This is a genomic window from Oerskovia sp. PE-21s (assembly GCF_056158145.1).
Window position 1 is genome coordinate 225,735 of sequence record NZ_JBUXJM010000006.1, and the last position, 56,560, is coordinate 282,294.

At 69.8% G+C, this 56,560-nt stretch carries 50 protein-coding genes and 1 tRNA gene (2 of these 51 only partly in view); 24 read left to right on the top strand and 27 right to left on the bottom strand.

Annotation, left to right across the window (positions count from 1 at the left end; translation table 11 throughout):
* Together ACZDYF_RS13550 and ACZDYF_RS13555 are read left to right on the top strand one after the other, a co-directional pair.
* Positions 1–178 carry the final stretch of an HAD family hydrolase gene (locus tag ACZDYF_RS13550; protein ID WP_364076688.1) on the top strand. It extends 698 nt beyond the left edge of the window, so the window shows 178 of its 876 coding nt (coding positions 699–876); its start codon lies beyond the left edge, outside the window; it ends in the stop codon at positions 176–178.
* A 398-nt stretch (positions 179–576) separates the two neighbouring features.
* Complete coding sequence (locus ACZDYF_RS13555; RefSeq protein WP_475057728.1) at positions 577–1,989, top strand: NAD-dependent malic enzyme; 1,413 nt, start codon at positions 577–579, stop codon at positions 1,987–1,989.
* Between the two features lie 113 nt (positions 1,990–2,102).
* On the opposite strand, the gene ACZDYF_RS13560 is transcribed toward ACZDYF_RS13555, so the two are convergent.
* Genes ACZDYF_RS13560 through ACZDYF_RS13580 form a run of 5 tightly spaced genes read right to left on the bottom strand, consistent with a single transcriptional unit; the run spans position 2,103 to position 7,227 of the window.
* Positions 2,103–2,765, bottom strand: a complete 663-nt coding sequence (locus ACZDYF_RS13560; RefSeq protein WP_475057733.1) for an ABC transporter ATP-binding protein — start codon at positions 2,763–2,765, stop codon at positions 2,103–2,105.
* Positions 2,765–3,733: an ATP-binding cassette domain-containing protein gene (locus ACZDYF_RS13565; RefSeq protein ID WP_475057740.1), complete on the bottom strand. Its 969-nt coding sequence runs from the start codon at positions 3,731–3,733 to the stop codon at positions 2,765–2,767. The genes ACZDYF_RS13560 and ACZDYF_RS13565 overlap by 1 nt, the downstream gene beginning before the upstream one ends.
* Positions 3,730–4,551, bottom strand: coding sequence for an ABC transporter permease (locus tag ACZDYF_RS13570; protein WP_204807440.1), 822 nt, complete (start codon positions 4,549–4,551; stop codon positions 3,730–3,732). The genes ACZDYF_RS13565 and ACZDYF_RS13570 overlap by 4 nt, the downstream gene beginning before the upstream one ends.
* Positions 4,544–5,632, bottom strand: a complete 1,089-nt coding sequence (locus ACZDYF_RS13575; protein WP_475057746.1) for an ABC transporter permease — start codon at positions 5,630–5,632, stop codon at positions 4,544–4,546. Before ACZDYF_RS13575 ends, ACZDYF_RS13570 begins: the two co-directional genes overlap by 8 nt.
* Positions 5,629–7,227: an ABC transporter substrate-binding protein gene (locus ACZDYF_RS13580; RefSeq protein ID WP_475057749.1), complete on the bottom strand. Its 1,599-nt coding sequence runs from the start codon at positions 7,225–7,227 to the stop codon at positions 5,629–5,631. The genes ACZDYF_RS13575 and ACZDYF_RS13580 overlap by 4 nt, the downstream gene beginning before the upstream one ends.
* Positions 7,228–7,581: 354 nt before the next feature.
* On the opposite strand from ACZDYF_RS13580, the gene acs reads away from it, so the two are divergent.
* Positions 7,582–9,612: an acetate--CoA ligase gene (gene acs, locus ACZDYF_RS13585; RefSeq protein ID WP_475057754.1), complete on the top strand. Its 2,031-nt coding sequence runs from the start codon at positions 7,582–7,584 to the stop codon at positions 9,610–9,612.
* A 137-nt stretch (positions 9,613–9,749) separates the two neighbouring features.
* On the opposite strand, the gene ACZDYF_RS13590 is transcribed toward acs, so the two are convergent.
* Positions 9,750–10,604 (bottom strand): hypothetical protein, encoded by an 855-nt coding sequence (locus ACZDYF_RS13590; protein ID WP_204807437.1) that lies wholly within the window; start codon positions 10,602–10,604, stop codon positions 9,750–9,752.
* Between the two features lie 175 nt (positions 10,605–10,779).
* On the opposite strand from ACZDYF_RS13590, the gene ACZDYF_RS13595 reads away from it, so the two are divergent.
* On the top strand, positions 10,780–11,463 hold the full coding sequence (locus ACZDYF_RS13595) for a GNAT family N-acetyltransferase (RefSeq protein ID WP_204807435.1): 684 nt from the start codon (positions 10,780–10,782) through the stop codon (positions 11,461–11,463).
* Between the two features lie 35 nt (positions 11,464–11,498).
* On the opposite strand, the gene recQ is transcribed toward ACZDYF_RS13595, so the two are convergent.
* Genes recQ through ACZDYF_RS13610 form a run of 3 tightly spaced genes read right to left on the bottom strand, consistent with a single transcriptional unit; the run spans position 11,499 to position 16,007 of the window.
* Positions 11,499–13,388 (bottom strand): DNA helicase RecQ, encoded by a 1,890-nt coding sequence (gene recQ / locus ACZDYF_RS13600; RefSeq protein WP_475057764.1) that lies wholly within the window; start codon positions 13,386–13,388, stop codon positions 11,499–11,501.
* Positions 13,348–14,763, bottom strand: a complete 1,416-nt coding sequence (locus ACZDYF_RS13605) for an MFS transporter (protein WP_475057767.1) — start codon at positions 14,761–14,763, stop codon at positions 13,348–13,350. Before ACZDYF_RS13605 ends, recQ begins: the two co-directional genes overlap by 41 nt.
* Complete coding sequence (locus tag ACZDYF_RS13610) at positions 14,760–16,007, bottom strand: NAD(P)-binding domain-containing protein (protein WP_475057772.1); 1,248 nt, start codon at positions 16,005–16,007, stop codon at positions 14,760–14,762. Before ACZDYF_RS13610 ends, ACZDYF_RS13605 begins: the two co-directional genes overlap by 4 nt.
* A 174-nt stretch (positions 16,008–16,181) precedes the next feature.
* On the opposite strand from ACZDYF_RS13610, the gene ACZDYF_RS13615 reads away from it, so the two are divergent.
* From ACZDYF_RS13615 to ACZDYF_RS13630, 4 genes are all read left to right on the top strand, one after another.
* Positions 16,182–17,462: an alpha/beta hydrolase gene (locus ACZDYF_RS13615; RefSeq protein WP_475057775.1), complete on the top strand. Its 1,281-nt coding sequence runs from the start codon at positions 16,182–16,184 to the stop codon at positions 17,460–17,462.
* A gap of 64 nt (positions 17,463–17,526) precedes the next feature.
* Positions 17,527–18,513, top strand: coding sequence for a mycothiol synthase (mshD, locus tag ACZDYF_RS13620; protein ID WP_475057778.1), 987 nt, complete (start codon positions 17,527–17,529; stop codon positions 18,511–18,513).
* Entirely contained in the window at positions 18,510–20,843 is a 2,334-nt protein-coding gene (locus ACZDYF_RS13625) for an RNA degradosome polyphosphate kinase (RefSeq protein ID WP_239527323.1), read from the top strand. Before mshD ends, ACZDYF_RS13625 begins: the two co-directional genes overlap by 4 nt.
* Complete coding sequence (locus tag ACZDYF_RS13630; protein ID WP_364076725.1) at positions 20,840–21,862, top strand: NUDIX hydrolase; 1,023 nt, start codon at positions 20,840–20,842, stop codon at positions 21,860–21,862. The genes ACZDYF_RS13625 and ACZDYF_RS13630 overlap by 4 nt, the downstream gene beginning before the upstream one ends.
* A gap of 34 nt (positions 21,863–21,896) precedes the next feature.
* Here the strand turns inward: ACZDYF_RS13630 and ACZDYF_RS13635 are convergent, their stop codons facing one another.
* The 9 genes from ACZDYF_RS13635 to ACZDYF_RS13675 all read right to left on the bottom strand — a co-directional run bounded on the left by ACZDYF_RS13635 (position 21,897) and on the right by ACZDYF_RS13675 (position 30,560).
* Positions 21,897–23,072 (bottom strand): ABC transporter permease, encoded by a 1,176-nt coding sequence (locus ACZDYF_RS13635; protein WP_475057783.1) that lies wholly within the window; start codon positions 23,070–23,072, stop codon positions 21,897–21,899.
* Positions 23,069–23,770, bottom strand: a complete 702-nt coding sequence (locus tag ACZDYF_RS13640; RefSeq protein ID WP_191792130.1) for an ABC transporter ATP-binding protein — start codon at positions 23,768–23,770, stop codon at positions 23,069–23,071. The genes ACZDYF_RS13635 and ACZDYF_RS13640 overlap by 4 nt, the downstream gene beginning before the upstream one ends.
* Positions 23,767–25,224, bottom strand: coding sequence for an efflux RND transporter periplasmic adaptor subunit (locus ACZDYF_RS13645; protein ID WP_475057790.1), 1,458 nt, complete (start codon positions 25,222–25,224; stop codon positions 23,767–23,769). The genes ACZDYF_RS13640 and ACZDYF_RS13645 overlap by 4 nt, the downstream gene beginning before the upstream one ends.
* Complete coding sequence (locus ACZDYF_RS13650) at positions 25,221–25,970, bottom strand: hypothetical protein (protein WP_191792128.1); 750 nt, start codon at positions 25,968–25,970, stop codon at positions 25,221–25,223. Before ACZDYF_RS13650 ends, ACZDYF_RS13645 begins: the two co-directional genes overlap by 4 nt.
* Positions 25,967–26,842 carry a hypothetical protein gene (locus ACZDYF_RS13655; protein ID WP_364076736.1) on the bottom strand — a complete coding sequence of 292 codons (876 nt, stop codon included), beginning with the start codon at positions 26,840–26,842 and terminating at the stop codon, positions 25,967–25,969. The genes ACZDYF_RS13650 and ACZDYF_RS13655 overlap by 4 nt, the downstream gene beginning before the upstream one ends.
* A 23-nt stretch (positions 26,843–26,865) precedes the next feature.
* The gene (locus ACZDYF_RS13660; protein ID WP_475057795.1) at positions 26,866–27,243 is read right to left on the bottom strand and encodes a peptidase inhibitor family I36 protein; all 378 of its coding nucleotides are present in this window, start codon (positions 27,241–27,243) and stop codon (positions 26,866–26,868) included.
* 611 nt (positions 27,244–27,854) lie between these two features.
* On the bottom strand, positions 27,855–28,859 hold the full coding sequence (locus ACZDYF_RS13665) for an inorganic phosphate transporter (RefSeq protein WP_138826192.1): 1,005 nt from the start codon (positions 28,857–28,859) through the stop codon (positions 27,855–27,857).
* Positions 28,860–28,864: 5 nt separating this feature from the next.
* Positions 28,865–29,485, bottom strand: a complete 621-nt coding sequence (locus tag ACZDYF_RS13670) for a DUF47 domain-containing protein (protein WP_030151734.1) — start codon at positions 29,483–29,485, stop codon at positions 28,865–28,867.
* Between the two features lie 475 nt (positions 29,486–29,960).
* On the bottom strand, positions 29,961–30,560 hold the full coding sequence (locus ACZDYF_RS13675) for a hypothetical protein (RefSeq protein ID WP_475057927.1): 600 nt from the start codon (positions 30,558–30,560) through the stop codon (positions 29,961–29,963).
* Positions 30,561–30,803: 243 nt separating this feature from the next.
* On the opposite strand from ACZDYF_RS13675, the gene ACZDYF_RS13680 reads away from it, so the two are divergent.
* The 4 genes from ACZDYF_RS13680 (at position 30,804) to ACZDYF_RS13695 (ending at position 34,161) form a co-directional block, all read left to right on the top strand.
* The gene (locus ACZDYF_RS13680; RefSeq protein ID WP_475057803.1) at positions 30,804–31,322 is read left to right on the top strand and encodes a MarR family winged helix-turn-helix transcriptional regulator; all 519 of its coding nucleotides are present in this window, start codon (positions 30,804–30,806) and stop codon (positions 31,320–31,322) included.
* A 132-nt stretch (positions 31,323–31,454) separates the two neighbouring features.
* Positions 31,455–33,110: an MDR family MFS transporter gene (locus ACZDYF_RS13685; protein WP_364076741.1), complete on the top strand. Its 1,656-nt coding sequence runs from the start codon at positions 31,455–31,457 to the stop codon at positions 33,108–33,110.
* A 120-nt stretch (positions 33,111–33,230) separates the two neighbouring features.
* A complete protein-coding gene (locus ACZDYF_RS13690; RefSeq protein ID WP_307823948.1) occupies positions 33,231–33,707 on the top strand; it encodes a MarR family winged helix-turn-helix transcriptional regulator in 477 nt (158 codons plus the stop codon).
* Between the two features lies 1 nt (position 33,708).
* Entirely contained in the window at positions 33,709–34,161 is a 453-nt protein-coding gene (locus ACZDYF_RS13695) for a DUF2809 domain-containing protein (RefSeq protein ID WP_475057810.1), read from the top strand.
* Between the two features lie 45 nt (positions 34,162–34,206).
* Here ACZDYF_RS13695 and msrB read toward each other — a convergent pair whose 3' ends face one another.
* Together msrB and ACZDYF_RS13705 are read right to left on the bottom strand one after the other, a co-directional pair.
* Positions 34,207–34,656, bottom strand: a complete 450-nt coding sequence (msrB, locus tag ACZDYF_RS13700; protein WP_051703022.1) for a peptide-methionine (R)-S-oxide reductase MsrB — start codon at positions 34,654–34,656, stop codon at positions 34,207–34,209.
* Positions 34,657–34,858: 202 nt separating this feature from the next.
* Positions 34,859–36,283, bottom strand: coding sequence for a DEAD/DEAH box helicase (locus tag ACZDYF_RS13705; RefSeq protein ID WP_475057931.1), 1,425 nt, complete (start codon positions 36,281–36,283; stop codon positions 34,859–34,861).
* Positions 36,284–36,845: 562 nt separating this feature from the next.
* Here ACZDYF_RS13705 and ACZDYF_RS13710 point away from each other — a divergent pair.
* Positions 36,846–37,592, top strand: coding sequence for a M50 family metallopeptidase (locus ACZDYF_RS13710; protein ID WP_204807408.1), 747 nt, complete (start codon positions 36,846–36,848; stop codon positions 37,590–37,592).
* Positions 37,593–37,661: 69 nt separating this feature from the next.
* Positions 37,662–38,039 carry a DoxX family protein gene (locus ACZDYF_RS13715; protein ID WP_204807406.1) on the top strand — a complete coding sequence of 126 codons (378 nt, stop codon included), beginning with the start codon at positions 37,662–37,664 and terminating at the stop codon, positions 38,037–38,039.
* Between the two features lie 229 nt (positions 38,040–38,268).
* Here the strand turns inward: ACZDYF_RS13715 and ACZDYF_RS13720 are convergent, their stop codons facing one another.
* Entirely contained in the window at positions 38,269–38,553 is a 285-nt protein-coding gene (locus ACZDYF_RS13720; RefSeq protein ID WP_191792120.1) for an iron-sulfur cluster biosynthesis family protein, read from the bottom strand.
* Positions 38,554–38,905: 352 nt separating this feature from the next.
* On the opposite strand from ACZDYF_RS13720, the gene ACZDYF_RS13725 reads away from it, so the two are divergent.
* The 4 genes from ACZDYF_RS13725 (at position 38,906) to ACZDYF_RS13740 (ending at position 41,759) form a co-directional block, all read left to right on the top strand.
* Positions 38,906–39,508, top strand: coding sequence for a class I SAM-dependent methyltransferase (locus ACZDYF_RS13725; protein ID WP_475057827.1), 603 nt, complete (start codon positions 38,906–38,908; stop codon positions 39,506–39,508).
* A 133-nt stretch (positions 39,509–39,641) separates the two neighbouring features.
* Positions 39,642–39,713: transfer RNA gene (locus tag ACZDYF_RS13730), tRNA-Lys, on the top strand.
* Between the two features lie 193 nt (positions 39,714–39,906).
* Entirely contained in the window at positions 39,907–40,470 is a 564-nt protein-coding gene (locus ACZDYF_RS13735; protein ID WP_475057830.1) for a DUF4365 domain-containing protein, read from the top strand.
* Entirely contained in the window at positions 40,467–41,759 is a 1,293-nt protein-coding gene (locus tag ACZDYF_RS13740) for a hypothetical protein (RefSeq protein ID WP_475057833.1), read from the top strand. Before ACZDYF_RS13735 ends, ACZDYF_RS13740 begins: the two co-directional genes overlap by 4 nt.
* 478 nt (positions 41,760–42,237) lie before the next feature.
* Here the strand turns inward: ACZDYF_RS13740 and ACZDYF_RS13745 are convergent, their stop codons facing one another.
* The 3 genes from ACZDYF_RS13745 to ACZDYF_RS13755 form a co-directional block, all read right to left on the bottom strand.
* Entirely contained in the window at positions 42,238–42,648 is a 411-nt protein-coding gene (locus ACZDYF_RS13745) for a hypothetical protein (RefSeq protein ID WP_475057836.1), read from the bottom strand.
* A 71-nt stretch (positions 42,649–42,719) separates the two neighbouring features.
* Entirely contained in the window at positions 42,720–43,775 is a 1,056-nt protein-coding gene (locus tag ACZDYF_RS13750; RefSeq protein WP_475057839.1) for a hypothetical protein, read from the bottom strand.
* Between the two features lie 17 nt (positions 43,776–43,792).
* Positions 43,793–45,040 carry a site-specific integrase gene (locus ACZDYF_RS13755; protein ID WP_475057843.1) on the bottom strand — a complete coding sequence of 416 codons (1,248 nt, stop codon included), beginning with the start codon at positions 45,038–45,040 and terminating at the stop codon, positions 43,793–43,795.
* A gap of 559 nt (positions 45,041–45,599) precedes the next feature.
* On the opposite strand from ACZDYF_RS13755, the gene ACZDYF_RS13760 reads away from it, so the two are divergent.
* The 5 genes from ACZDYF_RS13760 to ACZDYF_RS13780 all read left to right on the top strand — a co-directional run bounded on the left by ACZDYF_RS13760 (position 45,600) and on the right by ACZDYF_RS13780 (position 54,134).
* Complete coding sequence (locus ACZDYF_RS13760; protein ID WP_475057846.1) at positions 45,600–45,953, top strand: hypothetical protein; 354 nt, start codon at positions 45,600–45,602, stop codon at positions 45,951–45,953.
* A gap of 127 nt (positions 45,954–46,080) precedes the next feature.
* Positions 46,081–50,934: a hypothetical protein gene (locus ACZDYF_RS13765; protein ID WP_475057849.1), complete on the top strand. Its 4,854-nt coding sequence runs from the start codon at positions 46,081–46,083 to the stop codon at positions 50,932–50,934.
* A gap of 109 nt (positions 50,935–51,043) precedes the next feature.
* Positions 51,044–51,307 carry a hypothetical protein gene (locus ACZDYF_RS13770; RefSeq protein WP_475057853.1) on the top strand — a complete coding sequence of 88 codons (264 nt, stop codon included), beginning with the start codon at positions 51,044–51,046 and terminating at the stop codon, positions 51,305–51,307.
* A gap of 342 nt (positions 51,308–51,649) precedes the next feature.
* On the top strand, positions 51,650–53,047 hold the full coding sequence (locus ACZDYF_RS13775) for a DEAD/DEAH box helicase (RefSeq protein ID WP_475057856.1): 1,398 nt from the start codon (positions 51,650–51,652) through the stop codon (positions 53,045–53,047).
* A 232-nt stretch (positions 53,048–53,279) separates the two neighbouring features.
* Positions 53,280–54,134, top strand: coding sequence for a hypothetical protein (locus ACZDYF_RS13780; protein ID WP_475057859.1), 855 nt, complete (start codon positions 53,280–53,282; stop codon positions 54,132–54,134).
* A gap of 143 nt (positions 54,135–54,277) precedes the next feature.
* Here the strand turns inward: ACZDYF_RS13780 and ACZDYF_RS13785 are convergent, their stop codons facing one another.
* From ACZDYF_RS13785 to ACZDYF_RS13795, 3 genes are all read right to left on the bottom strand, one after another.
* The gene (locus ACZDYF_RS13785; protein WP_475057862.1) at positions 54,278–54,736 is read right to left on the bottom strand and encodes a hypothetical protein; all 459 of its coding nucleotides are present in this window, start codon (positions 54,734–54,736) and stop codon (positions 54,278–54,280) included.
* Positions 54,737–54,889: 153 nt separating this feature from the next.
* A complete protein-coding gene (locus ACZDYF_RS13790; protein ID WP_475057865.1) occupies positions 54,890–55,093 on the bottom strand; it encodes a hypothetical protein in 204 nt (67 codons plus the stop codon).
* 214 nt (positions 55,094–55,307) lie between these two features.
* Positions 55,308–55,985: a PAS and ANTAR domain-containing protein gene (locus ACZDYF_RS13795; protein WP_475057868.1), complete on the bottom strand. Its 678-nt coding sequence runs from the start codon at positions 55,983–55,985 to the stop codon at positions 55,308–55,310.
* Between the two features lie 561 nt (positions 55,986–56,546).
* Here ACZDYF_RS13795 and ACZDYF_RS13800 point away from each other — a divergent pair.
* Positions 56,547–56,560, top strand: the 5' portion of a protein-coding gene (locus ACZDYF_RS13800) for a hypothetical protein (protein ID WP_191792117.1). The gene runs 181 nt beyond the window's last position; only the first 14 of its 195 coding nucleotides appear in the window; the start codon lies at positions 56,547–56,549; its stop codon lies beyond the right edge, outside the window.

A 56,560-nucleotide genomic window follows, 5' to 3' on the forward strand; every position in this document is an offset into this window, starting at 1 on the left:
GAGCGGCTGGGGCACGCTGACGTTCACGCGCCCGGTCACGCTGCGCACGCAGCTCTCCCCTCCCCGGACCGCAGCCGTGGTCGGGGGGGCCGTGACGGTCGCGGTCGTCGCGTGGCTCGTGTGGCGGGCCGTGCGCGGGCGCACGGGCGGTGGGTCGCAGGAGGGCACCGCCGCGTAGCGCGGCGCCCTGGTCCGAGGGCGTCGGCGTTCGAACCGAGTCCTCGTTGTCCGGGTCCTCCCGGGTCGGGATCGAACACCCCGTGGAGGTTCGCGCGTTCGGCTCCCCACCCCTTGCGCCGCACCTGGGACAGGCGTATCACAGAGGGACAACAGCACCTGGGGCGGGCGGAACCCACGCGCGAGAAGTCCACGCATAGGACTGGCTGACCGGGCTTGACCCGTTGCAGCACTACCCTCGCAGCACGCCTGCTAACCCTCGCCCCGCTGGCGAGCACGGCGTCCCCCCGGGGGCGCCGTTCCCGTGTCCGGGCACGTGTGCATCGGCCCGGGGCCCGGGCGACCGCCCCGCCCGCCCGCGTGCAGCGGACGGTCCCTCGCGCCGAATACGCTGGCTCCATGACCTCAGCGCCGAGCGTGTCCTCGTCCATCACCGTCCGCCTCCAGGTCGAGGCCAGGCCCACCGCGGTCAGCGAGCTCACGACCGCGATCGAGCAGACCGGCGGGATCGTCTCGGCGCTCGACGTCACCGCGTCGGGCCACGAGCGCATCTCGGTGGACGTGACGGTCGCGACGCGCGGCGAGTCGCACGCCGAGGAGATCGTCGAGGCCCTGCGCGTGCTGCACGGGGTCAGGGTCGAGCGGGTCTCGGACCGCACGTTCCTGCTGCACCTGGGCGGCAAGCTCCAGATCGAGTCCAAGGTCCCCATCCGCAACCGCGACGACCTGTCGATGATCTACACGCCGGGCGTCGCGCGGGTCTGCGAGGCCATCGCGGCGCACCCCGAGGACGCGCGCCGCCTGACGATCAAGCGCAACACGATCGCGGTCGTCACGGACGGGTCGGCGGTGCTGGGTCTCGGGGACATCGGTCCCCTCGCGTCCCTGCCCGTCATGGAGGGCAAGGCCGCGCTGTTCAAGCGGTTCGCGGACATCGACGCGTTCCCCATCGCGCTCGACACGCAGGACACCGACGAGATCGTGCGCACGGTCAAGGCCATCGCGCCGGTCTTCGCCGGGATCAACCTCGAGGACATCTCGGCGCCGCGCTGCTTCGAGATCGAGCGCCGGCTGCGCGCCGAGCTCGACATCCCCGTGTTCCACGACGACCAGCACGGTACGGCGATCGTCGCGCTCGCCGCGCTGACGAACGCGCTCAAGGTCGTGGGCAAGGACCTGGCCGAGGTGCGGATCGTGCTGTCGGGAGCGGGGGCCGCGGGGACGGCGGTCCTCAAGCTGCTCCTGGCGGCGGGCGCGCACGACGTCGTGGTCGCCGACGTCGACGGCGTGGTCCACCCCGACCGCCCGGGCCTGTCGCCCGCGCTCGCGTGGACCGCGATCAGCACCAACCCGCGGCGCGTGAGCGGCACGCTCGTCGAGGCGCTCGTCGGGGCCGACGTCTTCATCGGCGTCTCCGCCCCGGACATCCTCACGGGCGACGACATCGCGACCATGGCGCCGGACTCGATCGTCTTCGCGATGGCCAACCCCACGCCCGAGGTCGACCCGGTCGAGGCCGCGCAGCACGCCGCCATCGTCGGCACGGGCCGCAGCGACTTCGCGAACCAGATCAACAACGTGCTCGCGTTCCCCGGGGTGTTCCGCGGCCTGCTGGACGCCCAGTCGCACAAGATCACCGACACGATGCTGCTCGCGGCGGCCCGCGCGCTCGCGTCGACGATCCACGAGGACCAGCTCAACCCGACGTACATCGTGCCGAGCGTGTTCAACCCCGAGGTCACGACCGTCGTGGCGGCCGCGGTCGAGGCCGCGGCCCGCGCGGAGGAGGCCACCGCGTCGTCCACCGTCTGAGCGGCGGCCTGCCTGGCTGGACCTCCCGACGAGGCGAGCTGCCCGACGGCGCCGCGCACCGCCGTCGGGCAGCGTGCGTCTTCCCTGGGGCCACCCGGGCGGAGAGCCGGGGTTCAGCGCGGCGCCGGCGCCCGTCGCAGGTCCGCGAGCGCGTCGACCCGCGAGCAGCACGCGGCGAGCAGCTCCTCGTCGTGGCTGATGAGGAGCACCCCCACGCCCTCGCCCGCGGCCTCGGCCTCGACGAGGCGCACGAGCGTCGCGGTGGTCGCGGCGTCGAGCATCGCGGTCGCCTCGTCGCAGATCAGGTAGCGGGGCTGCTGCGCGAGCGCCCGGGCGAGGCACGCCCGCTGGAGCTGGCCGTCGGACACCTGGTGGGGTCTGCGCACGAGGAGGTCCGGCGTCAGCCCCACGCGCGCCGCGACCCCCTCGACGTCGATCGGACGCCCGAGCACCTCGGCGGGCTGGGCGATGATCGAGCGCAACGTCAGCCGCGGGTCGGTCGACGCGCGGGGCGACTGGAACAGCATCGCCACGGACCCCCGCAGCTCCCGCTGGACCGCGAACCGCGTGCCCGTCGCGACCCGGTCGTCGATGCTCACGGTCCCCGCGCGCGGGGCGTCGAGCAGCGCCAGGACCCGCGCGAGCGTCGTCTTGCCCGTGCCCGAGGGGCCCGCCAGGCCCACGATCGAGCCCGCCGGGACGCTGATCGACACGTCCACGAGGACCGGGGGCTTGCGCCGGTAGCCTGCCACGACGCCGCGTGCCTCGAGGCTCATCAGGCCACCTCGTCGCGCAGCGTGCGGTACGAGCGGTCGCCGACCCGGACGAGGGTCGTCGGGCCGCCCGACTGCCGTGTCCCGGGGCGACGCAGGTGATAGACGCAGTCGTCGGGCAGGTCGGTGAGCTGCGGCGGCGACCCTGGCAGCGGGTGCAGCCCGCGCGAGGGCAGGGCGTCCAGGAGGTCGCGCGTGTAGTCGTGCCACGGGTCGTCGAACACCTCGGCCGCCGGTCCCGTCTCCATGAGGCGCGAGGCGTACATGACCGCGAGCCGGTCGGCGACGCCCGTGCGGACCAGGGACGCGAGGTCGTGCGTGATGAGCAGGACCGCGGCGCCGTCGTCGGCGCACTCGCGCAGCAGCCCCAGGACCCTGTCGGTCAGCGCACGGTCGAGGCTCGCGGTGGGCTCGTCCGCGACGATCACCGACGGGTCCCCCGCGAGCGCCCCGGCCACGGCGACGCGCTGCGCCATGCCGCCCGAGAGCTCGTGCGGGTAGCAGTCCAGGGCCGAGGGGTCGAGGCCCACGCGCACGGCCAGCTCGTCGCTCGTGCGCGCCGAGCCGAGTGCCGCGATCGTCTCGTCGAGCTGCGAGCGCGCGGTGCGCACAGGGGTCAGGTGCGTGGCCGCCGACTGCGGGACGAGGGCCGCGTGCCTCCCCCGGAAGGGTTCGCCCGCGAACACGTCGATGACCCCGTGCGGGGTGGTGACCCTGATCTCGCCGGTCCGGCGGGCCCCCACCGGGAGCTGGTCCATGACCGCCGAGGCCAGGATCGACTTGCCGCAGCCCGACTCCCCCACGAGCGCCGTGACGGTGCCGCGCGGGACGTCGAGGCTCACGTCGCTCGCGGCATGGACCACCGACCCGGACGGCAGCGGCAGGCGGACGGTGAGGTGCTCGACGCGCAGGCTCGCAGGGCTCGCAGGGCTCGAAGTGCTCGAAGTGCTCGAAGTGCTCGAAGTGCTCATAGTCTCAGCTCCGAGGGCTGGGGCGGGGTGACGACCTTGCGCAGCGCCTGGCCCGCGAACGCGACCGCGAGCGTCACGACCACGAGCACCGCCGCCGGGAAGACGAGCGTCCACCACCCGCCCAGGAGCAGGGAGCTGCGCGCCTCCTCGAGGAGCGTGCCGAGGCTCGGCTCGTGCGGCGGGAGGCCGAAGCCCAGGAAGGACAGGGTGGACTCGTGCCACACCGCGTGCGGCAGCAGCAGCACGACCGCGATCAGCGCCTGCGGGGCCGTGGCCGGCACGAGGTGGCGCACCGCGACCTGTCGGCGGTTCGCTCCCGCCAGGACCGCGGCGTCGACGAACGGGCGCTGGCGCAGGCTGAGGATCTCCGAACGGACGATGCGCGCGACCTGCGTCCAGTGGGTCAGCGCGATCGACAGGACGATGGCCAGGAGGCTCCCGCGGAACATCGCCACGATCACGATGCCGAGCAGCAGGTGCGGCAGGGCGTTGACCGCGTCGGTGCCCCGCATGATGATCCGGTCCGGCCACCCGCCCCAGAACCCGGCGGCCGTGCCGACCACGACCCCGATCACGGTCGCGAGCAGCGCGCACAGCAGCGCCACCAGGAGCGAGGTCCGGATGCCCGACGCGATGCGCACGAACAGGTCGCGGCCCGCCGAGTCGGTACCGAACAGGTGCTCGGACGACGGCGCCTGGCGGGCCTGCGCGAAGTCCGTGACCCGGTCGTCGACACCCGCGAGCCACGGGACCAGGACCGCGTAGAGCACCACGACCGCCAGGACCGCGCCCGCGACCACCAGGTGGCGCCTAGCCATCGGTGCTCACCCGGGGGTCCATCAGCGCGACGACCACGTCCGCGAGGAGGGACCCGAGCATGACGACGACCGTGGTCCCGATCGTCAGGAACGCCAGGAGCGCCATGTCGAGGTCCCGGGCCGACGTCACGATCGCGCCCGCCACCCCTGGCCAGCTGAAGACCTCCTCGACGAGGACCGCACCCACCACGAGCTCGGGCAGCCGCACCCCCACGATGTTGACGAACGGCGCGAGCGAGGTCGGCACGATGTGGCGGCGCGTGACCGCACGCGTCGGGATGCCGCGCGAGACGGCCCCCGCGACGAAGTCCTCGCCCTTCGACGTCACGACGGACTCGCGCACCGCGAGCAGCAGCCACGGCACCTGCGCGACCGCGAGGACCACGACCGGCAGGACCAGGTGCCGCAGGACGCCACCGGCGGTGGGGTCGGCACCCGCGTCCGTGAGCCCCGCCGCGGGCAACCACCCCAGCGTGAGCGCGAAGACCGCGATCGCGGCGAGCGACAGGACGAACGGCGGCAACCCCTGCACCACGACGCACAGCGCCGTGACCGCCCGGTCCACGACCCCGCCGCTGCGCACGCCCGCCGTGATCCCCAGCAGGAGCGCGACCACGACCGCGAGCGCGAGCGCGGTACCCGCGAGCAGCAGCGTCCACGGCAGGCGTTCCGCGACGACCTGCGCGACCGGCTGGTTGAACGAGCGCGACAGGCCCAGGTCCCCGCCGAACAGGTCCTGCAGCCACCCCCAGTACGTCGAGTACCAGGGGCGGTCGAACCCCAGCTGCTCCGAGATGATCGCCTTGTCGGCCTCGGTCGTGGTCATGTACCGGGTGCCGAGGTAGCCGACGAGCGGGTCGAACGGCGAGTACTTCGCCGCCGCGAACAGGCCCGCGGAGACGGCCGCCGTGACGGGCAGGATGAACAGCAGGCGGCGCCCCACCATGGCCCAGACGTCGCGGTGGCGCCCGCGGCGCAGGTCCCGGACCGAGGGTGCTGCGTCCTCCCCGGGGCGGGAGGCGCCGTCGGGCTCGGCCGGCTCGGCCGGGCGCTGCCCGCGCCCTGCCTGGACCGTGGTCACCGGTCTCTCGTCCAGGACTGCAGCGACCACCACGGTCCCCACGTCACGCCGTGCGCGTGCGGCTCGAGGACGGGCCCCGACATGGTCCAGCCCGCGTCCTTCGAGACGTACGTGTGGTCGAGGAACACGAGGTACACGTAGCCCGGGTCGTCGATGTACGCGTCCTGGACCTGGCGGTAGGCCGCGTCGCGCTCGGCCTGGTCGAGGCTGCGGCGCCCCACCTCCAGTGCGGCGTCGACCGTCGCGTCCTGGTAGTCGCTCGGGTTGTCGTAGATGCTGCCGACGTCGGGCTGGACGAACACCGAGCTCAGGGCGCCGTACGCCTGCGTGTCGGGGTCGAACGGCTCGTCACCGCCGCCCAGGAGCGTCGAGTCGGTGTTGATGCGCGGGTCGATCCGGTCCCAGGACAGCGCCTCGAGGTTCACCTCGACGCCGACCGCGAGCGCGTCGGACGCGAAGGCCTGCGCCAGGTCGCGGCGCACCGTGTCGACCGAGTTGTACATGAGCGCGAGCTGCGCGCGCTGCCCGTCCTTGACGCGGATCCCGTCCGGGCCCACGACCCAGCCGGCCTCGGTGAGGATCTGCTCGGCCCGCGCCGGGTCGTACGCGAAGACCGCGCCGGGCTCGTACGCGTCGCCGTACACCTCGGGGATGGGGGTGGCGGCCACGCGCCCGTGGCCGCCCAGGACGTCGTCGATCATCGACTGCCGGTTCGCGGCCAGGTTGAGGGCCATGCGGACCGCGGGGTCGCCCGAGACGGGGTTGTCGGTGGGCAGGGACAGGCCGCGCCAGTCGGCCGAGGTGTGCGCGGTGACCGTCGTGCCGTCCTTGCCCTCGAACGTGTTCGCGAGCAGCGGCGGCAGGTTGGTGCCGTCGATCTCGCCCGAGGCCATGCGCTGCGCGCGCGTGTTGTCGTCGGGGACGTAGAGCAGCGTGAGCCTCTTGACCTCGGGCGCACCGTCCCAGTAGTCCTCGTTGGCCTCGAGGACCGCGCGGTCCGGGGACAGGTCGACGAGCGTGTACGGCCCGGTCCCGACCGGCGCGGTGTTGAGCGCGGAGTCGGCCGCGAGGCCGGGGGTCGCGACGGCCTCCGACGGCACGATGCCGATGAGCATCTTCGTCAGGAGCGGCGCGTACGAGTAGGCGAGGCGGAGCTCGACCGTGTCGTCGCCCACCTGGACGACCTCCTCGATCATGTCGAACGACGAGCGTGCCTCGGACGCGGACGCGGGGTCCAGGATGGCCTCGTACGTCGCGACGACGTCCTCGGGGCCGAACGTGCTGCCGTCGGAGAACGTGACGCCCGGGCGGATCTTCACGGTCCACACGGTCGCGTCCTCGTTGGCCGTGGGCAGCTCGGCGGCGAGCGCGGGCTCGAACCCTGGCATTCCCTCGCCCCCGGTGAGGCGGACCAGGCCGTCGTACATCTTGGCCTCGCCCGCGGCCCCGAAGCCCGCGACGGGGTTGTACCCCCCGAGCTCGTACCCGTCGGCGAGCACGATGCCCTCGGTGCTCCCGCCCGGGCTCGTGCCGTCGGCGCTCCCTCCCGGCGCGGTGCACGCGGCGAGGACCAGGACGCCGCTCAGGGCGACCACCGGAAGCACAGGACGTACTGCTCGAGACAGCGCCACGACGTTCCCTTCGCAGTGCGCAGCGCTGCGCACCTGGTCAGTAGTTCGGGTTCCCGCCATCGTGGCACCGTTGCGACCGTGTCGCATGAGGAACCGGCCCGACGACGGCGCGCACCGTTTTGTCAGCACCCTCGCCATTTTCGGGAAGCAGTGACGCCGGTCACCCGTTGGGGTCTAGACTCGCCCAGTCGGGGCAGGACAGGCCCCGTCGCTCGACGTGTCTCGCACCCTTCCCACCACCTCGCGGGCGGAGGGGATCTCACGTCACGAGCCCCGCACCAGAGTCGATGCGCACCGGAGGTAAGAGTGCCTGAGAATGTGACCACCACGGAGAACCAGGTCGACGGGCAGCCCGAGTCGCCGGGTCTGGAGAACCTTCTCCACGAGGAGCGCAGCTTCCCGCCCAGCCCTGAGTTCGCCGCTCAGGCCAACGCCCAGCCGGCCCTGTACGAGGAGGCCAAGGCCGACCGTCTCGCGTTCTGGGCGCGTCAGGCCACCGAGCTCGTGTCGTGGCGGACGCCGTTCACCGAGACGCTCGACTGGTCGAACGCGCCCGTCGCGCGCTGGTTCGCCGACGGCACGCTCAACGCGGCGTACAACGCGGTGGACCGTCACGTCGAGGCGGGCAACGGCGACCGCGTCGCGATCCACTTCGAGGGCGAGCCGGGCGACACGCGCACCGTCACCTACGCGGACCTGCAGCGCGAGGTCTCGCGCGCGGCCAACGCACTGAACGCGCTCGGCGTGACCACGGGCGACCGCGTCGTCATCTACCTGCCCATGATCGTCGAGGCCGTCGTCGCGATGCTGGCCTGCGCCCGCATCGGTGCCCCGCACTCCGTGGTGTTCGGCGGGTTCTCGGCCGACGCGCTGCGCAGCCGCATCGCGGACGCCGAGGCCAAGGTCGTCATCACCGCGGACGGCGGCTACCGCCGTGGGTCCGCGTCGGCGCTCAAGCCCGCGGTCGACGAGGCCCTCGCTCCCAAGGAGGGTGCCGAGGCCACGACGGTCGAGCACGTCCTCGTGGTGCGACGCACCGGGCAGGACGTGGAGTGGACGCAGGGGCGCGACGTCTGGTGGCACGACGCCCTCGAGGCGGCCGACGTCCAGCACACGCCCGTGTGGGTCGAGGCCGAGCACCCGCTGTTCATCCTCTACACGTCGGGCACCACCGGGAAGCCCAAGGGCATCCTGCACACGACGGGCGGCTACCTGACGCAGGCGTCGTACACGCACAAGAACGTGTTCGACCTCAAGGCCGAGACCGACGTCTACTGGTGCACCGCGGACATCGGCTGGGTCACGGGCCACTCCTACGTGACGTACGGTCCGCTGCTCAACGGCGCGACGCAGGTCATCTACGAGGGCACGCCCGACTCCCCGCACCAGGGCCGCTGGTGGGAGATCATCGAGAAGTACAAGGTCTCGATCTTCTACACGGCGCCCACCGCGATCCGCGCGTGCATGAAGTGGGGCGAGGAGATCCCGAACAAGTTCGACCTCACGAGCCTGCGCGTCCTGGGCTCGGTCGGTGAGTCCATCAACCCGGAGGCGTGGATGTGGTACCGCCGCGTCATCGGCGGCGACAAGGCACCCATCGTCGACACGTGGTGGCAGACCGAGACGGGCGCGATCATGATCTCGCCCCTGCCGGGCGTGACCACGACCAAGCCGGGCTCGGCCCAGGTGCCGCTGCCGGGCATCGTCGCGGACGTGGTCGACGACAACGCGCAGCCGGTGCCGAACGGTGGCGGCGGCTACCTCGTCCTGTCGGAGCCGTGGCCGTCCATGCTGCGCGGCATCTGGGGCGACCTCGAGCGTTTCAAGGACACCTACTGGTCCCGCTTCCCGGGCATCTACTTCGCGGGTGACGGCGCCAAGAAGGACGAGGACGGCGACATCTGGCTGCTCGGGCGCGTCGACGACGTCATGAACGTCTCGGGCCACCGCCTGTCGACCACGGAGATCGAGTCCGCGCTGGTGTCGAACCCGCTCGTGGCCGAGGCCGCGGTCGTGGGCGCCACGGACGAGCTGACCGGTCAGGCCGTGGTCGCGTTCGTCATCCTGCGCGGCGAGCACGCGGCCCGCGCGGCAGACCCGGAGGGGGCCGCGGCCGTCGAGCTCGAGCTGCGCAACCACGTGGCCAAGGAGATCGGGCCCATCGCGAAGCCCCGCAAGATCCTCGTGGTCCCCGAGCTGCCCAAGACGCGCTCGGGCAAGATCATGCGCCGCCTGCTGCGCGACGTGGCCGAGAACCGCACCGTCGGGGACGCGACGACCCTCGCGGACTCGTCCGTCATGACGCTCATCGCGTCGGGGCTGGCGAAGCCGGCGGGCTCGGAGGACTGAGGCGGGCCCGGCGCGCCGAGCTGGTCGGTGCGCCGGGCGACCGGCACCCGAGGCCCGACAGGCCTCGGGTGCGGACGCCGCACGTGGCGCGCTCCGCCGTCGGGCCTCGTGGCCTTCCCGGCCCTGCCGGGGGCGCCCTACGCCGGCTCGGGAGCGGCGTCCTTCGACGGCCCGACGCCGTCGCTCGCCTCCCCCGCCTCGGCCGCCTCGTTCGCAGGGCTCGTCGCGAGGACCACGCAGCCCGCGAGCGCGACGAGCGCCGCGACGGCGACCGCCGGGTCCCAGCCCGAGCGGATCGTGTCACCCAGGACGGCGATGCCCACGGCCCCCGGGACGACGACCTCGACGACCGACAGGATCGCGGCGTTCGTCCCGACCTTGCCGTGCTCGAGCGAGCGCAGGTAGGCGAGCGCACCCACGACCCCGAACACGACGATCGCGATCGCGAGCGGCTGGAAGATCGTGTCCCAGATGTCCCCCGAGGCGTGCGCGCCTCGGGCTGCGACGGCCGCCCCCGAGTACCCGAGCGCCCCGATCAGCGCGAGCAGCACAGGGGTCCCGGCCTTGTAGAACACCAGCGCCAGGACCGCGAGCCCCACGGCCACCCCGATGAGCACGGGCGTGAACCAGTCCGGCGGGACAGGTGCGGGCTGCTCACCGCCCGCGATCCCGAGCACCACGAGCGCTGCCACGATGGCCGTCATGGCCGCGACGTCGATCCGCCGCATGGGCACGGACAAGAACATCCTGGCGAGCAGCACCGTGACGACGAGCGAGCTCGCGAGCACGGCCTGGACCACGAACAGCGGCAGGTGGTCGAGCGCGACGAGCGAGAACAGCCACGCGACGAGGTCGACCGTGAACGCGAGGATCACGAGCGGCTGCCGCACCACGGCGAGCCCCTGCGCGCGGCGGGCCGCGACGGCCTGCATGACGGTGCTGACGCCGTAGCCGATCGCGGCGGCGACGGCGGCGAGCAGGCTGAGGAGCACGGGACCAGTCTCCCCGGTGGGAGCGGGCGGCGCGCGGCGACGCGCCCCGGCCGGGTCGCCGCGACCAGCGAGGTCCCCAGGCCGCGCTCGCCCTGACAGTCCGGGGCGGGTTCTGTCACACGAGCCTCCCCTGCCGTTCACGGGGTCGAAACGCACCGTGGCTACGGTGACGGCCATGCGCATCGAACCCCTCACCTTCCCCGCGCCCGGTGGCGGCGCGCTCACCTCCCCGTCCCGCCACGGCGGGGCCACGGTCCGGTCGGGCCGTCCGGGGGGATCCGGCAGGCCCGGCCAGGACGGCCGCTCCGCCCCGGGCCGCCCGGGTCCGGCGAGCGCCCCGGCCGGGCTCTCGCTGCTCGACAGCCTCGCCGCCAGGACGGCCGACCTGTCGCACCTCGCCGACGTGCTGGTCGACTGCGTCCAGGGCGGCGCGAGCGTCGGCTGGGTCGAGGCGCCGACCAAGGAGGCTGCGACGGCCTGGTGGTCCGCGTTCCTCGCAGACCCTGACCACCGCACGTGGGTCGGTCGTGACGAGTCGGGGAGGATCGTCGCGACCGCCTCGCTCGCCCTGACCTCGAAGGCCAACGGCACGCACCGCGCCGAGGTCGTCAAGCTCCTGGTCCACCGTCAGGCGCGCGGTCACAGGTTCGCACCGGGGCTCATGGCGACGATCGAACGCTTCGCGCGCGCCGAGGGGCTCACGCTGCTGACGCTCGACACCGAGACGGGCAGCCTGGCCGAGTCCCTGTACCGGCGCTGGGGCTGGACAGAGGTCGGCGCCGTCCCCGGGTTCGCGAAGGTCGCGGGTGGCGCGCTCGTGTCGACGACGATCTTCTACAAGCTGCTCGGCGGACGCTGACGGCACACGCCCGGACGCCGCACACCGGACGCGCGCTACCCCTCCGCGAGGACCTCCAGGATCGCGGCGCCGTACCGCTCGCGCTTGGCGGCGCCGATCCCGCTGACGTCGGACAGGTCGTCGATCGAGGCGGGGTGGCGCTGCGCGAGCGCCCGCAGGGTCGCGTCGTGGAAGACGACGTAGGCCGGTACCCCGCTCTCCTTCGCGGTCGCGCTCCGCCAGGCGCGCAGCTTCTCCATGCGCGCCGCGGCGTCGGGGGTCAGCTCCGCGTCGGCGGCAGCGGCTGCGGGCTTGCGGGTGCGCGAGGCCTTGACCCGCACGTCCCGGCGCAGCCGGACCTCCTGCGCGCCTCCGAGCACCGGGTCCGCGGCCTCGGTCAGGCTCAGGGTCCCGTAGCCCTCGCTGTCGACGCCGAGCAGGCCCTGCGCGAGGATCTGCCGGACGACCGTGCGCCACTCGGTGGCGCTGAGGTCCGCGCCGACCCCGAAGACGGGCAGCTGGTCGTGCCCGAGCGAGGCGACCCGCGGCGTCTGCTTCCCGGTGAGGATGTCGACGACGTGCCCGGCGCCGTAGCGCTGCCCCTGACGTTCCAGGCGCAGGACGGTCGACAGGACCTTCTGCGCGGCGACGGTCCCGTCCCACGACTCGGGTGGGGTGAGGCACGTGTCGCAGTTCCCGCACGCGGGCCCGTCCTGGCCGAAGTACGCGAGGAGCTGGACCCTGCGGCACGTGACGGTCTCGCACAGGGCGAGCATCGCGTCGAGGTTCGCGCCCATCCGACGCTTGTGCGCCGCGTCGCCCTCGGACGTGTCGATCATGCGGCGCTGCTGGACGACGTCCTGGAGCCCGTACGCGAGCCACGCGGTCGACGGTAGGCCGTCTCGTCCGGCGCGGCCCGTCTCCTGGTAGTAGCCCTCGACCGACTTGGGCAGGTCGAGGTGCGCGACGAACCGCACGTCGGGCTTGTCGATGCCCATGCCGAACGCGATGGTCGCGACCATGACGATGCCGTCCTCGCGCAGGAACCTCGACTGGTTGGCTGCGCGCAGGGTGGCGGGCATGCCCGCGTGGTAGGGCAGCGCCGGGATCCCGTGCGCGTTCAGGTGCTCGGCGGTGGTCTCGACCGAGGCGCGCGAGAGGCAGTAGACGATGCCCGCGTCCCCGGCGTGCTCGGCCCGGATCAGGTCGACGAGCTGGGTGCGCGGGGAGTCCTTGGGTGCGATGCGGTACGTGATGTTGGGGCGGTCGAAGCTCGAGACGAAGGTGCGCGCGTCGTGCAGCTCGAGCCGTCGGACGATCTCGTCGGCCGTCTGCCGGGTCGCGGTCGCGGTGAGCGCGATCCTCGGGACGTCGGGCCACGTCTCGGCGAGCACCGTCAGCCGCAGGTAGTCGGGTCGGAAGTCGTGGCCCCAGGCCGAGACGCAGTGGGCCTCGTCGATCGCGAACAGGGACACCTTCCCCGCCTGCAGGAGACGCACGGTCTCGGGCACCCCGAGGCGCTCGGGGGCCAGGTACAGCAGGTCGAGCTCTCCGGCGAGGAAGGCCTCCTCGACCGCGCGGCGCTCGGGCAGCGACTGGGTCGAGTTGAGGAACCCGGCGCGTGCCCCGAGGGCGGACAGCGCGTCCACCTGGTCCTGCATGAGGGCGATGAGGGGCGAGACGACCACGCCTGTCCCTGGCCGCAGGAGCGCGGGGATCTGGTAGCACAGCGATTTGCCCCCACCTGTGGGCATGAGGACGAGCGCGTCCTGCCCGCGCAGGACGGTGTCGATGATCTCCGCCTGGTCGCCCCGGAAGTGGTCGTACCCGAAGACGGTCGTCAGGACGTCGAGCGCGGTGCGGGTCTCGGGCAGGGCGGATGCTGTCACGGGGTGGGTGCTTCCTTCACGCTCGGGTCGGCCGGGGTCCGGGGGATCGCGGCCCATCCTTCCTCAGGAGGCTGCCCGCGACCAGCACGAGGTAGGCGACGAGCAGCGCTGCGGCGCTCCAGGACAGCGCGGCGTAGGACGAGACGGCGATGACGATCCCGGCGAGCACCCCGCCGACTGCTCCGCCGAGGTTCATCGCGAAGTCGGACAGTCCCTGGACCTGGGTCCGGTCGGTCGCGGGCGTCGCGTCGATGAGCAGCGCCGACCCGGCCACGAGCCCGCACGACCAGCCCACGCCGAGCAGCACGAGCCCGACGGTCAGCCGCGCCGAGTCGTCGCTCGGCGCCCCGGCGACGATCACGGCCGAGGCGAGCAGGATCGCGCCGCCCACCACGAGCACGCGGGAGTGGCCGACCTTGTCCGCGGCCCACCCGATCACGGGGCTGAGGACGTACATGCCCGCGATGTGCGCGCTGATGACGATCCCGATGATCTGCAGGCTCGCGCCGCCGTGCCCCATGTGCACGGGCGTCATGGACATGAGCCCGACCATCACGAGGTGGCTCACGACGATCGCCGCGAGCGCGAGCTGCGCGGTCGCGGACGCGCGGATCACGGCCCACCCGGCGGCGAGCCCGGCGCGGAAGCCCGGGCGCGGCGGCGCCGGGGTGCCGGCGGGGCTCGGCACGTCCACGAGGCCCGACGGCGCCGCGTCGGCGGGTGCGCGGGCGGCGGTCCGGCTCGTGCCCGCCACCGCACGGGCCGCGGCCACGTGGAGCGGGTCGGGGCGCAGGAGCAGCCAGACGGAGGCTGCAGCCGCGGCGAACGCGAGGGAGGCGACGAGCAGCGGTGCGGCGGACGTGCCGTGCGCACCGTGCTCCCCGGCCGGGCCGGGCAGGAGGCCGAGCTTCTCGGTCGCTCCGGCGAGGTTCGGTCCGAGGACCGACCCGATGGTCGTCGCCCAGATCACGACCGAGAGGTCGGTGGCGCGGCGTTCGGGGCGGGCGAGGTCGGTCGCGGTGAAGCGGGACGCGAGGCCGGTCGCGGACCCTGCCCCGAACAGGAGCATCCCGGCGAGCAGGAGGGGCCAGGTCTGGAGGAGGGTCGCGGTCGCCGCAAGGAGCGCTCCCAGGAACGCGACGACGTACCCGGTGGTGAGCGACCGGCGTCGGCCGTGGCGTTCGGCGAGGCGTGAGAGCGGCAGGGCGACGATCGCAGCGCCGACGACGGCCGTGGTCTGGGCGAGGCCCGCGACGGCGTCGGAGCCCGAGAGCTCGGACGCGATGAGCGAGCTCACCGAGATACCGGTCGCGACCCCGATCCCCCCGAAGACCTGGCTTGCGGCGAGGACGGAGACGGTCCGCCGCTGGACGCGGTCGACGGGCTGGTCGACGGTCGGGTCGGCAGGCTCGGGCAGGGGTTCGGGGGTCACCTCGGCAGCCTAGTGGCGGGCGCCACCACCGAGCTGTCAGGGCGAGCATGACCTGGATCCCCCGCTGGTCCTGACATCTCCGTGTCGAGAACCCGCAGCACGGCCCGCACCGCCTCCCGCCCGGCCCGGTTCGCCCCGATGGTCGACGCGCTCGGGCCGTACCCGACGAGCTGGACGCGGCGGTCGGCGACCACGGTCGGCCCGTCCATCACGATCCCGCCCCCGGGGCCGCGCAGCCCCAGCGGCCCGAGGTGGTCGAGCGCGGCCCGGAAGCCCGTGGCCCACAGGATCACGTCCGCGCCCTGGTGCGTCACGCCGTCGGGACGGACGCCGGGGTCCCACGCCACGCCGTCGGGCACGACGCGGGAGAACATCGGCAGGCGCCGCAGGATGCCCGACGCGATGCCCGCCTCGTACGCGGGCGTGAGCGGCAGGCCCGTGACCGACACGACGCTCTCCGGCGCGAGACCCGCGCGCGTCCGCTCGTCGACGAGGGCCACGGCGTCGCGCCCCCGGTTCTCGTCGAACGGGCCACCGACCCACACGGGCTCGCGGCGCGTGACCCACGTGGTCGAGGCCGCGTGGGGAGCGATCTGGAGCAGGAACTGGGTCGCGGACGCGCCGCCGCCCACGACGACCACGCGCTTGCCCGCGAAGTCCTCGGCGGCACCGAAGTCGTGCGTGTGGAGCTGCGTGCCCGCGAACGTCTCACGGCCCGGGTACCAGGGCCAGAACGGCTTGGTCCACGTCCCGGTCGCGTTGACGAGCGTCCGGGCGCGCCAGGCCACGGGCCCGTCGGGCGTGGTCGCCTCGACGAGCAGCGCCCCCGACGCGTCGTCTCGCACCTCGCGCACCGCGACGGGCCGCAGCACCCGCAGGTCGTTGACCTGCTCGTACGCGCCGAAGTACCGCCCGACGGCGGTGCTCGCGCTCTCCTGCGGGTCGCCCGCGTCGAGGGCCAGGCCGGGCAGGTCGTGCACCGCGTGCGTCTGCGCCATCGTGAGCGACGGCCAGCGGAACTGCCACGCACCCCCCGGGGCGGGCGAGGAGTCGAGCACCACGAAGGTGCGCGGGGCTCCCGAGGCCGCACCGTCGTCGGGTGCGCTCGACGGACGGCCGTCACGCCCGAGCGGGACGAAGCCCCGCCGCCGCAGGTGGAACGCGGCCGAGAGGCCGGCCTGTCCGGCGCCCACCACGAGGACGTCGACGTCGAACGGCTGTGCCTGCGCGGACGAGGTGCTCACTCCCGTTCCAACCCCGCGGGCGCCGGGACTCATCCGGGACCGCCCGTGACGCGCCGCACAGCGGGCCGGGCATGCGCGCGCACCGCGGGGACAGCCCGTGAACGTCCGGTGGACCTTGACGGCCGCCTGGGTGTCCGCCCGGTGCGACCTGTGCGCAGCGGGCACCCTGGAGGGGTGACCCCGTTCGACGTCCTTCCCGGCGCGCCCCTGCCGGGCGCCTCGCTGCCGTCCTCGTCCGTGCCGCTCCCCGAGCCCGAGACCGGCGCGACCCTGCCCCCCGCGGTGCTGCGCGAGCTCGCGGGACGCAGCGACTGGGTGTCGTCGTGGTGGACGGTCGGGCTGCTCGCGGCTGCGGCGGTCCTGGTCGCGGTCCTCGTCGCGTGGGACCGGCGGCGGCGCGCTGCGGCGCGCCGCGCGGACCCCGGCGACGGCGCGGACGGCGGCGGCGGCACGGACGGCAGCGCACGCGGGCGCGGCGCGTGGCGCACCTGGGTGGGGACCGTCGCGTCGGGGCTCCTCGTGATCCTGGCGGTCACGGCCGCGGTCAACGCGTACGCGGGCTACGTGCCCAACGTCGCGGCCTTCCGCACCACGATGGCCGGGTGGGGGCTCGTCGACCCGCCGCCCAGCCACCGGGACGAGCCGTCGGAGCGCGACGGCTCGTCGACGGCGGGGTCGGTGACCTCGACCCCCGTCACGGCCCCCGACCTGCGCATGGCCGACGGCACGACCTGGGTCTACACGCCGCCCGGCTTCGACCCTGCGGCAACCACGCGCTACCCCGTCGTCTACCTCTTCCACGGCAGCCCGGGTCAGCCGAGCGACTGGTTCGCCGCGGCCGACAGCGCGAACGTCATGGACACGCTGCTGGAGGCCCGCCTGGTCGAGCCCATGATCCTCGTCGCGGTCGACGTCAACGGGAAGGGCCCCTCGGCGCGGGACACCGAGTGCCTCGACTCGACCACGGGCGGCGCCCAGGTCGAGACGTACGTGACGGACGTGGTGATCCCCTGGGTCGACGAGAACTTCCCGACCGTGCCCGACCGCGCGCACCGCGCGATCGGCGGGATGTCCTCGGGCGGCTTCTGCGCGCTCAACCTGGGACTGCGACACCTCGACACGTTCGGCGCGATCATGGCGCTCGAACCGTACGGCGACCCGGGTGACGGCGGCCGCAGGATGCTCGCGACGCGGCAGGAGTTCGACGCCAACTCCCCCAGCCACTACCTCCCCACCATGGACTTCCCCCAGCCCGTCGCGGTGTTCCTCGACGGCGGCACCGAGTCGCCCCGCAAGGACCGCGAGGCCAACCGCCGGCTCGCCGCGGTGCTCACCGAGCGCGGCCAGACCGTCGAGCTGCGCGAGGAGAAGGGCCAGGGGCACACGTGGGCCATGGTCCACGTGGGCCTGCCGTACGGGTTGATGTTCCTCTCCGAGCACTTGGCGCAGCCCTGAACCGGACGCTCGACGACCCGCCGACGACTCGGTGACCGCGCGCCCGACGTGATGGGATGGAGCCATGCGCTCCCCCCTCGAGATCGGCCCGCTCGACCCGGCCACCGCGGACGAGGTCCGCGCCCTGGCCGCGGCCGCCCAGGAGTCCGACGGCGTCGCCCCCCTCTCCGAGCAGCCCCTCCTGCGCCTGGGCGTCGACGACGAGGACCTCACGCACGTCGTCGCGTACGACGACGAGGGAACGGTCACCGGGTACGCCCAGGTCGACCGCGGCGGCGACGTCGCGAGCGCCGAGCTCGTGGTGCACCCGGCCGCGCGCCGCCGTCGGACCGGGCGCATGCTGCTGCGCACCGCGCAGCGCGACGCGACCCTGCCCGCACGCTCGGGCGAGCCCGGCCAGCACGGTGGCGTCCTGCACGTGTGGGCGCACGGCGACCTCCCCGCCGCGCGGGCGTTCGCGGCCGACGCGGGGCTCGTCGTCGTGCGCGAGCTGTGGAAGATGGGGCTCGACCTGCGGTCCGGGACGTGGGAGCGCCCCGAGGTGCCCGCGGGCCTGAGCCTGCGCACGTTCCGCCCCGGTCCCGACGACGCAGCGTGGCTCCGCGTCAACGCGCGCGCCTTCGCGCACCACCCCGAGCAGGGCCGCCTCGACCAGGCCGACCTCGACGCCCGCGTCGCCGAGGACTGGTTCGACCCCGAGGGCTTCTTCCTCCTCGAGCGCGCGGACGGCTCGCTCGCCGGTTCGCTGTGGACCAAGGTGCCCACCGACCAGCCGGGGGACGTGCGCGAGGGCGAGATCTACGTCGTCGGCGTCGACCCCGACGCCCAGGGCCAGGGGCTCGGGAAGGTGCTGACCGCCGTGGGGCTCGCGCACCTCGCCGCGCGCGGGCTCGACCGCGCCGTCCTCTACGTCGACGGCGACAACGCCGCCGCGACGAGGACCTACCTCGGGGCGGGGTTCGGCAAGGACACGGTCGACGTCCAGTACGGCCCGCCGGCAGTGAATCCCGTCACCCAAAGTTCACCGAGTGATGCCACCATGAAGTCATGACCGACTCCACCGTCCGTCCCGGCGTCCGCACCCCCGCGCGCCCGGACCAGCAGCCGGAAGCCGTCCGGGCGTCCAGCCCGCGAGCCGTCCTCGACCCCGAGCTCGCGGCGCACATCGCCGAGCACATCGCCGAGGAGGAACCGGTCACGGGCACGATCGACGTGGAGGTGCTCGACGCCGCGCCCCTGCCGGCCGACCGCTTCGCCGACCGCGAGCTGAGCTGGCTCTCGTTCAACCAGCGCGTGCTCGAGCTCGCGGAGGACGAGTCGCAGCCGCTGCTGGAACGCGTGCGGTACCTCGCGATCTTCGCGTCGAACCTCGACGAGTTCTTCATGGTCCGCGTCGCAGGACTCAAGCGACGCATCGCGACGGGCCTCGCGGTCACGGCCGCGTCCGGGCTGACCCCGCGCCAGGTCCTCGACGCGATCAGCGAGCGCGCGCACGAGCTCATGTCCCGCCACGCCGCGGTGTTCTCCGACCAGGTGCAGCCCGCGCTCGCGACCGAGGGCATCTCGCTGCTGCGCTGGGAAGAGCTCGACACGCGCGAGCAGGAGCGCCTGCACAAGTTCTTCCGCAAGCAGATCTTCCCCGTCCTCACGCCGCTCGCGGTGGACCCCGCGCACCCCTTCCCGTACATCTCGGGGCTCTCGCTCAACCTCGCGGTCGTCGTGGTCAACCCGACGACGGGCAAGGAGCACTTCGCGCGCGTCAAGGTGCCGCCGCTGCTGCCGCGCTTCATCGCGGTCGACTCGCGCGGGCGCCCGTCCGCACCCAGCTCGCAGGCCGCCGACCCGGACAAGGGCCCCACGTCGTTCGTGCCGCTCGAGGACGTCATCTCGCAGCACCTCGACCACCTGTTCCCCGGCATGGAGGTGCGCGAGCACCACACGTTCCGCGTGACGCGCAACGAGGACGTCGAGGTCGAGGAGGACGACGCCGAGAACCTGCTCCAGGCCATGGAGAAGGAGCTGCTGCGCCGCCGGTTCGGCCCGCCCGTGCGCCTCGAGATCGCCGACGGGATCAGCCCTCGCATTCGTCAGCTCCTCGTGCGAGAGCTCGACGTCGCCGACGACGAGGTCTTCAAGCTCACCGCGCCGCTCGACCTCACGGGGCTCAACCTCATCGCGGACCTCGACCGCGCGGACCTGCACTACCCGCGCTTCGTGCCGACGACGCACCGCTTCCTCGCGGAGGTCGAGAGCGCGAGCCCGACCGACGTGTTCGCCGCGATCCGCGACCGCGACATCCTGCTGCACCACCCGTACGACTCGTTCTCGACGTCGGTCCAGACGTTCCTGCAGCAGGCCGCGGCCGACCCGAACGTGCTCGCGATCAAGCAGACGCTGTACCGGACGTCGGGCGACTCGCCCATCGTCGACGCCCTGATCGACGCGGCCGAGGCCGGCAAGCAGGTCCTCGCGCTCGTCGAGATCAAGGCCCGCTTCGACGAGCAGGCCAACATCTCCTGGGCCCGCAAGCTCGAGCAGGCGGGCGTGCACGTCGTGTACGGGATCGTCGGGCTCAAGACCCACTGCAAGCTCTCGCTCGTGGTCCGCCAGGAGCCCGAGGGCCTCGTGCGCTACTGCCACGTCGGCACGGGCAACTACAACCCCAAGACCGCACGCCTGTACACGGACCTCGGGCTGCTCACCGCGGACCCCGAGGTCGGCCAGGACCTCACGCGGCTGTTCAACCAGCTCTCCGGCTACGCACCCCAGTCCCGGTTCCACCGGCTCCTCGTCGCGCCCCGCTCGGTGCGCTCGGGGCTCGTCGAGCGGATCGAGCGCGAAGCCGTCGCGGCTCGCGAGGGGCGCGACGCGTGGGTCAAGTTCAAGGTCAACTCGGTCGTCGACGAGACCATCATCGACGCCCTGTACCGGGCCTCGCAGGCCGGTGTGAAGGTCGACCTGGTGGTGCGCGGGATCTGCGCGATCCGCCCCGGGGTCCCCGGACTGAGCGAGAACATCCGGGTCCGGTCCATCCTGGGCCGGTTCCTGGAGCACTCGCGGATCTTCGCGTTCGCCAACTCGGGCGGGCCCGCGATCGCCGACGGCCCCGAGTCCGGGCCCGAGGTCTTCATCGGGTCGGCCGACCTGATGCACCGCAACCTCGACCGCCGCGTCGAGACCCTGGTGCGGCTCGTGGACCCCCAGCAGGTCTCGGACCTGATCGACCTCATCGACGTCTCGATGGACGACGGCACGGCCTCGTGGCACCTGCAGAGCGACGGGTCGTGGGAGCGGCACGCGGTCGGCCCCGACGGTCCGCTCATGGACATCCAGTCGACCCTGATCACCCGACAACGCCGGCGGCTGGGCATGGGTCGATGAGCTCGTCCTCGTTCGCCCCGCTCGTGGACACGCTCGGCCCCACGCACGTCCCCCACGCCCCCGTGATCGAGTCCGCGGGCGGGCTCGTGTGGCGGGTGCGCGACGGTGAGCTCCAGGTCAAGCTGGTGCACAGGCCGCGCTACGACGACTGGTCGTGGCCCAAGGGCAAGCTCGACCCGGGCGAGGCCTTCCAGACGGCTGCGGTGCGCGAGGTCGCGGAGGAGACGGGCAGGCCCGTCGTCCTCGGCGTACCGCTGCCGGGGCTCCAGTACCTCACGCCCGAGGGCCGTGTGAAGCGCGTGCACTACTGGGCCGCGCGGCAGGCCAAGCGGGTCCGCGACGCGGGCCCCCTCGCCGCGCGTGCGCCCGTGCCCCCGGTGTCCGTCGACGAGATCGACGACTCCGTGTGGCTCGGCGTCGAGGACGCGGCCCGGCGCGTGACCCGCAAGGCGGACCGCGGGCCGCTCGCGGCGCTGGCCGAGGAGTTCGCCCAGGACCGGCTCGCGACCCGCGTGGTCGTGATCGCCCGCCACGGCAAGGCCGTGACCCGCGCGGCGTGGCACGGCGCCGAGGAGGACCGGCCCCTCACGCCCGCGGGGCACGCGCAGTCGGCCGCCCTGGTGCCCGTGCTCGCGGCGTACGGCGTCAATGCCGTGGTCACGAGCCGGTGGAACCGCTGCGAGCAGACCATCTCTCCGTACGCCGAGGCCGCGCGCCTGGACCGGATCTCGATCGACCACCTGTCCGAGGCCCAGCACGAGCGGTCGCCGTCGCGCGTCGCACGCACGGTGCGCGAGCTCCTCGAGTCCGAGCGGTCGACCGTGCTGTGCACGCACCGGCCCGTGCTGCCCACGGTGCTCGACGTCCTGGGCCAGCACTCGCGACGACCGGTCGCGAACGCGCTGCCGAGCAGGGACCCGTTCCTGGAGCCGGGCGAGATGCTGGTCGCGCACGTCGCGGACACGGCCAAGGGCCCGAGGGTGCTCGCGGCGGAGAAGGTCGCACCGCCGCTGCACTGACGCGGCGGGTGCCAGAGCGGGCCGGCAACCGTCGTCACGCGCCGCGCAGGGCCTGCGTCGGCGAGAGCTTGGCCGCACGCGACGCCGGGTAGGCGCCGGCTGCTGCACCGACGAGCACCGCCAGGACGATCCCCACCACGCCCGCCCACAGGTCGACCTTCGGCGACATGCCGGTGGCGATCCCGTAGCCGAGCGTCACGAGCACACCGATCACCGATCCCGCCACACCGCCGACCAACCCGAGCAGCGCCGCCTCGACGACGAACTGGAGCCGCACCTGCCCGGACCGGGCGCCGACGGCGCGGCGCAGGCCGATCTCTCCGCGCCGCTCGAGCACGGCGATGACCATCGTGTTCACGATGCCGATCGCGCCGACCAGGAGTGCGATGGTCGCGAGTCCGAGCGCGAGCGCCCGATACGAGCCGTCGACAGCGGTCTGCGCCTTCTCCAGCCGGGACGGCGCCCCCACCTTCACGGCGAACGGTGCGGCGGGGTTCGCCGTGGCGGGGATCACGGGTCGGACCGTGGTCGCCTCACCGCTGCGCGTGCGGACGTAGATCGTGGTGATCGCCGCCTCGTCGACGTTGGCCAGGGCCCACCGGTCACCGATCAGGGCCTTCGTGTCGAGCTGGGGCGCGAGCTGCGAGGGCGAGAGGATCCCCAGCACCCCGTACCAGGCGTCGCCGATCCAGACCCGCTGCCCGATGCTGGACACCCCGAGCAGTCGGGCGGTCGAGGACCCGAGGACGACGGCCGGCAGCGCCGAGGTCGACTCGTCGAACCACCTGCCGTCGGCGACAGTCAGGTCCATCGTGACCGCGAGCTCCGGCTCGACGGCCGCGACCGTGAGCCCGTTGCCCATGGTCCCGGGGACGAGGTCCGTACGGTACGCGTGCAGGCCTTTGAGGTCCCGGGTCGCTGCGGCGCCCTCGACGGGTCCGATCCGGCGGATCATCTCCGAGGCGGTGCCGGGGAGCGGGACGACCCCGTCCGGGCCGTCGCCCGGAGCGACCTCGAGCACGTTGGACCCGAGGGCCTCGAGCTGTGCCCGCGTGTGCGCCTGGTTGGTTCCGGCGATTCCCATGACCGCGACGAGCGTGGCGATCCCGATCCCGATCCCGAGGATCGACAGGAGGGCTCGCAGGGGACGCGACCTCGGGCCGAGCGTCGCTGTGCCGACCATGTCGGCGAAGGACAGGCGCGTCGTCATGCGAGCGTCCCCTGGCGGACGTCCTGCTCGATCCGCCCGTCGCGCACGCGGACGAGCCGGGGCAACGACGCGGCGATCGTCTCGTCGTGCGTGATGACGACGAGCGCCGTCCCGCTGAGGCCCCGCAGGAGCTCCATGACGGACGCCCCCGTCGCCTGGTCGAGGGCGCCGGTCGGCTCGTCGGCGAACACCACCTGTGGGTCGTGCGCGAGTGCTCGGGCCACGGCCACACGCTGCTGCTCACCGCCCGAGAGCTGCCCCGGTCGGTGGTCGGTGCGGGAGCCGAGCCCCACGCGATCGAGGGCGTGCCGTGCGCGTTCGTGACGTTCCTTGGGCGCGAACCCGGCGTACAGCAGGCCCAGCTCGACGTTCCGGGTGGCGTTCACGTGTCCGATGAGGTGGAACTGCTGGAAGACGAACCCGAAGGCCCGCGACCGCAGGGCCGCCTTGTCGCCGTCCGTCATCGTCGCGGTCGATCGACCGCCCACGACGACGTCTCCCGTGGTCGGGCTCTCGAGGGTGCCCATGATGGACAGGAGCGTCGACTTCCCGGACCCCGACGGCCCGACGACCGCGACGTGCTCGGACGGGCCGATCTCGAGGTCGATCCCGTGGAGCACACGCAAGGTTCCGCCCCCTGTGGGGAACTCCTTGGTGACGTCACGGATCGCGATGGCCGGGGCGCCGTCCGTCGTCACGGGATCTGCACCCGGTCGCCCGCCTCGAGCGCGTCCGAGGAGACCTGGACCCGTGCCTCCGCGATGAGCCCGAGCTCCACGGCGACGAGCTCCACACGATCGCCCTTCGTCACGCGCTCGACGGCGTAGCCCCCTTCGGCGAGCGCGAGCAACGCGGTCACCGGGACGATGAGCGCGTCCTCCGCGACGTCGGTCGACACCTCGATCGTGACCGCGGACCCCGCGAGCGGGGCAGCTGCCGCCTGGTCGGCGATGTCCACCCGCAGGACCGTCTTGGCCCCTGCGCCGTCCCCGCCCGTACCCGCTGCGCCTCCACCGCCGTCGCCCTCCTCGCCGTCACCGGCGTCGGCGTCCGCCGAGGCACCGGGCGCCGAGCCTACGGCCGCGATGGTCCCCTCGAGCACGTCTCCGGAGGGGACACGGACCTGGACGACGCCGCCGATCGAGAGCGCGGCCTGCTGGGACGCCGTCACGGGCGCCTCGACGAAGGTCGTCATGCCCGTCCACTGCGCGATCTCGGCGTTGGCCGCCCCTCCGAGGCGGCCCGCGACCTTCTCGACCCGGATGGAGGGAGAGCTCAGCACGGTCACCTGGCCAGGCCCCACCGACTGCGCACGAGCGACCGCGAGCGTGTTCTTCGCTGCCACGACCTGCTGCTCGGCGTCCTTGACGGCTTGCTTCTGCACGGTCAGGTCGGGCGGCGCGTCGAGTGCCTTGCGCGCCTTCTTCGCGGCATCGAGCTGCGCCTGCGGGAGCGTGGTGCTCGCGCCGCTCGCGGCTGCCTCGTCGAGCGCCGTCGCGGCGTCTGCCACAGCGGCGTCCGCCTGGGCGATGGTGAGCGCGTCGGGCCGGACGTCCGCGGCGAAGAGCGCCTTCTTCGCGGTCACGACCCCCTGGTTGGCGGCGACCAGTCCGGCCTGCGCGTCATCGACGGACTTCTTGCCCTCGCTCGTCTCCGAGGGTGGCGTCTTGCCGGCGGCACGGTAGAGGGCTGCGACGGCGTCCGAGGTCTTGGTGTCGTAGACGTCGGAGGAGGCATCGCCGACGTCGTGGCCGAGGGCCGCGAGCGAGGACTTGAGGATGAGCACGTCCGGGCCGGCGTCCCCGAGCTTGAGCGCCCGCCACAGGGGGGTCGTCCCGGTCAGGAGGAAGACCGGCCTCCCGTCCACCTCGTAGAGCACCTGCCCGGCCGCGATCTCCGCCCCGGCCGCGGGGAGGGCCGTGAGGACGCCCTCCCCGGAGCCGGACAGCTGCGTGACCGCCCCGCGGGTCAGGTTCCCCGTCAGCCGCATGCCCGCCGAGAGCGCACCGCGTTCGACGACGGCGGTGCGCACCTCGGTCGACGCCTTCTTCTCGTCCTCGTCCGCCCCGGCGAGCCACGTCCCGCCGAGCGTCGCCGCGCCGATCACGCCGAGCGTGCTGAAGGCGATGACGAGCTTGGCGATCCGCTTCACGGGGCCTCCGTGCCGCCGTCGGACGGCGCTCCCCCGCTCGGAGGTCCCCCACTCGTGACGTTCGCGTAGATCGGTCCCTCGATCGCCTTCATGTACGGTGCGATGTCCAGCCCGCCGCCCTCGACCTTCACGGCGGCCTGGTAGTCGAAGTGGGGCGTGGGGTCGCCCGCGTCGGCGATCGGCTTCGAGCACGCGCTGCCGAGCTGCTGCGCCTGCTCGACCGTGAGCCCCTCGGGGATGACCACCATGTCCACGACCGGGTCGGCGATCATCGCGAACCCGGCGTCGCGGGCACACTGGGCCCACGCCCGGCTCGCCGCGGCCACGTCGTCGTCGACGAGCGTGTCCTCGACGGGGAGGTCGACCGTGGTAGAGGCGTCGAGCAGGTCCTTCGCGCCGGAGAACTCGGCACGGCACTTCTTGATGTCCGCGTCCCGGTCCTCCCCGTCGACTCCGATCGGCGAGGTGTCCGTGTCTCCGAGGATCTGGGCTCCCTCGATCACGAGGAACCCCTTGAACGAGCCCTCGGTCTCGGCGTGCACGCTCAACCCGACGTCCGTCAGGCAGTCCGCGTAGTCCGCCGTCTTCTCGTCGGCGTACCCCCCGCGCACGGCGCCGCCGCCCTCTTCCTCCAACGAGGCGACCCCGTCCGAGGTCGAGGAGCAGGCGCTCAGCAGCAGCACGAGCCCCAGGGTCCCGACGAGGCCCGACCGGGCCGCGGCACGACCGCGCGCGCCCGCCCTCACTTCTGCCCCTCGAGCACGTAGTGGTCAATCGCCAGCTGGATCTCGTTCATCGAGTCCTCCACCCCTTCGAGTACTTCTCCATGCTCGGTGACGAGCCGTTCCTGCGCCTCACCGACGGCCGAGAAGAACGCCTCGTCATAACCTGACTGCTGCCTGCACCCCACGTCGATCCTCGCCGCCTCGACCTCGTCGACGGGCGCCGGCCGCATGTGGGAGTCACCGGTTCCCGCCCAGCCCTCACGGGCGTCCACGGTCTTCAGCACCGAGACCCGAAAGTCGAGGGGCGTGCCGCCCGCGTCGCCGACCGGCGGATCCGCCTTCACGACGCACTCACGCCACCGCTCGACGCTCGTCGTGATGCGGATGCGCTGGTCCTCCAGGGCCATGTCCTGACTCTTGGCGTTGAGCTGCAGCAGCACGTTGGCGGGGGACGCGATGTCCGGCACGGGCCCGCGGGACTCCTCCGTGCACGCCTGCTGTGCTTTCGCGTATCTCTCTTCCTCACCGGGTGGAATACTCCCGGAAAGATCAGCCGGCGGCTCGATCAAACGCGGGTCCCTCGGCGCCCGATAGCCGAATTCTTCGACAACGTCCCGCTCGAGGTTCGGATATCCCAGAGCGCTGAACGCGTGCACCGCGGGCTGATTCACGTCCCATGTCCCCACCGTGTATTCCAGCCCGGACTCCGCCATGCATTCAGCCATGAATGCGTCGACCGCAGCACCGTAGAGCGCGAGGTCGACGAAGCGACTCTCGAGCGGGAGGGCGAAGGGTGAGTCGAACCGGCCAGACGCGGCCTCGCCGCCTGCCGCCGCTCCGGAGCACCCGGAGAGCAGCAGGACGGCGAGGGCGCACCCGGCCGTGAGTCGCACAGACCTCACGGAACCGTCGCGTCTCAGATAAACCGTGCCGACGTGATCGAGTCCTGGAGCCACGAGCCGGCCAGGTCCGACGACACGTAGCCACGGTTCAGGACCCAGGTCCTGCCGGTGTAGTTGAGGTCCTGGGACCAGGCGGCGTTGGACGTACGTCCACTGTTCTTGAGCGAGCTGGCCATGTCGTCGAACCCGAAGTTCCGCATGTCGGGGATCCCGTACTGGAACGACACCTTCTTGCCGACGTTGCCCGGGTTGTAGTTCGCGTGCTCCCATGCACACGCATAGCCGGCGGAGCAGACGGACGAGGCCGAGGCGGGCGCGGCGGCGACGACGCCACCCCCTCCGATGGCGGCAGCGACTGCTGCTGCGGCCACGAGCTTGCTGATCTTGCGCATACGATATCCCCCAAATGTATCGAGTGAACAAAAGATCTCCGAGAGCGATCCGGCACCTCAACTGTGCCGGCGGGCGTCCGGAGAAGTCCCAATAATGACCGACCGGTAGTGAAGTTTCGGAGCCATTCGTTGGCGACCTCGGGAAGCCTATTGGGCCCCTTCAGAGCGTGTCAAGGACACATTCTGCTTCACTTCGTCACGGAAAAGCTCGCACCTGCCACGAGCATGGTCCGGAGCAAGAAGAGATGCCGTCCGACCACCTGGGACACGGCGACGAGCGGAAGAGGGCGTCGCACGGCGCGGCCGCGGGCCCCACGGCGCGGCGACCGGGCAACACGACGGGGATTCGGGCGGCACGACGGGGCATTCGGGCGGCACGGCGCGCACCGAGCGACACCGCTGCTCACGATGCTCTCCCCGAGGGAGACGCGTCCCGGGCGTGCCCTCGGCTCGCGATACGGGAAGGGTGCACGCCGACGTGAGCGACGCGCGGCCGGGCCGGGCCCTGCGTCCGGCGTCGTCGTTCAGGAGCGGCCGCTCTGGACCTGGTCGCCGAGCGTCGCGCTCCCGGTCGCGCGGACCGCGACGCACCGCCCGGCGACCTGGTCGGTTCAGAGCAGGATCGGCGACAGGATCCAGTACATGATCGCGGCCACGAGCGCGGCGGCGGGGATCGTCAGGACCCACGCGATGCCGATGTTCTTGGCGACGCCCCAGCGCACGGCCGACAGGCGCTTGGTCGCGCCGACGCCCATGATCGCGGACGTGATGGTGTGCGTCGTGGAGACCGGGGCGTGCAACGCGAACGCGTTGACGTAGAGCACGATCGCGGAGACGGACTCGGCGACGAACCCGCGCGCCGGGTCCAGCTCGATGATCTTGCGGCCGAGGGTCCGCATGATGCGCCAGCCGCCCGAGTAGGTCCCGGCGGAGATCGCGGCGGCCGCGGCGAGCTTGACCCACAGCGGGATGCCCTCGTCGGGGCTGGCCCAGCCGACCGTCAGGAGCGCCATGAAGATGACGCCCATGGTCTTCTGCGCGTCCTGCAGGCCGTGGCCCAGGGCCATGGCCGCGGCGGACACGGTCTGCGCGAGGCGGAAGCGGCGCGTGGTCTTGGAGGGGGCCGCGCGGCGGAACGCCCACAGCAGGCCGACCATGACGATGAACGCGAGGCCGAAGCCCACGAGCGGGGAGAAGATCATCGGCAGGACGACCTTGTCGACGATCGAGGCGCCGTAGATCGCGAGCCCGCCCGCGAGCCCGGCGCCCACGAGGCCGCCGATGAGCGCGTGCGTCGAGGACGACGGGAGCCCGAACCACCACGTGATGAGGTTCCACACGATCGCGCCGACCAGGGCGCACAGCACCACGACGAGCGCCGTGTGCGGTGGCACGTCCTCGAGGTCGACGATCGAGGTCGCGATGGTCTCGGCGACCTCGGTCCCCAGGAGTGCGCCGGCGAAGTTCATGACTGCCGCCATGATGAGCGCGGCGCGCGGCGTGAGGGCCCTCGTCGAGACGGATGTGGCGATCGCGTTGGCCGCGTCGTGGAATCCGTTCGTGTAGTCGAAGCTCAGCGCGAGCGCGACGACGAGGACGACCAGAGCGAATTCCACGGGGCTCAGGACTCCTTGAGCGCGATGGTCTCGACCATGTTCGCGACCTTCTCGAACGCGTCGGCGGCCTGCTCGAGGATCTCGATGACCTCCTTGAGCTTGATCAGGAGGATCGGGTCGGAGACGTTGTCGAAGAGCTCGGCGAGGAGCTTGCGGTGGATCTTGTCGGCCTGGTTCTCGAGGCGGTTGACCTCGACCCAGTACTCGGCGAGGTCGTTGAGCGAGCGCAGGCGCGGCATCGCCTCGGCGGTCAGCTCGGCCGCGCGCTGCAGGACCTGGACCTGCTCGCCGACGCGGGCGGGCAGCTCCTCGATCTTGTACAGGACGATGAGGTCCGCGGCCTCTTCCATGTAGTCCATACAGTCGTCGAGCGCGGAGGCCAGTCCGTAGATGTCGTCGCGGTCGAACGGCGTGACGAAGGTCTGGTTGAGGCGTCGCATGATGGTGTGCGTCGCGTCGTCGGCCAGGTGCTCGGTCTCCGCGAGCTTCTTGGCGAGCTCCTTGCGGGTCGGGCGGTCTGCGCCGAGCAGCTCGGCCAGGAGGTTCGCCCCGGTGACCAGGTGCTGAGCGGAGTCGGCGAGGAGGTCGAAGAACGAGGTATCGCGCGGGGTGAGGCGCAAGCGCACGGGAGGCTCCGAAAGGGCTGGACGCTGGTGGGTTTTCACAGGCAGATGACGACCGCACGAAGCGATCGTCACCCGGATGTCACAGGTGTTCTGTTGGAAGGTGACGCTGTGGTGAGTTGCGCCGAGAGGGCGCGTTAACGCATCTCTAACGCTCGTCAAATGTAACCGAACTGTCGCCTGAACGTTCAATCGCTCGCGGCGACCGGCGGGAGCCGCCGAGGGCCTCGAAAGGGCAGGCCGGACGGTGCTCACGTCGTGGTGGGAGCGACGCCGGGCCGGGAGCGCCTGTCGGCGCGAAGGCCGCTCGAAGCGGCTGATGTTGGAGCCCGGGGCTACCGCGACCCGACGTCGTGAACCATCGTACGCCCGCGTCCCGGAGGCTTCGAACCCGCAGGTCACAGGGCCTGTCGAGCCGTGGAGCGGGCCCCGGGGGTCCCGACGCGCGGGGAACGCGGAGCAGCCCGACGGCGCCGCGTCAGTCGAGCTTGTCGGCCCGCCACAACGCCGCGGAGTGCTCGAGCTCCTCGGCCGTGCGCAGCAGCGACGAGGCGCCGCGCGTCATGCGCAGCGCGGAGTCGGGGTCGCCGGCCTCGCGCGCGTCGGCGTCGAACGCGGCGCCCGTGGCGAGGATGCGGCAGAACGCGGCGGCTCGTTCGAGGGCCACGGCGAGGTCGCCGGCGAAGACGCCCGAGAGCACGGCGTCGGCGAGCTCGCGCACGTCCTCGGGTCCGGGCGGGCTGACGACGCCGGCGACGACCTCCTGGACGGGGGCCGCGTCGACGCCGAGACGGTAGCGCAGCGCCACGGTCTGCGGGTCGCGGCGCACCCACTCGCGCAGGACGTACAGGCGCCAGAGCGCGCCGGGGAGGGTCGCGGGGGCCGAGTCGGCCCAGAGGCCGGACACGACGTCGAGGCCTTCGGTCTCGACGAGGCGGATGAGGCGGTCGACGACCCGGGGGTCCTCGGCGGCGCGCGCGCCGTGCACGATCGCGGCGGCGGTCGTGTGGGCGATCTGGTCCCGCAGCGCGGGGTCGAGGTCGCCGGGGAGCTCGTCGGCCTCGCGCGGGTCGAGCATCGCGGGGCGGCGCGGACGGTGACTGGGTGTCGGTTGTTCGCTCACCTCTCGATCGTACGCAGGGTGCCCGACGGCGGAGCGCGGGGCGGGTGCGCAGGTGACTGGTCGTCGCCGGGCCGTGGTCGACGGCCGACCCGACCCTCGCTCCGGTACAAGCGTCCCAACAACATGCTCGCTGCAACTATTGCCTTCAGCAACCATCTGGGTTTATAGTTGCTTGCAGCAACTAAGGAGATCTCTCGCGTGCCCCTCTCCCCCACCCCCTCCCTCGAGGCCCCCGCCGCCCTGACGGCCGCCCCCTCGACAGCCCCGAGCGCCCCCCACAGCCACGTCCTCGACCTGCCCGTCAAGGAGCTCTCGGTCGCCCTCGAGGAGCTCAACCGCGCCCAGCGCGAGGTCTCGGCCCGCCTCGCGCGCGAGCTCGACTTCCCCCGGGCGTCGCTCGGTGCGCTGCGCCTCCTGCAGCGCTGCGGCCCCCTCCAGGTCACCGAGCTCGCGCACCACCTCAAGGTCGACCTGTCGGTCGCGAGCCGACAGGTGACGCACCTCGTCGACGCAGGACTGGTCGAGCGGACGGCGTGCGACGACGACCGACGTGCCCGCAGCGTGACGCTCACGCCCGAGGGCAGGGAGAAGGTCGACGAGACGTTCCGCCTCCTCATGAGCCGCACGTCCGAGACGTTCGCCGGCTGGACCGCCGAGGACCTGCGCGCCTCGATCGACCAGCTCGGACGCCTCACCGAGGCGCTCTCGCGCGCCTGACGACCCGCCCCCTCGGGCCTCGCGCCCCAGAACTACCGCCCAGGGCGACCCGCCCACCCGTCCCGGCCTCCGCCGTCGGGCACCGCTATGACGTCTCGACGACAAAGCACGACCTATGAATGTGAGTCCCGTATGAGCGCAACCACCACCATGACCCGCAGAGAGGTGCTGGAATCACTGTCCGGCATCCTCCTCGGGATGTTCGTCTCGATCCTCGCGACCTCCGTGGTCTCGAGCTCGCTGCCCAAGATCATCAACGACCTGAACGGGTCGCAGTCGTCGTTCACCTGGGTCGTCACCGCGACCCTGCTGACGACCACCATCTCGACCCCCATCTGGGGCAAGCTCGCCGACCTGACGAACCGCAAGGTCCTCATCCAGCTCGCGCTGGTCGTCTCGGTCGTCGCGTCGGCCCTCGCGGGCCTGTCGCAGAACGTCGGCACCCTCATCGCGTTCCGCGCCCTCCAGGGCATCGGTGCCGGTGGGCTCATGGCGCTCGCCATGGTCCTCATCTCCGACATCATCTCCCCGCGCGAGCGCGGCAAGTACATGGGCCTCATGGGCGCGATCATGGCCGTGAGCCAGATCGGCGGCCCCCTCCTCGGCGGTGTCCTGACCGACACCGTGAGCTGGCGCCTCAACTTCTTCGTGGGCCTGCCGTTCGCGATCGCCGCGATCGTCGTGCTGCAGCGCACGCTGCACCTGCCGCCCATCCCCCGCCGCGTCGTGAAGATCGACTACTGGGGTGCGCTGCTCATCAGCGTCGGCGTCTCGACCCTGCTGCTGTGGGTCACGTTCGCGGGCAACAACTTCGAGTGGGTCTCGTGGCAGAGCGCCGTCATGGTGATCGGGTCGCTGCTCGCCCTGGTCGCGGCCGTCCTCGTCGAGAAGAGCGCGGTCGAGCCCATCATCCCGCTGCACCTGTTCAAGAACCGCACGTTCGTCCTCGCGGTCCTCGCGAGCGTCGCGGTCGGCGTCGCGATGTTCGGCACCGCGGTCTTCCTCAGCCAGTACATGCAGGTCGCGCGCGGCAAGACGGCGACCGAGTCGGGTCTGCTGACCATCCCGATGATCGTCGGGACGTTCATCGCCTCGACCCTGATCGGGCAGCTCATCACGCGCACCGGCCGCTACAAGGCCTTCATGGTCACGGGCGGCGTGCTGCTCGTCGGGTCGCTGTTCGCGCTGTCGACGATCGACTACCACACGAGCTTCGTGCTCATCAGCGTCTACCTGTTCTTCCTGGGCGCGAGCATGGGCATGCTCATGCAGAACCTCGTGCTCGCGGTCCAGAACACCCTGGACGTCTCGGAGATGGGCGCCGGCACCTCGACCGTCGCGTTCTTCCGCACGCTCGGCGGAGCGATCGGCGTCTCCGTCCTGGGTGCGGTCCTCGCGAGCAAGGTCACGAGCTCCATCCAGGAGGGCCTGGCCAAGATGGGCGTGCCGAGCGACGGGACGGGCGGCACCGTGCCGGACGTCTCGACGCTCCCCGCCCCGATGCGCGACCTCGTCGAGCGCTCGTACGGCGAGGGCATCGCGGAGATCTTCCTCGTGGCCGTGCCCCTCGCGGTCATCGGCCTGATCTGCGTGCTGTTCCTCAAGGAGGTCCCGCTCGGCACCAAGTCCGGTCTCGACGAGCGCCTCGAGCGCGAGCTCGCAGCCGGCCTGCCCGACCTGACCGACGAGATCGAGCAGGAGCACGAGGGCGACTTCGCGGCCGCCGAGGGCTCGGTCCTCACGGGGGCCGGGGACGGCCCCGCTCGTGGGGGCAGCACCTCGCGCTGACCTCCTTCTCGCAGGACCTCACCCGGGGCCGTCGTGGATGCGTGTTCCACGGCGGCCCCGCCGCACGCCATGATGGGGCGTGTGATCCCGCCCTCGCCGACCGACCAGCCGGAGCCGACTGTGTCCTCAACGCCCACCCCGCCCCCCGCCGACGAGTCGCCGCTCTACGCGCTCGAACGCGAGCTCCGCGTCCTGACGCGCCGAGCGGGCTCGTCCGCGAACGCGATGGCCAAGCGCATCCACCCCGACCTCGACGCGAGCGCGTACCCGCTGCTCGCCCACATCTGGGCCAACCCGGGCGTGCGCGGGTCGGACCTCGCGCAGCAGTTCGGGGTGGGGCGCGCGACGATCTCGCGGCAGCTCGCCCGGCTCGAGTCGGTCGGGATGGTGGACCGCGAGGTCGACCCCGAGGACTCCCGCGGCCAGATCATCACGCTCACCGAGGCCGGGGAGACGCTGCTGCGGACCACGCACGAGCGTCGCGTCGACTCGATCTCCCAGGCCCTGAGCGACTGGTCGCCCGACGACGTCGCGGCCCTCGCCGCCCTGCTCCACCGGTACTCGGAGGACGTCGTGCGCTGGCAGGCGTCGCGCTGACATGACGTCGGGTGACGCGCCGACGGGGCGGCCGGGCGTCGCGCCCCCGGCGTGGTCTGCCCGACGGCGCAGCCGCCTGCGCGTCCTGGCCGTCCTCGCGGCCGTGGTCGCGCTGGGCCTCGTGGTGACGACGCAGGTCCCCGACCCCGTCGGTGACGTGGTCGGGGACCTGCTGTACGCCGTCGCGGTCTACGTGGCGCTCGTGCTCGTGGCCCCTCGGCTGCGGCCGTGGGTGGCCGGGACCGTGACGCTCGCGTGGTGCTGGCTCGTCGAGGTCCTGCAGGCGACGCCTGTCGTGGCGGCCGTGCTGGACGTCGTGCCCGCGGCCGCGTGGGTGCTCGGGAGCACCTTCAACGCGCGCGACCTGGTGCTCTACCTCGTGGGCGTGCTGCTCGCGGTCGGCCTCGACACCCTCGTAGGTGTCAGGACGTCGGAGGTGTCAGAACGAGCGTGACCTCGAGGTCACGCTCGTTCTGACAGGTGCTGCAGTGCCGCGGGCTCAGGCGCCGGCGTCCTCGAACGTCAGGCTGAGGCTGTTCATGCAGAACCGGTCGCCCGTCGGGGTCTGCGGCGCGTCGTCGAACACGTGACCCAGGTGCGAGCCGCAGTTGGCGCACCGCACCTCGGTACGGACCATGCCGTGGCTCCGGTCCTGGATCAGCTCGACCGCGTCCGACTCCTTGGGCGCGTAGAAGCTCGGCCACCCGCAGTGCGAGTCGAACTTGGTGTCCGACCGGAACAGTTCGTGCCCGCAGGCCCGGCACCGGTAGACGCCCTCGCGCTTCTCGTCGAGGAGCTCGCCGGTCCAGGGGCGCTCGGTGCCGGCCTGCCGGAGCACCGCGTACTCGTCAGGAGCCAGCTCCTCTCGCCACTGGGCGTCGGGCTTGGCCACCGGATACACCTTCTGCGAGAACAGGCTTCCGGTCGTGTCGTGGGTCTCGTTGGTCATGCTCCACCTCCGACAGCGACAACCGTGCCGGGTCTCCGGCTGTTCCCGGACGGTCCTGCCGCCGAGGGTGACGGGGCGCTTCCGCCGGGACGCAGAGGACCCCGGTGATGATCCGAAGATCACCACCGGGGTCCTCAAGCACGTCGTCACCCTCGGCGACGGAACCCGTCACGCTCGGCGGGCGAGCGGACGAGCGCGTCCGTCAGTACGACGACGACGAGTACACCGTCGCCGAGCCGCCACCGCGCTGCGCGCGACCGCGACCGCCACGACGACGAGCCTGCGCACCAGCGCCGCCCTCGCCGCCCTGCGCCGACTGGCCGCGACCACCCTGGGCGCGCTGCGCCGTCGGGCCTGCGGTCTTGGCCGGGGCCGACGTCCGCGTCGCACGCGTCCCACCGTTGCGCGACGGCGTGCCACGACGGGCCTGCGTCTGCGGCGGCGTGATGTCCGCGGGGCGCACGTACTCGGCGACCTCGCCGACGAGCGACGTGATCGCCGCGTCACCGGGGGCGACGGGCTGCGGCTGCGCCGTGATCTTCGCCTTGCGGGTCAGGTCCTTCACGTCGCTGCGCTGCTCGGGGAGCATGACGGTCACGACGACGCCCTCGGAGCCGGCGCGAGCCGTACGGCCCGAGCGGTGCAGGTACGCCTTGTGCTCGGCCGGCGGGTCGACGTGCACGACCAGCTCGATCTCGTCGACGTGGATGCCGCGCGCCGCGATGTCGGTCGCGACGAGCACGCGGACGGACCCGTTCGAGAACGCCTCGAGGTTGCGCTCACGCGCGCCCTGGCCGAGGTTCCCGTGCAGGTCGACCGACGGGATGCCCTGGGCCGTGAGCTGCTTCGCGAGCTTCTTCGCCTGGTGCTTGGTGCGCGTGAACAGGACACGACGGCCCGTGCCCGACGCGAGCTGCTGCACGACGTCCTTCTTCGCGTCCGCGTCACGGACCGCGAAGATGTGGTGCGTCATGTTGGAGACGGGCGACTCGGCCGAGTCGACCGAGTGGCTCACCGGGTTGCTCAGGTACCGCTTGACGAGCTGGTCCACGCCGTTGTCGAGCGTCGCGGAGAACAGCAGGCGCTGGCCGCGCGTCGGGGTCTTGTCCATGATGCGCTTGACGCCGGGCAGGAAGCCCAGGTCGGCCATGTGGTCGGCCTCGTCGAGGACCGTGATCTCGATGCCGTCGAGCGACAGGACGCGCTGGTTGAGGAGGTCCTCGAGGCGGCCCGGGCACGCGATGACGATGTCGACGCCCGCGTTCAGGGCGCTGACCTGGCGGCTCTGCGCGACGCCACCGAAGATGGTCGTCGTGTTCAGGCCCAGGGCCTTCGCGAGCGGCTCCATCGTGGCGTTGATCTGGTTCGCGAGCTCACGCGTCGGGCACAGGACCAGGGCGCGGGGGCGACGAGCGGCACGGCGCGTGTCCGACTGGGACAGGCGCGTGACGACCGGCAGCGAGAACGCGAGGGTCTTGCCCGAGCCCGTGCGGCCACGGCCCAGGACGTCGCGGCCCTTGAGCGTGTCCGGCAGCGAGGCCACCTGGATGGGGAACGGCGACTCGATGCCCTGGCTCGAGAGCTCACGGACCACCGTGGTCGGGATCGCGAAGTCGGCGAACGTCAGGCCCTCGGGCACGACGGTCGGGACCGACGAACGTTCCACGGCGGGACGCTGCTCGCGCTGCTCGCGGGGAGCGCGCTGCTCACGGTTGCCACCGGCAGGGCGGCCCTGGCCGGCGCCGCGGCCGTCGCGCGAGTCGCGCTCACGGACCGGGCGACCGTCACGGGTCACCTTGGCGGGACGCGAGTCGCGGTTGTCGCGCTCGTCGCGGGCCGGGCGGGCCCGGTCGTCACGAGCCGGGCGGTTGGTGTCGCGGGACTGCTGTCCCTGCGACGAGCTGGTACGGGGGGCTGCGGCGTTCGGGCGCACGGCAGCACGAATGGGGTTGTTCAAGGGTTTGCCTCTCGGGCGTAGGGTCGGGGTTCGCCGCAAGAAATCCAGGGAACTCCACGACGCTGGGCGCGCAGAGATGCGCAGCCACGGTCCCCACTCTCTCATGACTGGGGCGCGCGTGCGTCGATGGTGATCGACGTCTCCACATCCCTCACCGATCCCTCACCTCCCCGGTTGCTCGCCCAGGAGCTCGCCCGGACCTCGCACGTCCCGCACCTGCGGGCGTGGTGGAATGTCGCCCGTGGACTTCATGAGCTCCGTGGGCGACGTCATCGGTCAGATCTGGTCGGCGGCCACGACCCCCGTGCCCGCACCGGCCTCCGCGGTCGTGCTGTCGATGTCGCTCGTCGCGCTGATCGTCGTGGTGTTCACGCCCGTGTGGCGGGTCGCCCGGCACGTCGTGACGATCGCGCACGAGGGCGCGCACGCCATCGCGGCCCTGCTCACCGGAAGGCGTCTGACGGGCATCCGCCTGCACTCCGACACGTCGGGCCTGACGGTCTCCTACGGCAAGCCGCGCGGCTTCGGCATGGTCCTCACGGCCTTCATGGGCTACGTCGGCCCGGGCCTCGTGGGGCTCGGGGCGGCCGCGCTGCTGCGGGCGGGCTACGCCGTCGGGCTCCTGTGGCTCCTCGTGCTGCTGCTGACCCTGATGCTGCTGCAGATCCGCAACTGGTTCGGCCTGTGGTCCGTGCTGGTGAGCGGCGTGGCACTCGTCGTCGTGTCGTGGGCCGCGACACCGCCCGTGCAGAGCGCCGTCGCGTACGCCGTGACGTGGTTCCTGCTGCTGGGCGCGATCCGGCCCGTCCTGGAGCTGCAGATCTCCCGCAGCCGCGGCAAGGCCCGCCAGTCCGACGCCGACATGCTCGCGCGGCTCACCGGCATCCCCGGGCTCGTGTGGGTCGGGGTGTTCCTGCTCGTGACCGTCGGAGCCGCTGTGCTGGGCGGGTACTGGATCGTGTCGCCGGCGGCCCCGTGAGCCTGCTGGCCCACCGCAGCGGGTGACGACCCCAGGGCGAGCCTCACCCACCCTGCCTAGCATCGGGACATGGCTCTCTCCCCCGCGTCCTCCGCCGTCTCGCTCGCGGCACTGCTCGGCTCGTCCGGCGTCGTGCACCTGGTGCGTCCGCAGGTCTTCGAGCCCCTGATCCCCGACGCTCTCGGGGACCCGCGCCCGTGGGTCACGTGGAGCGGCGTGGCCGAGCTGGCGTGCGCGACGGCGCTGCTCGTCCCGGCCACGCGTCGCGCCGGGGGCCTCGCGAGCGCCGCGCTGCTGGTGGGCGTCTTCCCCGGGAACGTGAAGATGGCGCTCGACTCGCACCCCGGCGCCCGGTCGTGGGCCCGCAGGCCCGTGGTGGCGTGGGGACGCCTGCCGGTCCAGGTGCCGCTCGTGGCGTGGGCACTGGGGGTCGCGCGGCACGGCTGAGCGCCCCTCGCCGTCGACGTCGTCAGAGCGCACGCCGACGGGCCGCCCGCTGTTCGCGGACGGCCCGTCGGGGTGATCGGGTGCGTAGCCCTGGCCGGGCCGGGAACCTTCCGAGGAGGAGGGGGGTCGGCTCCCGGGACGGGCGGGCCGCGCAACCGGTCGAGACGTGGTGTGGGCTGTCAGGCCCCGCAGGTGGTGCCGGGCCGGTCAGGCCTGCGGCGCGGGCCGGTCAGGCCTGCGGCGTGAGGACGAACCCGGGGCCCTCGGTCGCACGAGGGTCCGTGTCAAGCGTGAGGTTCGCGAGCGCGATCGAGGTGGTCGGCTCGACGAAGACTCGTGCGTCGCCGCTCTCGACGACCGTGTCGTCGGGCTGCGGGCTCGGGACGAGGGCCAGCTCGAAGTCGCCGGACTGCGGCGCCGACTCGGCGATCCGGAGTCCGCCACCGTCGGGCACTCCGGCCCGCGTGGTGAGGTCCTGGACTGCATCGCGGGCGTTGTCGGTCAGGGTGAGCATGGAAGCTCCTCTCGGTTGCCTGGGGACGCACGGGCAGCCTTGCGACGAACCCTCGGCGTGCGCCTTTCGGTTGCCTCCAACCAAACAAGGATCGGGCCCGATCGCAAGGCCAGGGACCGATTCACGGCGTGTCTCTCAAGAAATGGGATCGAGCGCGACAAGCCCTCGCGGATCGGGTTAAGGTCCGCGCCCGCGGGAGGCGCGGGCCCCCGCGGCCGCCGCCGCTGGGCCGCCGTCGGGCCGCCGCTGGAACGCCGTTGAGTGCGGAGCAGTTGTCGTGCATCGTGCCGTCTCACGACAACTACTCCGCACTCGACCCCGGCCGGCAGGCGCCGGTGGGAGCATGGCGCCCATGACTACGCTTCACTCACCGGACCACTGGGCCGTCTACAACGCCGCCCAGCCGGGCCGCGACGCCCGGGCTCTGTGTCGCGAGGTGATGGCGCTCGCAGGTCCGGGAGCGGGCAGGCAGGCGATCGACCTGGGGTGCGGCGCGGGCGTCGAGTCCGCCGCGCTGCTGGCTGCGGGGTGGCGTGTCCACGCGGTCGACGGCGAGCCGGCCACCCCGTCGCTCGTGCGGGCCACCGCGGGCGGTGAGGAGGGAGACGGGCTGAGCGTCGCCGTCGTGCCGTTCGCCGACCTGGTGCTGCCACCCGCCGACCTCCTCTATGCCGGGTACTCGCTGCCGTACGCGGCGCCCGACGACTTCCCGCGCGTCTGGGCCGAGATCCGCCGCGCGCTGCGCCCTGGCGCGTGGCTGGCGGTGAACCTGTTCGGCGTGCACGACTCGTTCGCGGGGACGATCGACGGGACCTTCCTGACGCGCCCCGAGGCCGAGGCCCTGTTCGACGGGCTCGACGTCGTCGAGGTCCGCGAGGAGGACGAGGACGGCGAGTCGTTCAGCGGCCCCAAGCACTGGCACGTCTTCGACGTCCTCGCGCGCGTCCCGCGCTGAGGCTCCGCCGGGGCTTCCCCGGCCCGACGACGCCGCTCACCACCCGTGGTCGGGTCGCCGTGAGCAGGGGCTCGGCGCGTAGACTCTGCGCGGGCCTTGGTGCCGCCTCGGACGAGGCGCGCGCACGGTGCCCGGGCCTCTAGCTCAATGGCAGAGCTGCGGACTTTTAATCCGTAGGTTGTGGGTTCGAGTCCCACGGGGCCCACCGAAACCGTTGGAAATACTGGGTTTCAGATACCCCGATGCTCGCCATCGTGGCTAAATCCCCCACTTACCCCCCTCTTTGACCGTTCGCGCTGGACGGTTCACTGTCACCACGTCTCACGATGTGGGTGAAACTCGGCACGAAGTCGCGATGGACGAACCAGTCCAAGCTCAAACGCCTGTACCCTCCGAGCATGCCAACTGAGACAGCGGCGGAGCGGCCGCTCTCACATCAGCTCTTTGACGATGACATACCAGTGTCCGCACTCAAGGAACAGATCAGCCTAGCTGTACTCAAGGTCATAGCATCCACCGCTGGCCTGGATGTCGGCGCGTGGGGAACGGACTACGACGGCTTCGACGCAACCGTGCGCTCGGATCACGACTTCACTCCGTACCTAGCCGGACCGAAGCTCGACGTTCAGTTGAAGTGCACCGGCCAAGAGCGCGTACTCAAGGGCAAACACCTCTCCTGGAGTCTAGACGCACGAACATGCAAGAAGCTCTCTAGTGGGAACCGGGGGACGATGGCAGTCTTCTGCGTCGTCACCGTTCCAAACGAACCTGGCCACTGGCTCTCCTGGCCCGACGACGGTCTCCTCACACATTGCAAGGCCTACTTCCTGCGCGGAAGCGAGATTCCCCCTATCGGAGACGACAAGGAATCGCAGACGCTCCACCTTCCGTACGAGAACCTGTTGACGCCCACATCTCTTCAGTCACTCATGGAAGAGGCTGCTCGATGGAGGTGGCAATGAACACGTACACGCGCGCACTGAGCGAGTTCACCGAGGTCCTAACACCACGCGGACTTTCGCGTTTCCTAGCCGCACAATCGTGGGCACTGCACTCGAAACGCCCATTCATGGAGACCTGGGCGCACTCCCCGGAGCACAGCGGTCGTCTAGAGTATGTTCACATCCCGACCGATAAATCGGATGTCGATTTCGACAAGCGCCTCTACGAAGCCTCAACGGAGATTGCCTCCGTTTTCGACTGGTCCGTCAGTGAACTTGCCGAAAAGGTTGCCGCCATCCATGCAGACCTCTTTTTTGTTCGGGTCACGCAAGCATCACCGGATGGCACCATCCCCCTGCATCGGGCGAGCGAGTTGATCGACTCCATTGAAAAGATGGTGAAGACCGCCGCAATCATCACCGGAAATCCAAAAGCGAGCGGGAAAGGACGGACCTCGGAACGTGTAAAGACCTTCCTTGAAGACGACCTTCGCATGGGTCACACAAAACGTGGCAGCTTCATCATCACAATCGCTGCCCGACTGCACGACGACCTGCCCAAGGCCGTCTCAGATTTGCCTGATGCGCCTCAGGAATCGGTTACAGAATCCGACGCCGAAATTCCTGACGACATGACCACCGCGGAGCCTGAAGTCGCGCCACAACTCGACTTCTCGCGGCGTGTGATGACAACCCTCTCCCGAGGACTAGACGCGACTCGACGACATCTGGAGGAAAGCGACGACTACCTTGATTTCGAGGAGGCTCGCGCAGACGGGATGACTTCGCAGTTGGTTGAGGCTATCGAGGAGATTGCTGACGGCTTTGGTCGGAGCGAGGTAGACATGAGTTTCAACTGGACACCGAGCGTTCGTCAAGCTGAACCAGCCGTAGACAAAGTCATCTTCTCACGCCACGCAATAGAAAATGCGCCCGCAACAATAGACCGGTTCAATCGCGCAGAATCTGACCTCACGATTGAGACAATCGTTGGACCTGTGATTGCCCTATCGCGCGATATCACCTCCTTGAGCGACGAGACCGGGGATGTCATAATCCAGGCCGATGTCCAGGGTTCGCTGAAGCGCGTCGGAGTCACGCTAAGCGGACATGACTACAACTGGGCAATCTACGCCCATCGAAACAGATTCCCATTCACCGTCACTGGAACCCTGGGGAAGAAGGGACGCAGTTGGCATCTCCTCGACTCTGTGGAGACCGACACGCGCTTCCTAAAGGAGCGTCGACGTGAGTTTATTGAACGCCTTGGCGGGGATGCTCCTGACGAGATTCTCCCACCCAATGATTGATGATCGTCGCCATTTCGCCTGCTGACGATTCAACGGGAGCGACCTGGCGAGAATCGACTCGCCGGCCACCATGTGCCATGTGTTGCTAGGACTGCCCCTGAGGGCAGTGAGTCTTCACCGCCTGCCACTCGCCGCCCGTCGACTTCTCGAAACGCCCGGTCCTGGACCGTCGCTGGTAGTGCAGCCTGCACTCATCCTGGAACCCCACATGATCCCGGTTGCAGGCCTCGACGCTGCACGGTTCGGGCTGCGCACCTCACGGAGAGGCGCCGTGCGCTCGAACCGCTCCAACACGAGGTGTGCCTGCTCCTCGGTGAGTGCCCATCGCCCTGTGGGCGTGCGATCCCATCCCTGTTCTGCGAGCCATGCCCACACGCTGTTGCGTGAGACCCCAACCTTCTTAGCCAATTCTCGTACAGTCCGCTCCCCTGCCATGCGGGCAGCGTGGTCAGGGGCGGGGCCTCGTGGTCAGGGGTTCTCAACCCTGCATGGCCCTGGGCCCATGCCGGGGAGCGCGCGGGACGTCGTCGGGTTCGCGCACGAGGCCCAGGTCGATGCCAGGCCTGGCCGGAACGGCCCACCAACCTCTCTCCGTGTCGGCGTCGTAGTGGATGACCAGGCCGTGCGGGTACAGGCGACGTTCCATACTCGCCAGGATGCGCGTGCGTTCCTTGTCGACCGTCAGGCCGTCCTCCCTACGGGAGTGTGACCGAACAGCTTGCGCCTCAACCGTCACGGCGTGCTCCGGGCGCACCTTCCACGGGATGCGTTTCGGGTGGGCGGGGTTACGGTCCAGGCCCCGGCGCTTTCGCCACATCGACAGCGCCTCCGTGGTCACCTCAATACCCATGTGTTCCTTCAGAAAGGCGGCGATCTGGGTCGCGCTCATGCCTACGTCCTCGTAAAGGCGTTCTACGAGCCGATCGGGGATTTTCTTTGCCGCCATACATGGATCCTCATCTACTTGGCCAGGACTTCCCAGCTTGCGTCGTCCTCCCAAATGCAGAGCTCATCAATCATCGGTCGTACTGCATCCAACACCGGCCCCGCTGTCGCGCCACCGCGCGCCATGTCCCCAGCCAACTTTCCAAGACCTGCCGTCAGGTCCGCCAATTGAATCCGAGAATCGAATCGGGAATCGACGAGCGACACTCCGACCAGCGGAACCGGATACGGAAAGTCGGGGTGAGGATCATTGAGCACTCTAACCATATCGTCGATCAAGTTCGATGTAAGTACTGACTGCTGGTCGTGCACGATACGTACTGGCCTATTTGTCAAATCCGCCCAGGCGCGCGCAGTCTGCGGGATGGATGGTATCAGTGGATCCAAGTTTGGGAACCCTCCAGATCCTGGGCTGTTGTAAAAACTCGCCTGGGCACGAGCGGACCAGATGAGGTCCAGAATAGTCGACACGTCTTGCCTGTGACTTCTCAATCGGACATCGTCGATGATCGCGAAGAACTCTTCTAGCGTGGTCTTTTCGCCCCGCCTTTGCGACGATCGAAGCAACGAAACAAATGCCCGCATGAGACGGTCCCAGTACGTTGAACCAAGCGCCTTTCGTCCATGCTTGAAAAGCAGAGATGCCATCTCGTGTGCGGTCCCGTCATCGTGGAGATGAATGCCACGATCATGGAACTCTTCCTCCACAAGAAGGTCAATCACCTTCCCCACGGCGAAAGACTCCTTGTCCACCAGGTACACATGGGTGCGGCCACTCATTGGTCCTCCTGCGGAAAAGAATTCGGTGAGGGCTTCAAGTCTCCACCCCTTCAAGGCGTCTTTACCCTTCAATTCTCCGCTATTCTTCAGCCGAAGACTCTGACGTATCTCCGCCGCCAAGGCGTCTGCTTCATCGACGGTTAAGTCGACGCTCCCGTGGGCGAAGACGCGAGACCCGCCTTCTAGAATGTTCTCGCCTTCAGATCCGCTTTCGTCACATGCAATCTCTAGTACTTCTCGTTCAGTCATCGAGTCCTCAATGTGGGGTTGTTTGATTCTCGGGTACAACATGGGCCCCCTCGTCGCATTTAAAGCACACTTGCCGCGCGGGTGGTAACCGGGCGCCGATCCATGTACACGTCCGTGGTGAGGCTCGGGTTCGCATGCCCGAGCTGCCCAGCGATCTCACGCGCCGACATGTGGGCCTGGTCCATGAGCGTCGCCGCCGTCTTGCGGAACGTGTGGGACGTGGCCCACCCGAACCCGGCCCGGTCAAGCAATGTGCGCAGGGTCTTCGTGGTGTTCGACGGGTCCCGTAGCTTGCCCATCGGTGAGGAGAACACGACGTCCGTCTCATCGAACTTGCCGGCGTCCAGGAGCATGGTGCGTCGGATCACGAGTCGGTCCGCGAGCCACGGGGGAAGCAGGAGGACGCGCCGGCTGGAATCGGACGCGTGCCGGTGCGTCTTCGTCTCCTCCTGCACCACCAGACCCACGCCAGGAAGGCGCACGAGTGTCGCGTCGATACTCGCGGTCGGGTTCGCACCGTCCAGGTTGAGACGAGACCAGCGCAGGGCGCACGCCTCCCCCAGCCGCGCGCCCGTGCCGGCGAGGAACGCGATCAGATCCCCCAGATCGTGAGCTTGGGCGCGAGGGTCGGTGTCCATAAATGCCATCACCTGGTCACGCTCTTCGAGAGTGAACGCACGCGTAGTGTCCCGGGCAGCGCCCTTGCGCTTCACGGACCCCTTGCGCTTGATGCGGTCCGCCTCCCTGACCGGGTTCGCTGGGATCGCACCGTGACGCACTGCAAGGCCCATCACGGAGGACAGAACCGTCTTGGCGGTCTTTGCCACGGCAGGGCCCCCGTCCGCAGTGATGGACACCAGGGCACGGTTAATCGCAGCCACGTTGACCTCACGCACAGTCCACCCAGCCAGTGGCCCGGTGCCCTTGTCCTGAGGCCCGCCGCTGAGCACGTACCGGTCGAGCACGGACGAGTAGACGGCCTTGGTGTTGGCCGCATGATCGTCGCTAGAACGCATGCCCTCAGCCCACTGCTGAGCCAGCTCCTCGAACGTGGTCGACCCGGAGATGCTGCCCTTGGTGACGGGCGCGACGCGCTCCCGCAGAGACTCCTCGAGCACTCGCCGCGCCTCGGTCTTCGTGGCCCCGTACCGTTCGACGTCACGAACGATGCCATCCGCATCACGGACCTTGGCCCGAGCACGCCACCGGTCAGCCTTGCGCGTCCCCTCGGGCGCCGCCTGGTACTTCCCAGAGTCAGTGAGCACCTGGGCCGTGGTAGCAACGTTGCCCCACTCCCCGATCTTCATGCGTGGGCGACCCATGATCCGCTCCCATCCTCGGTGTAGTGACCACACCGTAGCGCGTATCCGGGGGATGCGTAAAGGGTGAAGCGTGATTGGTGGCCGCACGGAGGCCTGCGTCGCTGCCAGCTTGGGCAGTCCCATATTTTTCACCCCCTCCGAGCCTTCTAGGCAGTTCGGAACGTTTCCCCAGGTCGTCGTACAAGTGCCTATACAACGGCGAAAGCACATGAACCAGAATGTGCCAGAAGAGCGGGGCGCGTCGTTGGTTGCTGGAATGATCTATGGTACGCAGTCGCCACTGCGGACACCCAGGGGAAGGACAAGCAATGGCAAGAACACCTATCCCGCGAAGCGTAGCAGGCTTGCCGGTCGAACCAGAGAGAAAGTTCCTCACTGAGCGCGATCTAGCAGAGCGCTGGGGCGTCCACCCCGGATTCCTCGCGAAGCTCCGATGCAAGGGTCAGGGCCCAAGTTATCGGAAGTTCGGTTCCAACGTTCGGTACGCACTGCACGACGTGAACGCGTACGAAGACTCGTGCCAGGTGACCACCAAGGAGTCCGCGTGACAGTCAAGGCGGCCCGCCCCGAGACCCTCTCGCAGGCCCGCACGTGGGAGCGCATCAAGAACCGCTACGTCAGGCACGGCTGCTGCCATGCCTGCGCCTCCCAGCTCGCGTACGGACACCAGCTCGGGTTCTCAGCTCTGCTGGAACAGCCATGCACAGCCGATTCCGACCTGATCGCAGCACTGCCCAAGCCGCAGGTGAACGGGTGGCACTCGCTGCGCGCACCACTCTCGCCACACGGCGATCTGATGCGAACGGGCGGCGAAGTGGGCTCACCGGACCTAGAAGCGCTGGGGTTCGCACGGACGGGGCGCGCGATACCCGTATCAGCGCCTTCAACAGCCGCCTGACTCGAAGCCACCCGCAAGGGCTCATCGCCTAGTAAACCCCTAGAGGGCTCAACCCAGACTCCCCATGGGACAGTCCTGCCCTTTCGGGGACCCCAAACTCCCCCATTCTCAATGGATTGGATCACCCATGAGTGTTTTCCGCAGAACCGGCGCCGCGTTCAACGAGGGCGCACCACTAGGGGCGTCGTTCAACATTGCCCAGAACACGGACAATGACAAGGATGCTGCCCGCACGGGTGGCGTGTTTGGTCGTCAGGCGGGGTTCACGAGGCCTGCCCTGTCGAACGCTTCTCCTTTGCCGAACGCCCCGCGTAAGGCCCTGTCCACGGGGTCGTCTTCGTCGCCGGCGTCGTGGGTGTTGAAGGCCATGCAGGTGCCCGTCACGGAGATGGGGAACCTGTTCGAGGCGCGTGGCCGGTCCACTGGTGACGCGGCGAAGACTGTCGCGACGGGTGAGGGCAACCAGACGAACGCCCTGGGGCGCCTCCTCAAGGGTGTCCCCATTGTTGGTGGCTGGCTGGGTGGCCTGGGCGGTGCCGACGAGACTGAACGCGAGTACTTCCAGGCGTCGCAGGACGCTGAGGCGTCTGTTGCGCAAACGGCGTGGGAGTACGGGCGGTCACAGTTCACTCCTGATGGGCGCCTGGCGGGGCAGTGGAACGCGTCTACGGGGCGCACTGAGCTGCCCCTGATCGATGACCCGCAGTTGCGTGGTGACCGGGCTGAGTACTTTGGTTCTGGTGGTCAGCGGTGGGCGACGGGTGTCGCTGATGCGGCGTTCTCCATCTACGCTGACCCGCTGATTGTTGGGTCTGCTGGTGCGTCGGCTGCGGTGAAGGCGTCGCGTGCCGTGGACGGTCTGGATGTGGCGGCTGCCGCGAACGCGTCCCGCCTGAACCGTGCCGCTGACACGACCGTGCAGGCGGAGGGAAAGGCTTCCCGTTTCCAGTCGTCGGTCGAGCGTGTCACGGACCGCTACTACGACGTCTTGGGCACCCCTGGTGGCCTGGCTGCTGTGGCGAAGGACCCCCTGCTGTCGCAGACGACGGATGCCGGTGCCGTGGCGTACATGATGCGCCGCGCACGGGACATTGGCGTGGACGAGGTCGACTCAAAGACCCTCATGGACACGGTGATCTATGCGGGTGCGGGTGACCGTAAGGCCCTGTCGATGCTGTCGGAGCGTTCGCAGGAACTCTCCGTCGAGCTGGACATGATGCTCGCCCCGAACTTGGACACGGCTGCTGTCGCGGTCCTGTCGAAGCCGGACGTGCCGCACGGCACTGCGTTGAAGGCGTTGGATGATGACGCCTTGGTGAAGCGCCAGTTGGCGGTGCAGCAGGACGAGATTCGTGAAGAGCTTGGCGCGTTGCAGCGTGTCATGGATGCGGGCACGGGTGGCCTGGGTGTGGACGCGGTTGGTCCTGTGCGGGCTGGTATGGCTGCGGCTGGGATCACGCACCGCCCGGGCATGGTTGCCGAGGCCCTGGCGAACCGTCAGGCGGCGCTGGCGCGGGTGCAGAAGACGCTTGCTACGTCGCCCGGGTTGAAGCCCGTGCACCTCGTTGCTGGCCGGCGCATCCCGCAGACGTTGAAGCTGTCTGACGATGACGCGTACGAGGGTTTCGCTGCGGCAACTGCCCGCGTAGAGGGCATGCTGCGCAAGGACAAGAACACTGCCGCGTTGCAGAAGTTCGCCAGCCTGCGGGACGACTTCGTGTCGGCTCGTGGCGCGACGGACCCGGGCCTGTCCCGCACGCAGCGCCATGACGTCGTGCGCGAGTTCGAGAAGCTGTCTGAGGACTACATGGTGTCGCGGCATTCGTCGCCTACCCGGCCTGCGGCTGAGGTGCGTGCGGTGGTGCGCGAGGTCATGGGGCGTCGCACGGCGGAGCTCGAGCGGTTGCAGCTCTCGGCGAAGCAGGCCGTAGATGCGGACACTGCCGCGACGATGGTTGGCGATGATGGCGTGTACGCGTTGACCCCTGACCTGGCGAAGTCGATTGCGACGTCGCAGTTTCAGGACACGGTGTCAGTGATCGACTTCAAGGCCGTTGATGCGGCCCTCAAGGCGAAGTACACGCCGGGCATGATGGTCCTGCGTGACGGCGTGTGGAAGCCCACTGAGGCATTCGTCGCCGCCATGAGCGACCTCTGGAAGCTCGCAGTCCTCTTCCGCCCGTTCGGGTACCCGGTGCGTGTGCAGGTCGACACGCAGGCCCGCGCCCTGGCGCACATCGGTGTGTTGACGCACGGCCTGACCGCGATGCGCGGCACGGGCAACATGCTCTCCAACCTGGGCCGTGTCGATAAGGCCGCATCGGAGCTGTTCCAACGGAAGCTGCTGGCGTCGTCGAGGCTTGACGACCTGGACACGCAGATCGCGAACGCGACGGGGAAGAAGACCTTGAAGCGGCTGCACGCTGAGCGTGCGGAGCAGCAGCACATCCTGGACTTGACGCCGCAGGCGTTCAAGGCTCAGACGGGTGACGAGTTCGCTGGGAAGATTCAGCGCAGCAAGACGCCGTTGAAGAAGGTGCAGGGGTCGTCGGCGACGATGGACCCCCGCACGGGGGAGTTCACTCCTCCTGCCGTGACGGACGCCTACCAGGGTGTTGAGGGGTTCGCCCGTGTGCATGACATGGAGGATGCTCGCGCGTCCATCATGGGGCTCATGGACACGCAGCGGTCCTTGCTGAACCGTGACCTGCGCAGCACTGGCAGGTACAACCTGCAAGGGTTTGACCCGCAGGCGCCGGGCAGGTGGAACGACGCCTATCTGACGGCGGTGAACCACCATGTGCGTAACGATCACGTGTTGAAGGCGATTGCTGGTGGTGCTGATGACGAGTCGTTGCTGACGTGGATGCGTCAGGACCCGGCTGGGCGTGAGTACTGGGCTTCGATGGCGACGAACAAGCGCGGTGACGCGAAGTGGTTGTCGCCGGCTGACCTGCTCGCAGCTCAACGGCAGCACGTTGACGCGTTGCTCCCTACGGATGAGATCCGCAACCGGGCGATGCATGGTTCGTTGCGCGCTGAGGACATCGGTGTGGCGTTCCCTGATGGGGCGTCGCGCCCGGTCATCCCTCACAACTTGAAGGAGACCCTGGACCAGGGCAACCCCCTGGTGAACGGGTACCAGAAGTCGAGGAGCTTCTACTTCAAGGTTGTGGCGGAGATCCCGGAGACCGTGATGGGCCGGCACCCGTTCTACAAGGACGCGTTCCAGCGCCGCATCGACGGTCTCATTTCGTCGACAGGTCGTGAGGTGGACACGTTGACGAAGGGTGAGGTGCAGGCGTTGCGGAACCGGGCGGACATGCTGGCCCGCAGGGACGTCGCGCATGTCATGTTCGACACGTCGAAGCAGACGAACCTGGGTTACCACATGCGTTTCCTCATGCCGTTCTATGCGGCGTGGGAGGACACGATGGTGAAGTGGGCTCGGATCGCGGGGGAGCGGTGGGAAGTTGCACCGTTGATGGTGAAGGCCTTGGAGGCCCCGAACAAGATGTTCGAGGTTGTGGATGAGGACGGTAACCGCATCCTTCCCAATGGTGACGTCGTGCGTGTGGACGAGAACGGTAAGCCGTACGGTGAGGTCATCCGTAAGGAGACTGACCCGACGAAGGGGTACATCCTGCTGCCGATCCCGAAGGCTATCGCGGATTGGGCTGGTGTGGATGAGAAGGTCCGCATCAACAAGGGTTCCTTGAACGTCATCTTCCAGGGTGACCCGTTCTGGTTGCCTGGCCCTGGCCCGTTGATGTCGATCCCAGCTAATGAGGTCATGGTGCGTGCGTTGCCGGAGATGTTCGGCAACAACGCGGCGTGGGCTGAGCACCCCATCGGTAAGTGGCTACTTCCCTACGGGCCGACACCCAACGGGATCGTCGACCAGGCCACCCCGATGTGGGTCAAGAACGTCGCCACCGCCCTCCGCCAAGACATGGACGAAGACCGCTTCTCCCAGACCTACGCCCAGCTCCTTGCTGAGGAGATGCAGGCGCAGTCGGTGGGTAACACGGATCAGAAGTCGAAGGCGGACACGTTGGCGTTGGTGGCGAATCGTGCCCGTAACTTCTACATCATGAAGGCGTTTGGTTCGCAGTCGCCGTTCTCCACGAGCCCGCAGGGCAGGTTGGAGTGGTACCGGCAGGAGTGGAATCGTTACATCGAGCAGTACGGTAATGAGGCGCAGGACAAGTTCTTGGCCGACTACCCGGACTACTTTGACATGACGATCTCTTTGTCGTTGAACGAGGCTGGGGTTCGGGCGTCGGATGATGCGATGGGTGAGGCCACGAAGTACCGCAAGTGGATTGCGACGAAGCCTGAGTATGGGTGGGCGTATGCGGGTGCGGCGAACATTGGGGGCGAGTTCTCTCAGGGTGCGTACGCGCAGCAGAAGCGGCAGACCATTGGCCCGGGTACGGATAAGACGTTCCGGTCCACGAAGGACCCTGTGGCGGCGTATGACGATGTGCAGGTGGCTAAGGGTTGGGCGGAGTGGAACAAGTTCACTACCGCGCAGAACTTGAAGCTTGAGGAGTTGGGGTTGACTTTGCGTTCGAAGGACGCGGGGGAGATTCGTGAACTGCGGGATGAGTACTTGTCGATGATGAAGCAGAAGAACCCGGCGTGGGCTGACGCCTTCGAGTCTGGGTTCAGCGGTGACGCGGCGGTGAAGTTCTTGTCTCACATGGGTACAACGCTCAAGTCGGAGCCGAAGTTGGCGAAGCGGTCGGACATGGCCCTCCTTGCGGAGTACATGCAGTCGCGTGACGCTGTCCGCGAAGTCATGCAAGCACTCGGGCTCAAGTCCCTCGACTCCCAGGCGGCCCAAGAGGCCGGCCTCACAGGCATCTGGGACGACTACGTCCAGGGCCTCGTAGCCGAAGACATCGGCTTCGAAGCCATGCACTCCCGAATCCTTGCCAGCGACGACCTAAGCGCGGAGGTAGTCACCGATGCCTGAAGCGACCACCAGTCGGGCGGAAGCCGAGGCGAGGGCTGAACGGCCCCTCACGTGGGCAACCCGCCTCCTGGGATTCGCTCCCCCAGACGGCGGCAAGACCCCAACAGTCATGGGTTGCGCGATGGCGCTCCTCACCTACACGGACATGACCGACCCGAACAAGCCGATCTGGCCGTCGAACCAAGGCCTGGACAGCGGCATGGGTCTGAGCATCAAGTCGCGGGGGAAGTCGGCGGAAGGCTCGCTCCGCAAGCTGCGGGAGTGGGGTTTCGTGACCCTGGTGAACCCCCAGGAGTACCAGGACGACTACCCGGCTCTCAAGGGCCTTGACCGACGCAAGCACGTCTACCTCCTGACAACCCCCAAAATCTGACTGTCAGATTTCTGACTGTCAGATACCTGCCCACTAACTACTCCAATAACAACTACACCATAGATAACCACGCCAGTGGTTATCTATGGAACTACACCAGTTAGGGACGACGGCAGATTTCTGCCTTCGTCAGCCTGGAAGATCCGAGGCATGAAGAGCACGCGGCCTATGGGCCGCTACTCCCCCCATCGTCATGGCCTCGAGGTGCTGGCGACTTGGGTCGCCGCCAGCACACCAACCCTCCACCCTCGTCACGGCACAGCGTGCGTACCCCGTCCTGGCAACGGGGTACGAACGCAACCCGCCGCGCGCAAAGCGCGCCCCGAACCAACAGGAAATCACATGGCACAGTTCGCCTTCGGCGTGACGCCGCACCCGCACCAGCGGGCCGGCGCCGACTTCCTCCACGCCCATCCCCGAGCACTGCTCGCGGATGACGTCGGTCTCGGCAAGACCGTACAGGCCGCGCTCGTCGCGGCCCGCCTGTCTCCCACACCAGAGTTCCAGCAGACCAAGCTCGCAGGGTCACCCGCCGTCGTCTGGGTCACCGACGCGAGCCTCATCACTCAGGCCATGACCGAGCTGGGCCGGCTCCTGCCGGGCTTCACCATCGCAGCAAGTACCCACCCCGCCTGGAAGCCGAACCCGTCTGCACGCGCGACGAAGCAGTGGGCCGAGACCATCAAGAGCGGTGTCGACCTGTTCGTCGTCTCCTACGACACGCTCCGCACACGACTCACCTCTCCCCTGGTCGCCAACTGGCACCCACATCTCGTCATCCTCGACGAGATCATGGCGATCAAGGGCGGCGAAGGAACGTGGAACGCCACCCACACCCTGGCCAGCCGTGCACAGCGATGCATCGGACTCACCGCAACCCCGTTCGAGAACGACCCGATGGAGACCTACGCCGCCCTCTCCGCCGTCGGCACCCCCGGCCTATGGCCCCGCCAAGAGTTCGAACGCGACTTCGTCGAATGGCGGAACGAGTACCGGCCCAAGCGGGGCCCGGTCGTACCCCGCAAGGCCACCGGCCTCCTCCCCGGAGCGGCAACCCGACTCCGCAGTTACCTCGCCCAGGTCTCCCTACGGCGAACAGCCGACGAGATCGGGCTCCAGCTCCCCAACATCGTCCGCGACAACCGGTGGGCGCCCCTCACACCCGGCCAACAGCAGGCCTACGACAAGGCCGCCAACATGCCAGGCCTGTGGGGGCACCAACAGCGCGCAAAAGCGTCCAGAGTCGTCGCAGGCCAGTCAGGCATCGTCACAGAGTGCGTACGGCTCTTGCGCGCCGACTATCTGGGTGTGAAGTGTGTTGTGTATGCGGAGCATCAGGCGACGTTGGATTTGTTGGGTGTGGAGTTGGTGCGGTGGGGTGTGTCGTTTGGTCGGATTGATGGTCCGACGGCGGCGCGGGATCGGGCGGAGGCTATTCGTTGTTTTCGTGAGTTGCCCGAGCCTCGGGTGTTGATTGGCAGTTCGGTGTTGGAGCGTGGGTTGAATTTGCAGACGTGTCAGGTGTTGATTTCGTTGGATTGTTCGTTCAATCCTGCGCGTGAGGCGCAGCGTGAGGGGAGGATTCGGCGGATTGGTTCTCCGTTTGATCGGGTGTTGCATGTGACGATTTTGCCGGATACGGCGGATGCTCGGTCGAAGCAGGCGACGTTGGCTCGGAAGCAGTCGATGGCTCGTTCGGTGCTTGTTGATCCGTGGGCGAAGTCGGTGGTTCCGTTCTAGTTGGGGGTGTGGGGTGGTGGGGGGTGGGGATGGGGGGTGCAGATGGGGGGTGTGCATGGCCCGCCTGTGCGAATCGGAGCTAGACGGGCACCGCCCCGGGGTTGCACTACCCGGCCCTCTGAGGATCGCCACCCGGGCACGCCGCTCTAAGCGACCATGCGGCACTAGTCGATCAAGGGTCGGATCTGGCGAACCGATTCCCTGGGGGTGCTCTCGTAGGAGAATTGCCCTCATGACCTATCAGGTGTCCGAACTCCGTGGCTTTGACCGCCAGCTTCTGAAGCAGAAGCGGGCTCGGCGTCCGCGCTATCTCGAACCAGAGCCCGACTGCTGGATGTGCCCGGAGCGAGGCAGGCCCAGGACGCGCGAGCACGTCTTCGGGCGCTGGATCATGAAGCGTCTACCAAAGGAGACTCTGATCTTCGAACCGCACCGTCCTGGCCCATGGGGGCTCGACTACAGCGACGCCCGCGGACCGATGGCGCTGGACGCGCTCAAGGTTGGCCGAGTCTGCGGCCCGTGCAACGGCGGTTGGATGTCGCATCTCGAGACACAGGCAGACCGGATCCTGTTCGGTGCGGACCGTGACCTTGATGCGGCAGACTCTCTGCGCCTAGCGCACTGGGCAATCAAGACCGCGGTCGTACTGAACGTGTCACAACCGTCACCGCTAGTCTGGACCGAAGCGGACCGTCACCGAGTACAGACAGGCCCGTTCCCACGCACCGCGGTATCTCTCCTACGGGTGCAGGGCGCTGACGCCAACTGGTGGCAAGGCGAGGCAAAGGCATGGGACTATGGCGGAAGTTTCGAAAAGCCCGAGGATCTCTTGAACCTCGTAGCAACGGTCAGAATCCGACTCAACGACATTGTTCTGGTGGTTGCCCGACTACCGTGGCAGATGTCGAGTTGCACAATCAGCATGCCCGGGCATGTGATCTGGGACGGGAGAGAATCGCATGCCACTTCCCTGAGCAGTTTGCCCTTGGCGCAAGACTGGCTTGAAGGGCTCATCACCGTCGATGGATCCCCGTCATCGTCATTTTGGATCCGACCGACACCCGACTTCTGGTCGGCATACGAGTGACCGACCTCAACTTGTGGGCATTACATAAGATGCGGCACCCGCCCCACACTTACACGGGAGGACAGTACCCTCTTATACGGTGAACGAGATTAAACAACCCCCCGGTCAAGTCAAGCTGTAAAAGAGACCCCCCACCCCCCTGCCTAGGGTGCCGTGACGATGCTGCACTCGGCCTCAAGGGCCTCGCCGGTCGGCTTGCCCAGAGCGGCTTGCAGCAATGCCATGTCCCACTCCTCTTGAGGAAGGTACTCACGCGCCCCCGGGGACCCGAAGGCGCCTGCCCCGTCGTCCGGTGCGATGTTGGCAGTCATGGCCGATTCGAGCCCATCCCAGAAGGACGCGTACTCGGACGCGGCAAGGGCCAGGGTGCGGTACTTGTCGTCTCTCTGTGCTGCACTCGCGGCAAGGTCCGCGCTCCTGCTGCCGGTATCGCTGATGGCAGCCAGGTCGTCTGGTGTCATCTCTCGGTCGCTGGACGCCGTGTCCGACTCAGCAACCGCATCACACGCTTGGCGCGCCAGCTCGTCCGCAGAGGCACCACTGGCGCAACTGGCTACGACTGCGACGGCCAGCACAAGGCTCAGTCGCTGCGTGGGACGCATGCGGCCAACGTAGGCACGGCATCGGGTGGCGTCTACGGTCCACTTCCAACTTCACCCGTCGCCCGACGCCGGGTTGACGGTGCAACTGGGGCGCCCGCTCACATTCAAAGAGTGTGAGCGGGCGCCCTTGTCGTGTCTTGCGGTGGTCGCGGCCTATGCGGCGCGGGTCAGGGTGGTGATGAAGGTCGGGATGCCGTCGCGAAGCTCGTACCGCTCGCCCTGCGAGGTCCACCCGTCCTGGACAAGGGCCTCGACGTCGGCGTAGGTGGCTCCCTTGGGCTGGTCTGCGGGGAGGCCGTCCGCGTCGCGGACGTAGGTGGCGGAGATGATGACCTCGGTCGTGTCGGTGGTGCTCATGACGTCCTCCTCGGGTTGCCGGCGTCGTCGCCGTTTCACCGTCCCCCTGTTATCCCCCTCTTAGGGGGGAAGTGTCAAGCATCCTGGGGAACACGTGTCGCAACTTCACCCGCAGAGACTGGCCCCCGGGCCGTCGTAGCGACGGCAGCCTGTACGGCTACCCTTTAATCCGTAGGTTGTGGGTTCGAGTCCCACGGGGCCCACCGTCCTGATCTCACCGCGCGGGCCGCTTCCCCTCGAAGAACCGGTCGAGGTCGGCCCGCCGCATCGCGCCCTCGCCCCCGCCGACGGTGAGCTCGGCGACGAGCCGCCGAGACAGGTCGCGCAGCGGCTCGTTGTTCACGCTCGAGTGGTGGCACATGAGGTCGAACGCCTCGTCGGCGGGCAGCCCGTAGATCGCCATGACGGCGCCCTTGGCCTGCTCGATCGTCGAGCGGCTCGCGGAGGACGCCCGGATCGCGGCCGTGGCCTCGCGCTGGGCGAGCTCGCGCTGTGTCGTGGTGAGGTCGATGAAGTAGCCCGAGACGTGCGTCGTCTCGCCCGTGCGGCGGTCGAGGCGCCCGCGCCCGACCACGCCGAGCGTCCGGGTGCGTCCCAGGGCGTCGACGATGCGGTGGACCGAGCTGAAGGGGTCACCGGTGGTGACGGCCGCGAGCAGGACGTCCTCGACCCGTTCGCGGTCCTCGGGGTGCTTGTGCGCGAGCATGAGCGCGGTCGTGGGCATGATCTCGCCGGGCCGGAAGCCGTGCATGGCGTACAGCTCGTCGGACCACCACCAGCTCTGGTCGGACAGGTCGAGGATGAACTGGCCGACGATCTGCGGTGCGCCGCGCAGCAGGGCCTCGGCGAGCTCGGGGTCGAACCGGCGAGACGGGTTGTACGAAGTGGTCAAGTAGGCCCCCAGGGCATGGGAAAGGAGCGGGCCTACTTCCAGACTCCTCGGTGATACTAGCCCGGATCCGTTGCCTCACCAGCGAGGACAGCGTCCCGACGGCGGAGCGCCGGCGCGTGGGCAGGCTCGCGGTCGTGCCGGTCGGGGAACGACGAAGCCCCCGTCGGCCGGGGCCGGACGGGGGCTTCGTGAACGTTAGGTGGTGGCGCGATGCAGGGGGTACTTCGCGCCACCGAGGAAGACATTACCCCCAACCGGCGCGGGTTGACGAACCGCGTTCGGATGGCGGGCGATCGGACGGACTCCTGCCGATCTCACCCGCTCCTGGTCGCGTCGTGCGGGCTGCCCGGCCCGATCCCAGGGCGCCGTGCGCGCGTGACGACTGACCTGCACGTCCCATGCATAGACGTGGTGTCGTCCCACTCAGTGAGCGCCGCCAGCATTCCCAGGATCGACACCTAGGGTTTGAACGACGGCCCGCCCCCTGTGTGGCAGAAAACACCACGTACCAGGAGGTTCTTCGAATTGCGGGCAGCTGCCTCCTACATGCAGAGTGGGACAATGGTATGGGTTAC

Excerpts from the sequence above, each read along its gene's own strand:
- ACZDYF_RS13695 (WP_475057810.1), top strand. The coding sequence starts at position 33,709 with ATGACGTCGGGTGACGCGCCGACGGGGCGGCCGGGCGTCGCGCCCCCG.
- ACZDYF_RS13595 (WP_204807435.1), top strand. The coding sequence starts at position 10,780 with ATGCGCATCGAACCCCTCACCTTCCCCGCGCCCGGTGGCGGCGCGCTC.
- ACZDYF_RS13555 (WP_475057728.1), top strand. The coding sequence starts at position 577 with ATGACCTCAGCGCCGAGCGTGTCCTCGTCCATCACCGTCCGCCTCCAG.
- ACZDYF_RS13630 (WP_364076725.1), top strand. The coding sequence starts at position 20,840 with ATGAGCTCGTCCTCGTTCGCCCCGCTCGTGGACACGCTCGGCCCCACG.
- ACZDYF_RS13780 (WP_475057859.1), top strand. The coding sequence starts at position 53,280 with ATGACCTATCAGGTGTCCGAACTCCGTGGCTTTGACCGCCAGCTTCTG.
- ACZDYF_RS13715 (WP_204807406.1), top strand. The coding sequence starts at position 37,662 with ATGGCTCTCTCCCCCGCGTCCTCCGCCGTCTCGCTCGCGGCACTGCTC.
- ACZDYF_RS13720 (WP_191792120.1), bottom strand. The coding sequence starts at position 38,553 with ATGCTCACCCTGACCGACAACGCCCGCGATGCAGTCCAGGACCTCACC.
- ACZDYF_RS13635 (WP_475057783.1), bottom strand. The coding sequence starts at position 23,072 with ATGACGACGCGCCTGTCCTTCGCCGACATGGTCGGCACAGCGACGCTC.
- ACZDYF_RS13745 (WP_475057836.1), bottom strand. The coding sequence starts at position 42,648 with ATGAGCGCGACCCAGATCGCCGCCTTTCTGAAGGAACACATGGGTATT.
- ACZDYF_RS13765 (WP_475057849.1), top strand. The coding sequence starts at position 46,081 with ATGAGTGTTTTCCGCAGAACCGGCGCCGCGTTCAACGAGGGCGCACCA.
- ACZDYF_RS13625 (WP_239527323.1), top strand. The coding sequence starts at position 18,510 with ATGACCGACTCCACCGTCCGTCCCGGCGTCCGCACCCCCGCGCGCCCG.
- ACZDYF_RS13710 (WP_204807408.1), top strand. The coding sequence starts at position 36,846 with ATGTCGCCCGTGGACTTCATGAGCTCCGTGGGCGACGTCATCGGTCAG.
- msrB (WP_051703022.1), bottom strand. The coding sequence starts at position 34,656 with ATGACCAACGAGACCCACGACACGACCGGAAGCCTGTTCTCGCAGAAG.
- ACZDYF_RS13770 (WP_475057853.1), top strand. The coding sequence starts at position 51,044 with ATGGGTTGCGCGATGGCGCTCCTCACCTACACGGACATGACCGACCCG.
- ACZDYF_RS13785 (WP_475057862.1), bottom strand. The coding sequence starts at position 54,736 with ATGCGTCCCACGCAGCGACTGAGCCTTGTGCTGGCCGTCGCAGTCGTA.
- mshD (WP_475057778.1), top strand. The coding sequence starts at position 17,527 with ATGCGCTCCCCCCTCGAGATCGGCCCGCTCGACCCGGCCACCGCGGAC.
- ACZDYF_RS13740 (WP_475057833.1), top strand. The coding sequence starts at position 40,467 with ATGAACACGTACACGCGCGCACTGAGCGAGTTCACCGAGGTCCTAACA.
- ACZDYF_RS13750 (WP_475057839.1), bottom strand. The coding sequence starts at position 43,775 with ATGTTGTACCCGAGAATCAAACAACCCCACATTGAGGACTCGATGACT.
- ACZDYF_RS13755 (WP_475057843.1), bottom strand. The coding sequence starts at position 45,040 with ATGAAGATCGGGGAGTGGGGCAACGTTGCTACCACGGCCCAGGTGCTC.
- ACZDYF_RS13675 (WP_475057927.1), bottom strand. The coding sequence starts at position 30,560 with ATGCTCGACCCGCGCGAGGCCGACGAGCTCCCCGGCGACCTCGACCCC.
- ACZDYF_RS13565 (WP_475057740.1), bottom strand. The coding sequence starts at position 3,733 with ATGAGCACTTCGAGCACTTCGAGCACTTCGAGCACTTCGAGCCCTGCG.
- ACZDYF_RS13790 (WP_475057865.1), bottom strand. The coding sequence starts at position 55,093 with ATGAGCACCACCGACACGACCGAGGTCATCATCTCCGCCACCTACGTC.
- ACZDYF_RS13725 (WP_475057827.1), top strand. The coding sequence starts at position 38,906 with ATGACTACGCTTCACTCACCGGACCACTGGGCCGTCTACAACGCCGCC.
- ACZDYF_RS13775 (WP_475057856.1), top strand. The coding sequence starts at position 51,650 with ATGGCACAGTTCGCCTTCGGCGTGACGCCGCACCCGCACCAGCGGGCC.
- ACZDYF_RS13570 (WP_204807440.1), bottom strand. The coding sequence starts at position 4,551 with ATGGCTAGGCGCCACCTGGTGGTCGCGGGCGCGGTCCTGGCGGTCGTG.
- recQ (WP_475057764.1), bottom strand. The coding sequence starts at position 13,388 with ATGGGCCGCGATCCCCCGGACCCCGGCCGACCCGAGCGTGAAGGAAGC.
- ACZDYF_RS13735 (WP_475057830.1), top strand. The coding sequence starts at position 39,907 with ATGCCAACTGAGACAGCGGCGGAGCGGCCGCTCTCACATCAGCTCTTT.
- ACZDYF_RS13685 (WP_364076741.1), top strand. The coding sequence starts at position 31,455 with ATGAGCGCAACCACCACCATGACCCGCAGAGAGGTGCTGGAATCACTG.
- ACZDYF_RS13560 (WP_475057733.1), bottom strand. The coding sequence starts at position 2,765 with ATGAGCCTCGAGGCACGCGGCGTCGTGGCAGGCTACCGGCGCAAGCCC.
- ACZDYF_RS13660 (WP_475057795.1), bottom strand. The coding sequence starts at position 27,243 with ATGCGCAAGATCAGCAAGCTCGTGGCCGCAGCAGCAGTCGCTGCCGCC.